Origin of the sequence: Humidesulfovibrio sp., assembly GCF_031082295.1 — a bacterium.
Classification (GTDB): Bacteria; Desulfobacterota; Desulfovibrionia; order Desulfovibrionales; family Desulfovibrionaceae; genus Humidesulfovibrio.
Genome location: NZ_JAVHLD010000003.1, coordinates 1 through 57,671, shown reverse-complemented (window position 1 = coordinate 57,671; position 57,671 = coordinate 1). Strand labels below are relative to the sequence as shown.

The 57,671-nt window shown below is 58.8% G+C and carries 48 protein-coding genes and 1 pseudogene (1 of these 49 running past the window's edge); 4 read left to right on the top strand and 45 right to left on the bottom strand.

Going from position 1 to position 57,671, the window contains the following annotated elements; translation table 11 throughout:
* The 42 genes and pseudogenes from RDU24_RS02755 to RDU24_RS02555 form a co-directional block, all read right to left on the bottom strand.
* Positions 1-945, bottom strand: the 5' portion of a protein-coding gene (locus RDU24_RS02755) for an MBOAT family O-acyltransferase (RefSeq protein WP_308734203.1). 414 nt of this gene lie to the left of the window's left edge; 945 of the gene's 1,359 nt are visible here — the first part of the coding sequence; it begins with the start codon at positions 943-945; its stop codon lies off the left edge, out of view.
* Entirely contained in the window at positions 926-2,002 is a 1,077-nt protein-coding gene (locus RDU24_RS02750) for a hypothetical protein (protein ID WP_308734202.1), read from the bottom strand. Before RDU24_RS02750 ends, RDU24_RS02755 begins: the two co-directional genes overlap by 20 nt.
* A complete protein-coding gene (locus tag RDU24_RS02745; protein WP_308734201.1) occupies positions 1,999-3,138 on the bottom strand; it encodes a glycosyltransferase in 1,140 nt (379 codons plus the stop codon). Before RDU24_RS02745 ends, RDU24_RS02750 begins: the two co-directional genes overlap by 4 nt.
* A complete protein-coding gene (locus RDU24_RS02740; protein ID WP_308734200.1) occupies positions 3,135-4,076 on the bottom strand; it encodes a hypothetical protein in 942 nt (313 codons plus the stop codon). Before RDU24_RS02740 ends, RDU24_RS02745 begins: the two co-directional genes overlap by 4 nt.
* A complete protein-coding gene (gene asnB, locus RDU24_RS02735; RefSeq protein ID WP_308734199.1) occupies positions 4,076-5,983 on the bottom strand; it encodes an asparagine synthase (glutamine-hydrolyzing) in 1,908 nt (635 codons plus the stop codon). Before asnB (RDU24_RS02735) ends, RDU24_RS02740 begins: the two co-directional genes overlap by 1 nt.
* A 2-nt stretch (positions 5,984-5,985) precedes the next feature.
* Complete coding sequence (locus tag RDU24_RS02730) at positions 5,986-6,825, bottom strand: class I SAM-dependent methyltransferase (RefSeq protein ID WP_308734198.1); 840 nt, start codon at positions 6,823-6,825, stop codon at positions 5,986-5,988.
* Positions 6,822-7,928, bottom strand: a complete 1,107-nt coding sequence (locus RDU24_RS02725) for a glycosyltransferase family 4 protein (RefSeq protein WP_308734197.1) — start codon at positions 7,926-7,928, stop codon at positions 6,822-6,824. The genes RDU24_RS02730 and RDU24_RS02725 overlap by 4 nt, the downstream gene beginning before the upstream one ends.
* A 647-nt stretch (positions 7,929-8,575) precedes the next feature.
* Positions 8,576-9,667: a glycosyltransferase gene (locus tag RDU24_RS02720; protein WP_308734196.1), complete on the bottom strand. Its 1,092-nt coding sequence runs from the start codon at positions 9,665-9,667 to the stop codon at positions 8,576-8,578.
* A gap of 5 nt (positions 9,668-9,672) precedes the next feature.
* Positions 9,673-10,428 (bottom strand): SPASM domain-containing protein, encoded by a 756-nt coding sequence (locus RDU24_RS02715; RefSeq protein ID WP_308734195.1) that lies wholly within the window; start codon positions 10,426-10,428, stop codon positions 9,673-9,675.
* A gap of 139 nt (positions 10,429-10,567) precedes the next feature.
* Complete coding sequence (locus RDU24_RS15935; RefSeq protein WP_374989739.1) at positions 10,568-11,761, bottom strand: acyltransferase family protein; 1,194 nt, start codon at positions 11,759-11,761, stop codon at positions 10,568-10,570.
* 89 nt (positions 11,762-11,850) lie between these two features.
* Positions 11,851-12,708 (bottom strand): annotated as a pseudogene (locus RDU24_RS02710) (class I SAM-dependent methyltransferase); the annotation flags it as partial.
* Positions 12,709-13,001: 293 nt separating this feature from the next.
* Positions 13,002-14,798: a B12-binding domain-containing radical SAM protein gene (locus RDU24_RS02705; RefSeq protein ID WP_308734194.1), complete on the bottom strand. Its 1,797-nt coding sequence runs from the start codon at positions 14,796-14,798 to the stop codon at positions 13,002-13,004.
* A 76-nt stretch (positions 14,799-14,874) separates the two neighbouring features.
* Entirely contained in the window at positions 14,875-16,149 is a 1,275-nt protein-coding gene (locus RDU24_RS02700) for an SGNH/GDSL hydrolase family protein (RefSeq protein WP_308734193.1), read from the bottom strand.
* 73 nt (positions 16,150-16,222) lie between these two features.
* Complete coding sequence (locus RDU24_RS02695; protein ID WP_308734192.1) at positions 16,223-19,435, bottom strand: carbamoyltransferase N-terminal domain-containing protein; 3,213 nt, start codon at positions 19,433-19,435, stop codon at positions 16,223-16,225.
* 143 nt (positions 19,436-19,578) lie between these two features.
* Positions 19,579-20,277 (bottom strand): acylneuraminate cytidylyltransferase family protein, encoded by a 699-nt coding sequence (locus RDU24_RS02690; protein ID WP_308734191.1) that lies wholly within the window; start codon positions 20,275-20,277, stop codon positions 19,579-19,581.
* Between the two features lie 73 nt (positions 20,278-20,350).
* On the bottom strand, positions 20,351-21,271 hold the full coding sequence (locus RDU24_RS02685; protein ID WP_308734190.1) for a dihydrodipicolinate synthase family protein: 921 nt from the start codon (positions 21,269-21,271) through the stop codon (positions 20,351-20,353).
* Between the two features lie 35 nt (positions 21,272-21,306).
* The gene (locus RDU24_RS02680) at positions 21,307-23,010 is read right to left on the bottom strand and encodes an aldolase catalytic domain-containing protein (RefSeq protein WP_308734189.1); all 1,704 of its coding nucleotides are present in this window, start codon (positions 23,008-23,010) and stop codon (positions 21,307-21,309) included.
* Positions 23,007-23,387: a hypothetical protein gene (locus RDU24_RS02675; protein WP_308734188.1), complete on the bottom strand. Its 381-nt coding sequence runs from the start codon at positions 23,385-23,387 to the stop codon at positions 23,007-23,009. The genes RDU24_RS02680 and RDU24_RS02675 overlap by 4 nt, the downstream gene beginning before the upstream one ends.
* Positions 23,384-25,255 carry a hypothetical protein gene (locus RDU24_RS02670; protein WP_308734187.1) on the bottom strand — a complete coding sequence of 624 codons (1,872 nt, stop codon included), beginning with the start codon at positions 25,253-25,255 and terminating at the stop codon, positions 23,384-23,386. Before RDU24_RS02670 ends, RDU24_RS02675 begins: the two co-directional genes overlap by 4 nt.
* Positions 25,252-25,935 carry an HAD family hydrolase gene (locus tag RDU24_RS02665; protein WP_308734186.1) on the bottom strand — a complete coding sequence of 228 codons (684 nt, stop codon included), beginning with the start codon at positions 25,933-25,935 and terminating at the stop codon, positions 25,252-25,254. The genes RDU24_RS02670 and RDU24_RS02665 overlap by 4 nt, the downstream gene beginning before the upstream one ends.
* 8 nt (positions 25,936-25,943) lie before the next feature.
* Positions 25,944-26,888: a glycosyltransferase family 2 protein gene (locus tag RDU24_RS02660; RefSeq protein ID WP_308734185.1), complete on the bottom strand. Its 945-nt coding sequence runs from the start codon at positions 26,886-26,888 to the stop codon at positions 25,944-25,946.
* A 125-nt stretch (positions 26,889-27,013) separates the two neighbouring features.
* On the bottom strand, positions 27,014-28,030 hold the full coding sequence (locus RDU24_RS02655) for a class I SAM-dependent methyltransferase (protein ID WP_308734184.1): 1,017 nt from the start codon (positions 28,028-28,030) through the stop codon (positions 27,014-27,016).
* A 143-nt stretch (positions 28,031-28,173) separates the two neighbouring features.
* Entirely contained in the window at positions 28,174-28,878 is a 705-nt protein-coding gene (locus tag RDU24_RS02650; RefSeq protein WP_308734183.1) for a class I SAM-dependent methyltransferase, read from the bottom strand.
* Positions 28,879-28,895: 17 nt separating this feature from the next.
* Complete coding sequence (locus RDU24_RS02645; protein ID WP_308734182.1) at positions 28,896-30,017, bottom strand: radical SAM protein; 1,122 nt, start codon at positions 30,015-30,017, stop codon at positions 28,896-28,898.
* Positions 30,017-32,041 (bottom strand): B12-binding domain-containing radical SAM protein, encoded by a 2,025-nt coding sequence (locus tag RDU24_RS02640; protein WP_308734181.1) that lies wholly within the window; start codon positions 32,039-32,041, stop codon positions 30,017-30,019. Before RDU24_RS02640 ends, RDU24_RS02645 begins: the two co-directional genes overlap by 1 nt.
* A 119-nt stretch (positions 32,042-32,160) precedes the next feature.
* On the bottom strand, positions 32,161-33,522 hold the full coding sequence (locus RDU24_RS02635; RefSeq protein ID WP_308734180.1) for a DUF4910 domain-containing protein: 1,362 nt from the start codon (positions 33,520-33,522) through the stop codon (positions 32,161-32,163).
* A gap of 32 nt (positions 33,523-33,554) precedes the next feature.
* Positions 33,555-34,436 (bottom strand): class I SAM-dependent methyltransferase, encoded by an 882-nt coding sequence (locus tag RDU24_RS02630; protein WP_308734179.1) that lies wholly within the window; start codon positions 34,434-34,436, stop codon positions 33,555-33,557.
* A 110-nt stretch (positions 34,437-34,546) separates the two neighbouring features.
* Positions 34,547-35,521, bottom strand: coding sequence for a radical SAM protein (locus RDU24_RS02625; RefSeq protein WP_308734178.1), 975 nt, complete (start codon positions 35,519-35,521; stop codon positions 34,547-34,549).
* Between the two features lie 75 nt (positions 35,522-35,596).
* Entirely contained in the window at positions 35,597-35,983 is a 387-nt protein-coding gene (locus RDU24_RS02620; protein WP_308734177.1) for a hypothetical protein, read from the bottom strand.
* Entirely contained in the window at positions 35,980-36,687 is a 708-nt protein-coding gene (locus RDU24_RS02615; RefSeq protein ID WP_308734176.1) for a class I SAM-dependent methyltransferase, read from the bottom strand. The genes RDU24_RS02620 and RDU24_RS02615 overlap by 4 nt, the downstream gene beginning before the upstream one ends.
* A gap of 146 nt (positions 36,688-36,833) precedes the next feature.
* Positions 36,834-38,033 carry an N-acetyl sugar amidotransferase gene (locus tag RDU24_RS02610; protein WP_308734175.1) on the bottom strand — a complete coding sequence of 400 codons (1,200 nt, stop codon included), beginning with the start codon at positions 38,031-38,033 and terminating at the stop codon, positions 36,834-36,836.
* 6 nt (positions 38,034-38,039) lie between these two features.
* Positions 38,040-39,098, bottom strand: a complete 1,059-nt coding sequence (locus RDU24_RS02605) for a class I SAM-dependent methyltransferase (RefSeq protein WP_308734174.1) — start codon at positions 39,096-39,098, stop codon at positions 38,040-38,042.
* A gap of 156 nt (positions 39,099-39,254) precedes the next feature.
* A complete protein-coding gene (gene asnB, locus RDU24_RS02600; RefSeq protein ID WP_308734173.1) occupies positions 39,255-41,075 on the bottom strand; it encodes an asparagine synthase (glutamine-hydrolyzing) in 1,821 nt (606 codons plus the stop codon).
* Entirely contained in the window at positions 41,075-42,091 is a 1,017-nt protein-coding gene (locus tag RDU24_RS02595) for an N-acetylneuraminate synthase family protein (RefSeq protein WP_308734172.1), read from the bottom strand. The genes asnB (RDU24_RS02600) and RDU24_RS02595 overlap by 1 nt, the downstream gene beginning before the upstream one ends.
* A gap of 2 nt (positions 42,092-42,093) precedes the next feature.
* Complete coding sequence (locus RDU24_RS02590) at positions 42,094-42,819, bottom strand: GNAT family N-acetyltransferase (RefSeq protein WP_308734171.1); 726 nt, start codon at positions 42,817-42,819, stop codon at positions 42,094-42,096.
* A gap of 9 nt (positions 42,820-42,828) precedes the next feature.
* A complete protein-coding gene (locus RDU24_RS02585; protein WP_308734170.1) occupies positions 42,829-43,878 on the bottom strand; it encodes an NAD-dependent epimerase/dehydratase family protein in 1,050 nt (349 codons plus the stop codon).
* Positions 43,878-45,029: a DegT/DnrJ/EryC1/StrS family aminotransferase gene (locus RDU24_RS02580; RefSeq protein ID WP_308734169.1), complete on the bottom strand. Its 1,152-nt coding sequence runs from the start codon at positions 45,027-45,029 to the stop codon at positions 43,878-43,880. The genes RDU24_RS02585 and RDU24_RS02580 overlap by 1 nt, the downstream gene beginning before the upstream one ends.
* A 10-nt stretch (positions 45,030-45,039) precedes the next feature.
* Positions 45,040-46,059: a Gfo/Idh/MocA family protein gene (locus RDU24_RS02575; RefSeq protein WP_308734168.1), complete on the bottom strand. Its 1,020-nt coding sequence runs from the start codon at positions 46,057-46,059 to the stop codon at positions 45,040-45,042.
* Positions 46,056-46,748 carry a cytidylyltransferase domain-containing protein gene (locus RDU24_RS02570; protein ID WP_308734167.1) on the bottom strand — a complete coding sequence of 231 codons (693 nt, stop codon included), beginning with the start codon at positions 46,746-46,748 and terminating at the stop codon, positions 46,056-46,058. The genes RDU24_RS02575 and RDU24_RS02570 overlap by 4 nt, the downstream gene beginning before the upstream one ends.
* The gene (locus tag RDU24_RS02565; RefSeq protein WP_308734166.1) at positions 46,745-48,514 is read right to left on the bottom strand and encodes an LIC12162 family transferase; all 1,770 of its coding nucleotides are present in this window, start codon (positions 48,512-48,514) and stop codon (positions 46,745-46,747) included. The genes RDU24_RS02570 and RDU24_RS02565 overlap by 4 nt, the downstream gene beginning before the upstream one ends.
* Positions 48,515-48,527: 13 nt before the next feature.
* A complete protein-coding gene (locus RDU24_RS02560; protein WP_308734165.1) occupies positions 48,528-50,438 on the bottom strand; it encodes an ABC transporter ATP-binding protein in 1,911 nt (636 codons plus the stop codon).
* An 81-nt stretch (positions 50,439-50,519) separates the two neighbouring features.
* Positions 50,520-51,044: a winged helix-turn-helix domain-containing protein gene (locus RDU24_RS02555; protein WP_308734164.1), complete on the bottom strand. Its 525-nt coding sequence runs from the start codon at positions 51,042-51,044 to the stop codon at positions 50,520-50,522.
* Between the two features lie 190 nt (positions 51,045-51,234).
* Between RDU24_RS02555 and RDU24_RS02550 the strand changes: the two genes are divergently transcribed.
* The 4 genes from RDU24_RS02550 (at position 51,235) to RDU24_RS02535 (ending at position 55,889) form a co-directional block, all read left to right on the top strand.
* The gene (locus RDU24_RS02550; protein WP_308734163.1) at positions 51,235-51,948 is read left to right on the top strand and encodes a (Fe-S)-binding protein; all 714 of its coding nucleotides are present in this window, start codon (positions 51,235-51,237) and stop codon (positions 51,946-51,948) included.
* Positions 51,939-53,372 (top strand): lactate utilization protein B, encoded by a 1,434-nt coding sequence (locus tag RDU24_RS02545; protein WP_308734162.1) that lies wholly within the window; start codon positions 51,939-51,941, stop codon positions 53,370-53,372. Before RDU24_RS02550 ends, RDU24_RS02545 begins: the two co-directional genes overlap by 10 nt.
* Entirely contained in the window at positions 53,369-54,025 is a 657-nt protein-coding gene (locus RDU24_RS02540; RefSeq protein WP_308734160.1) for a LutC/YkgG family protein, read from the top strand. Before RDU24_RS02545 ends, RDU24_RS02540 begins: the two co-directional genes overlap by 4 nt.
* 130 nt (positions 54,026-54,155) lie before the next feature.
* A complete protein-coding gene (locus RDU24_RS02535) occupies positions 54,156-55,889 on the top strand; it encodes a dipeptidase (protein ID WP_308734159.1) in 1,734 nt (577 codons plus the stop codon).
* A gap of 136 nt (positions 55,890-56,025) precedes the next feature.
* Here the strand turns inward: RDU24_RS02535 and RDU24_RS02530 are convergent, their stop codons facing one another.
* From RDU24_RS02530 to RDU24_RS02520, 3 genes are all read right to left on the bottom strand, one after another.
* Complete coding sequence (locus tag RDU24_RS02530) at positions 56,026-56,403, bottom strand: hypothetical protein (protein ID WP_308734157.1); 378 nt, start codon at positions 56,401-56,403, stop codon at positions 56,026-56,028.
* 35 nt (positions 56,404-56,438) lie between these two features.
* Positions 56,439-56,981, bottom strand: coding sequence for an RHS repeat-associated core domain-containing protein (locus RDU24_RS02525; RefSeq protein WP_308734156.1), 543 nt, complete (start codon positions 56,979-56,981; stop codon positions 56,439-56,441).
* A 190-nt stretch (positions 56,982-57,171) separates the two neighbouring features.
* Positions 57,172-57,671, bottom strand: a 500-nt coding sequence (locus RDU24_RS02520; RefSeq protein ID WP_308734155.1) for an RHS repeat-associated core domain-containing protein, incomplete at its 5' end; no start/stop codon positions are given.

Genomic DNA, 57,671 nt, shown 5'->3' with positions numbered 1-57,671 from the left:
CCAGCCCGAGCCGTGCCACATGCCGCAGAGCACCATGACCACCATGAGGTTGCCCAGCGTGCGCGCCTCGCCCTGTCTGCTGCCCCCGAGGGGGATGTACAGGTAGTCGCGGAACCAGAACGACAGGCTCATGTGCCAGCGCCGCCAGAACTCGGACGGGTTCTTGGCCGCGTAGGGGAAGCTGAAGTTCTCCGGCAGCCGTACGCCCAAGGCCCGGGCCGCGCCGATGGCCATGTCCGAGTAGCCGGAAAAGTCCAGATAGATTTGCAGGGCGTAGGCCAGCACCGCCGCCCAGGTGGAGGCTGCGTCGTACGCGCCCGCGTTGCCGTATACCTCGGCCACGTAGAGCCCCAGGCGGTCGGCCAGCACCAGTTTCTTGAACAGGCCCATGCTGAAGCGCCGGAAGCCTTCGTACAGGTCGTCGGCGCCGGGGCGCGGAAGGGCGTCGAGTTGCGGCAATAGTTCCTCGGCGCGCACGATGGGGCCTGCGGTGAGCACCGGGAAGAAGGTGGCGAAACAGAGCACGTCCACGGGGTTCCTGCGGGCCGCCAGGCGTCCGGCCTGCACCGCCGCCAGGTAGGTGATGGCGGAGAAGGTCTGAAAGGACAGACCCAGCGGCATGATGAGCCAGAGCGTGGACCCGGCCGGGGCGTTGAGGAAAAAGTCGGCGTACTTGAAGAAGGCCAGCAGACCCAGGTGCAGGGCCAACCCCGCGACAAAGAGCGGCGCCCTCTTTCCAGTCGGCGTACGCTCCATCCAAAGAGCAAGTGCCCAGTCCGCCAGGGCCGCGCCCGCAAGCAGAGGCACGAAGCGCAAATCCCACCAGGCGTAGAAGTACAGCCCGGCCAGGGTCAGCAAGGGTTTGCGCCAGGCCGTGGGCGAGAACTGCAGAAAAGCCAGTGTCAGGCCGAGCAGTAGCAGGAACTCAGGGCGCCAAAAGGGCATCGCGGTTCTCCTTGATGTATTGCAGGACGGCTTGGGCCACGAGACGATGCCCGTCCTCGTTGAGATGCCCGGTGCCGGGCGGTGAATTGAAAAAACCACTTTGGAAGCGGCCTGTGGACTCGAAGGTGGTCATAAAGATAGTGCCGAGATTGAGGAAGACCACGCCGTTGCGCTGGCAGGCGGCGGCAAAGGCCTCGGCCGTCGCGGCATCCGGGTCTACCGTACGCACACACCCGGTGGTCAGCGCTGGAACGTTGGGGGCATACAGGAAGAGGACAGGGCCGGGGCTGGCGCGGCGGACTTCCGCGATGAGGAAGTCCCACAAGGGGGCCAAGTCTTGGGCTTCGGCCTTGGCATCTGGCGCCTGCTTCGTCCCGCCGGGCCCAGAAGCCAGCCGGAGCCGAAGCGCCTGCAGCTTCAGGTACGCGGCAAAGGCGCTTGCGCCCTCGAGGCTCCTAAGGGCCGGAGCGAAACGCAAGGCGAGGTCCGACGGCGGGCAGTCGTTGCGCCGCAGATGAGGCTCTGGCGTGGAATAGAAGGCCGCGCGGCAGGGACGGGGTGAGTCCGGCAGAACATCGGAGATGCGCCCCAGGAAGTAGACGTTCAGCGCCACGGAGCCAAGCGCGGAAGCATAGTCGGAAGCCTTGAAGATGTTGTCGATGAGGGTGTCGCCCCCATGCCCGATGCCGACGCCCGTGAGATTCAGCCCGGCAGTGTGCGAAAGAGAGGTGAAGACCTGGGCCATGCGGTCGGCGTCGTCCACCTGCACGCCCTCCACAAAGGAATCGCCCCAGAAAACGACCTTCGGCCCGGCGGGCAATTTGCCACCGGGCAGGCCGCGGATGCCGTGCTCGCCCACGTTCGAGCTGGCCCAGCCCTCGCCGCGCGTGCGCGAGGTCGTGCCGGGCATGGCAACGTAGCGCCCGATCTGCGGATCGAAAGCCACGGGTTGCACCGTGTCCAGAAACACCGCTCCGGCGGCCCAGGCCAAGGCCAGGGACAGCGCCAGCCCGATGAGCCAGTGCCGCAGCGACTGCGCGCCGTGGGGTTGGCTCATGGCCAGGGCTCCGCGCAGAGCTTTTCCAGCCGTGCCTCGGTATCCTCCACCATGCGCTCCACCCCGAAATTCGCCACGATGCGCTCCCGGCAGGCCGAACGCAGCCCGCCGCCCTCGCGCCCCAGGCGGTCGAGCAGGCCCTCCAGCCCGGCGGCAAGCGCCTCGGGATTGCTCTTCGGCTCCACCCCCCCCATGTCGCCGATGACCTGGGCCGCGTCGCCCACGTCCGTGGCGCAGCAGGGCACGCCGCAGGCCATGGCTTCGCCCAGCACGTTGGGGAAGCCCTCGCCATAGGCCGAGGACAGGCACAGCGCGTCGAGCGCGTTGTACACGGCGGGCATGTCCGTGCGGCCACCGGTCCAGACGAGACGATCGGCCAGCCCAAGCCCGTCGGCCAGGGACCGCAGCTCGGCGGCGTAGCCTTCCGGCCCGGCGCCCACGCACACGAAGTGCAGGCCGGGGCGCTGGGTCGCAAGCAGCGCCGCCGCGCGCAGGAAATTCGGGTGGTCCTTCATGGGGTCAAGCCGCGCCACGTGGCCCACAAGCAGCTCTCCCGGCTGGATGCCCCAGGCTTCGCGCAGGGGCAGGCCCAGCACCCTGTCCGGTCGGCAGCGGGCGGTGTCGATGCCGTTTGGCACCACCACGGTCCGATCGGCACTGAAGCCGCGCCGCAACGCATCTTGCCGCCCGGCGTGGGAGTTGGCGACGACCAGCTCGGCCATGCTGGAGAGCCGCGCCTCCAGGCCGTGCATCAGGCGCCCCGCGCGGCCATACGAATACGCCGCGTGCTCCACGTCCGTTGCGCGCAGGCCCATGACCAGCTTCACCGCCGGGAAGAACGGCTTGAGCAGGCCGCCCAGCACGCAGGCGGCTGTCAGGAAAGTGTAATGCGCCTGGGGCCGGAAGGAGCGCAGCAGCCCGGCAAGTTTCCACGCCACCCGCACGTTGTCCAGGCGGCAGGTCTTGCCCAGCACCGCCAGTTGCGCCCCGCCCAGGGCGGATTCCAGCGGCCCGCCGCGCTCCAGGGCCACGGCCAGCACCGCATGCCCACGCGCGGCAAGCCCGGCCGCCAACTCCGCGAACTGGCGCTCGGCTCCGCCGGGCAGGAGGGAGGGGATGGATAGAAGCACCCTCACGTTGTGGCCCCCTGGAACAGCTCCAAAGCCTCGTGCCGGTTTCTCTCCTCCACCAGCACAAGTTTAGCCCCCTGTTTTTGCAGCACGAAGTAGGCTTCGCCCTCGGCGTAGCGGTCATTGTTCTGGGAGATGAAGAGATAGCCCCCGTCGGTCAGGCTGCGGCCCAGGTTCGCCACGGCTCCCCGGATGGTCGCGTCAGGGAAATACTTGCGGTTAAACACATTGGCGCATTTGATGAGGGGGTAGGGCTGGGCGGCCGCGTCGCGGCAGACATCGAAGCGGATTATGGAGAGCGGAGGGCTGGCCTCGGCAAGTCTGGGGTTGGCGGTCTGGATGCTGCGCCCCTTGAAGGGGGCGAGTCGCACCTCAAGCGGAAGGTTTAGGTACAGGCAGAAAAGCTTGAGCCCAAGCACGCGCCCGCAGCCGTCGAGGATGAGGACCGCCGGACCGAAGCCGCGTCGGGTAAACTCCGGGTGTCGGTCGGTGAGGGTGGCCTCTGTCTGCGCTGGCAGGGCGGCCAAGAGGTCCAGGCTGGAAACGCCGTCAGAAACGCCGACCTCGAGCAGGCGCGGCTTCTGAAACTCCCCGGCCCGGCGCAGCACGGCGGCGTCCACCAGGCGGGTGCGGCCTAGTCCCGTGGTTTTGTAAGTCTCCCTCGCGTTGATGAGTGAAATGGCCTGGGTGAAGAGCGACGAGCGTTCCGCCAGAGGCAGGGGCAGGGCGCGCACGCGGTCCAGGATGAGCGGTGAGAATTTGAGCCGCAGAAAGCGCATGGCCAGGGTCCGGAACAGCCCGCCAGCGAGAACCCGGCGCAGCAGCCATGGCTGGTCCAGGCAGAGCCCGCTCTCCTTGGCCGCGTGCTGCAGCCGCAGTGCCAGCGGCAGCGCCGGTGCGCTTGGGCAAGTGGTGTCGACCGTGCAGATCTCTGGCGTAGTCATCAGCCTCTCCCCGGCCACTCCAGGCGCCAAGCCCGGTACATGAGCACATCCCACAGGTGCGGGAACCAGTTGCGCTGACCCGCAAGGTACTCGGCCCAGATGCGCCGCACAAGGGTTGCGTCGAGAACGCCCTCCTGGCGCAGCGCCGTTTCGTTCAGCAGCGTTTCGGCCCAGTCCCGCAGCTCCTTCTTGAGCCACAGGTCGATGGGTACGCCAAAGCCCATCTTGGGGCGGTCCACCAGCTCGCGCGGCACGTAGCTGTTCAGCACGCTCCGCAACGGCAGCTTGCCCATGCCGCCTTTGACCTTCCATGCCGTGGGCAGGGAGGCCGCGAACTCCACCACCCGGTGGTCCAACAACGGGCTGCGGGCCTCCAGAGACACGGCCATGCTGGCGCGGTCCACCTTGGTCAGGATGTCGTCCGGCAGGTACTGGAGATGGTCGAGCAGCCCCATGCGGCGTAGGGGGCTTGGTCCAGCTGCCCTGTTCAGAAGGGCTTGCGGCATATCAAAGGCTGTGCCGGGTTCCCGGCTGCCCAGAACAAGCTCTTCCGGTCGGCGGAAGTGCGAGAACAGGAAGCGGTAAAAGTCCTCGAAATCCTTGGCTCCCATGGCCTCCAGCCGCCAACGGATCTTCGGCCCGAGGCCGCCCAGCAGGCGGAAGGCGGCCTCCGGCAGGAATCCGGCCAGGACCCCGGTTGCGGCGCGCAAGGGGCGGGGCGCGAGAGAAAGCTTGCGCCAGAGGGCGTCCAGAAAGAGGTGGCGCTCGTAGCCGTTGAAGAGCTCGTCGCCGCCATCGCCAGACAGGGCGACGGTGACATGTTGGCGCGCCATGCGGCACACGGCGTAGGTGGGAATCTGCGAGGAGTCGGCAAAGGGCTCGTCCCAGAAGCGGGGCGCCAGTGGCACGATGTCCAGCAGGTCCCGCTGGCTCAGAACGAGCTCTGTGTGGTCCGTGCCCAGGTGCGCTGCCACGGCGCGGGCGTGGGGGCCCTCGTCGTAGGCGGCCTCAGCGAAGCCGATGGAGAAGGTGCGCACCGGGCGGGAACTCTGGGCCTGCATGAGCGCGGTCACGAGGGAGGAGTCGATGCCGCCGGACAGGAACGCTCCCAGGGGCACATCGGCCACCATGCGCAGGCTGGTGGCGTCACGCAGCAGGATATCGAGCTGGCGGGTGGCGTCGGCCTCGGTGCCGGCGAACGGGCTGGCAAGGCCCTGGGCAAAGACCTCCGTGGCGGACCAGTAGGCGCGCTCTTCGGGCTCGTGTCCGGAGCGCAGAAGCAAGAGGGTGCCGGGCTGCAGCTTCCTCACGCGCTGGTACACGCTGTATGGGGCCGGGATGTAGCCGAAGCGGAAGAAGAGGGCCAGGGCGTCACGGTCCAGGGCCGGGGCAAGGTCCGGGTGTGCGCAGAGGGCCTTCAGCTCCGAGCCGAAGACGAAGCTGCTCCCGGCCTGGCCCCAGTACAGGGGCTTCTTGCCCAGGCGGTCGCGGGCCAGGAGCAGGGTGCGCTCGCGGCGGTCCCACAGGGCCAGTGCGAACATGCCGTTCAGCCTGGGCAGCGCGGACTCGCCCCATTGTTCGAAGGCCGCCAGCAGCACCTCGGTGTCCGAGCCGCCCCGGAAGACGTGCCCCAGGGGTTCGAGCTCCGAGCGCAGCGCCCGGAAATTGTAGATCTCGCCGTTGAAGACGGTGACAAAGCGCTCCGAGGCCGAAGCCATGGGCTGGTGCCCCAGGGGCGAGAGGTCGAGGATGGACAGGCGGCGGTGCCCCAGCGCGACGCCGGAGGCCGCCTCGACGAGGAGCCCGGCGTCGTCCGGGCCGCGGTGCGCCAAGGTCGCGGTCATGGCGCGCAGGGCCGTGCCCTGGTCGCTCCCGGCAGGGGAGAGAATGCCGCAGATGCCGCACATGGTTATGCCTGTTCCCGGCGCCGGAAGAGGAATTCGTTGCAGCCGAGCCTGCCGCCCACTGAGCGCACATTGACGGGATCAAAGCCGCGTTCGCCCAGAAAGCGGGCAACCTCGTCCGGGGTGGCTGTCTCAAACGGGTAGCCGCCCACCCAATCCACCACATCGCGCCAGAAGCTCATGCCCCGCAGGGAGGCGTTGGCCGTGTAGCGGGCAAGGGGGTTGCGCAGCCGCAGCAGGTCCGCAGCCAGGGAGCGGACGGCGCAGATGCCCGCCCACGACCCGGCGATGGCCAGTCTGCCAGGCTTTGGCGCGGCGCAGTAGAGCCGCTTGATGTGCTTCCAGACAGGGGTGAACAGCGGCTGGGTGTTGTAGAGGGCCAGCGCGAACAGCCCGCCGGGCGCCACGCGTCCGGACACGGCCGCGACGGCGTCCCACATGCGTCCGGTATGGTGCAGCACGCCCCAGGAGTAGACCACGTCAAACCGGCCCAGGCTTTCCAGAAAGCTTTGGTCCAGCACCGAGCCTTCCAGCACGGTCCAGGAAGCGTCGTCTGCTGCGATGCTATTGCGAAGATGGCTGGTGCAGGCCACGGAAGCCGGGTCGTAATCGAAGCTGATGACAGCGGCTCCCAGGCGGCTGGCGGCCAGGGAGAACAGTCCTGAGCCCGACCCGGCATCGAGGAAGGTGCGCCCGGCGAGCGAGGACAGGTCCAGCAGCTCCTTAAGCGAGTCCTCTGCCGCTCGGATGCGCTTCTCGTCGAGGCGGCGCAGGAACAGAGCCCAGTTGCTGCCGAATTCAAAGCGCTGGCCTTGGGCCACTTCGGCCTGCCAGTGGCCGCTCATGGTCTGCCTCGCTCTTCGACAGTCTGGGCGAGCAGCGCCTCCCACAGGTCGATGACCTTATCCAGGCCGAATCTCTCCAGGATTTTGGGCGCATGAACCGAGAGTCCGTCGCGCAGCTTTTCGTCCGCGAGAAGCCGGTCAAGCGCTTCGGCTAGGGCAGAGGTGTCCTCCACGGGGATAACCAGGGCGTTTTCTCCGTCCTGCAGGATGTCCATGGCTCCTGGCGAGAAGACAGTTGATACAGTCGCCACTCCGCAGGCCAGAGCCTCGCAGAGGGCCAGGGGGAACCCCTCGTAGCGCGAGGACAGGGCGAACGCATGGGCTCGCTTAAGCACAGGGCCGGGATCTGGGACGGAGCCCGGCAGGTGTGCGCGGTCCCGCAGTCCCAACGTGTCGCGCAGTGCTTCAAGTGCGGCGCGTTCAGGGCCTTCGCCGAGAATCCACAAGTGGCTGTCAGGGTGCTTGGGCGCGACCTGGGCAAATGCCTGCAACAGAATATCGAACCCTTTTTGAGGGCTTAGTCGGCCTAAACCCACAATGCAGCGCCCCTCAAGCGGCAAGGGGCATTCTCCAGAACAGTCAACCACCACGGGATTGGGCATGACCGTACAGCGCTTGCGGATGGGGGCCGGGAAATATTGGTCGATGCCTGAGGTGAGAAGGAGAACACGTGAGGCATGCGGGTAGGTGTAATGACGCAGAAGGTTCCAGATGCGCCCGATGTCGTGTTGAGCGGGGTCGATATGCTCGGAAACAAGCACGGGAATGCCAAGCCCTCTAGAAGCAAGAATGCTCAGGACATTGGTGGAGTCCATGAAAGAGATGACGGCATCCGGCCTCATTACATCGAACACCTTGCGCAATGTGCCAATTCGTCTGCCGTTGTTCCAAAGGCTGGCGGGAAGCGAGCCGGATTTTTCTTCTATCCCAAGGGGGATTAGGCTTATGGTTGGGTGGAGTTGATAATGAGGTGCGCAGTCCGGACCGCAGAAGGTGAGGACAGTTACGTTGTAACCATGTTCTGCCAGCCCGTTGGCCACCAGTGCTAGAACTCTTTCTGCCCCGCCCATGACCAGGGAAGAGATGACAAAGCAAAGGTTCATGTTGCTTGGTCGGCCGCACCGAGCCTTAAGTTGCGCACTATCAGTTCCTTTGTCCGCCTAAACGTTCTGGCCCAGGACACATGACACTCCGTGCAGATGGATATGGCCAATCTTCCCGAATACATGGAGCAGGGATTGTTGCCCCCCGGTCCCACGGCCGATTGGGCTCGCGTTCTAAGCCTCCGGGGGGGGCATCCGTACGGGGCGACACGAGTTGCTTGGTCTGACAATGGTGCCGTACCCTCGGGTGAGTTCGTATGGCCGACGACGACGAGCAAGCCCGTGGAGGTCATGTCGCTGGCTTGGCTGCGTGGAGGAATGAAGGGTGAGTGACGGATTGCTGCATGTGCCCTGCCAAGGCGGCGCGTAAGAAGTTCTACCGGACGCTCAGTCTTTTCTGATGATAGCGACCCGGTATCCTCATGTCAACGCGGCCCGGCATTTGGTAAGCATGGTATACCAATGGGGCGAGAGAAGCCTGCTGCAATGTGCCGCATGCTTGGACGTCGATGTTCGTGGCGGGTGAACGAAACCAGCGTAAGAAATGCTCTCGCGGGACCCTGCAAAATCGGCTGGTTGGCCGGTTCAATGCAGAATGGGACAGCTAAGCGTACCGGAGTTGATGCTCTTGACCGCTGTTTCTATGCTTATGAGCCATGCCGTGAGGACAATTGAGTGAGCAGCGTATCCCATCGCGCCATGACCGCTTCCACGCCGACGACTTTGCGTATGTCCTGGGCGGCCTTTCCCATTTCGCATCGTAGTTGGGCATCAGCCATAAGCCTTGCGAGATTCCGGCCTAGGGCGGGGGCATCGCCCACAGGAGAAATCAGACCATTGCGGCCATCTTGGACAAGGCCGAGCGCCCCGCTTGTGGCTGTTACAACGGGAGGCAGCCCGCAGGACATAGCCTCGCCAAGGGCCATGGGGAACCCCTCAAGCTTGGAGGGAAGGGCGAAGATCGACGCGGAGAATAGCAGCGCAGGCACCTCCTTAACCATGCCAAGAAAGATCGTGCGGTTAGTGATGCTCAAGTCGTCGGCCAAGGCTTCAAGGTTCGCCCTCTCTGGACCGTCGCCCGCCAGGACGAGCTTCCAGTCTCCAGTCGCTGCGAGTGCAAAGGCGTGCAGAAGGAGGGCGACACCTTTCTCCTCTGAAAGTCGCCCCAGGTAGAGGACTGATGTCTGCCGCTCGATGGTTAAAGGGAATTCGGGCAATGGTATCGGATTTGGGAAAACCTCAACCGTGGGCGGCCCTGGATAGCGCAGGAAGTAGTCGCGGACGGATTGGTTCAGCACAACCACTCGCGCTGCGAAGCGGTAGATCTGGCGGCGCAGCCATTCCCATAGTGGCGCAAGAGCATAATGGCTCGGGTCCGTGTGCTCAAATGCGACAACGGGTATGCCCAGCCCGACGCTGGCGAGTAGGACGCGGATATTGACCGTGTCGACGTGGCTGACAATGACATCCGGCGCTAGGCGTTTGATGGTTTGGCGCAGTTTCAGGTGTCGCTGGCAGGCTTTCATAATACGGTCAAGGGACGAAGCAGGTTCGGCGAAGAGATCCATAAAGATGATTCGCACGTTGGGGTGTATCACCTGATGGCGAGGCGCGTTCTTCTCTGCGAACAAGGCCAGGGTTATGTCCGCTCCATTGGCACCCCAATGATTTACCATGTTCGCAACCACAGATCCAACGCCGCCCATGCCGAGGGAGTGATAGATGAGCAAAACTTTCATGCGGTTCAATCCAGCCAGCAGCAGTCGCGACACAGGGCATGTGCGGCGCGCGAGCCAAGTCTGCGGGCCTGAACATAGTCCGGGTCGTGCCATATGCTCGCGAGGGCTCGGGCCTTAACATTGCCGAAGGTGGCTTTTCCGAAATAGTCGTTGCAGCACAAATGGACTTCGCCCCAGGCATCCACGGTCATGTTGTTCACAAAGCTGCACTGGCGCATGGCTCGTACCGGGCCATCAAGAGGCAGGGCACCCGCGCGGTTGCTCAAGCCCGAGGCGACTATGCTGCGTAAATGCAGCTTGGTCAGCTCTTTGGGTGATAGCTTGGGGGTGAGTTTATCCACAGCGGCCTGAACCTCGGGTTGATCCACGGTGACAATGAAGGAGTCCACAAGGGGAAGCAGGGTGCGGTAAAGTTCGAGGGTCATGAGCGTAAAATTTGTGAATAGCTTTATTTTCGTTTTTGGCAGGCTTTGATGGACGAGCCGCAGAATAACCGGCAAGCGAGGATCAAGGAGCGGCTCGTTATAGAAATGCGGAGAAAAACACCCAGAATACCCGAGGGCCATAAGTTCTTGTATCATGGGCTCTATGACGTCTAATGGCAGTTCCTGACGAGACCTTCGATGTATCTGGTTAGGGCAGGTTTTACATTTGAGGTTGCACGGTGAAAAAGTTTCAAGCTCCAACGTTTGAAAGAGCGGCGTCGCTCCAAGCGATCTCCATGTGTTTGTGAGACTATTCAGTGTGTTGCGAAGATTCATGTGCGCCCCAAAAGGGAAAGTGTTCTGGGGGCTTTGCCCATTCTTGGGCCAGGCCCTACCACCCATACAGTGTGGCGAACTCTGACGAGTACGTCAACGCCTTCGTCACCGATATTATCCAGGGTTTAGGATCGCTGAGTTAGCTTTTGCTAAGCGTCAAGGCATTTATAATTCTGGAACTAACACTCCCAGATTGAGCACTATAGAGGTTGGGCCGATACTTAAGTTCCACGAATAGGAAGGTGAATAGGGAGAGGGTGACGGTGAACGAAAGGATTATGAAAAGTTGTACGGACTGGTATAAGAAGAAGAATTGCCAATCCGAGGTTGCCCATCCTTGGTCTCTCAGGTGTAGACAAAGACTTAGCAGTTTGGGGTGTTGGGCGTTCAAGATGGGGAGATGCCAGAGATAGACGCCGTAAGAGAGGACACCCATCCAGTTCCAGAAGCGAAGAAAGACGTGCTGAGTGCCTTTATTCGTATATGAAGAAGTGTGAGATGGCAGTTCAAGAATCCATAGGCATACGGCCATGATGAGGGTCAGGGATATCTGAGCTTGGAACTCTTGTCCGCTGTTTCGCAAGTGGTAATAGAATGCGTTTCCTAAAAAAAATAATGAAAAGCCAATTACATTCGCCACTCGATTTTTGTGCGGATGATAAAGCCTAAGTAGAATGTTGACGGAGTACCCGGTGAGAAAAACAAAGATGAACCGTGCTATCCAAAGAAAGTTATTCTTGTCAACAAACAAGAGAGTCGAAAACGCTGCTGACGTAGCAATAATGCAGAGCACAGTAAATAATGATCTCTTCCGGAACATAATGTACACGAGAGGCGCGATAATGTAATATTGCATTTCATATGAAAGTGACCAAGTAACTGGGTTAATAGCTGCTCCAGTAATATTGTTAATAAACAGAACCTCTCCAATTGTTGCTAAGCTGAATGGAGATGACGAAGATGTAAGAGCTAGACACAGAAAAATATTGAAATAATAAAGAGGGGCAATGCGTAAGAATCGCCTTTTGTAGAATTTCATCGTGGTGGCAATGCTCACGGGTGTACTTGAAGATAGGAATACTTTTCCCATCAAATATCCGGATAAGACAAAGAAGCACATGACGAAGTTTCCACCGGTCGTCGGGTAGGTGGAGAGAATTAGTTGCTTTACAAACGTCGGCAGGTCGTAGTCAGTATTTAATATCTGTGGCAATTTGAGAATCTTATCGCTGCCAAAATTCAACGAGTGTACAAAGAGCACACCTAATGAGGCTAACCCGCGCAGGATCAGTAGAGGATCGATCTCTCCAGGGCTCTGGTCGTTATATGCCATGTATATACCTTAATGTTCTTCAGTCAGCATGGAGGAAACACTGCAGTTCAAACGCAGATTGACAAGGGCTTTTGGCCCGTGCCAGCCGATCATTTCTGCGCAAGGAATATGAAAAATCCAGGGAAGTAAGCCCCATGGCGCAGGGCTTGATAGCCCCTTGTCTCAAATTCAGGCTCTGCAGCCTCCAGTTCCTGGAGGGTGGCGAATGCTTGGAACCTGTTGATTGATGAAGAAACAAGCCTCATTCCCTCCTCCTTAAGCAGGGAATTCATCTCTTTTTGCGTGTGCTGTGTCTCATGCGGATGTTGAACCTGATCGCGGAACCACGAGCGCTGCATGGTTTCGTCGCCGTCTAGCTGTTTGTGTAACCGGACATACTCTCTGAACAGCTTTTCCTCATCGGCACCCTGTCTCTTGAGGTTGGCGAAGTGTTCGAGGAAAGGTTTGCGCCCGTAAGCATGGTAGAGGCCGATATAGATGTGTCCGCCTTGAATGACAAGGTTACGGCAGATATTGCGTAAAGCCGCACCGCAGTTGCCGGTGTGGTGAAGCGCCCCCAAAGAAACCACAAGATCAAACGGTTCTTCTGGCTTGTAGGTGAACATGTCCTGGCAATGGAATTGAGACGAAAGCCCCAAACAGGCTGCGACTTGTCGAGCGCGTTCCACAGCCACTGGGTTAAAGTCCACGCCGGTGACTAGGATGTCGTTGTGGGCTGCCAAAGCGTTGGAAAACCAACCCGCGCCGCAGCCGAGGTCGAGGACGCGCAACCTGGGACGCACCAAAGGGGCAAGTGCGGAATGGAATTCCACCGGGTTTGAGCGTACATCGTTTCGGGCTTGGGTCGAGATGTCGCAACGGTAGTTGAACGGCAGGCTCTTGTAAAAGTCCAGAACAGATTCAACAGCGTAGGATAGTGTGCTCATGGAGTGGTGCTCAATTGGCTGGCGGGTCTTTGAGAAAAACCTGTTCCCGCCCTCTCTTGTCGAACTTGGTCGGTTCTAGGGCGAAGAGCGCGGTGGTTCCTACCATAGTGGGTAGTTTGTGTCAGGAGGCTGCGTGTCCTTGGCAGTGGCATTTCTCTTGCGCCCCGTAAAACTGAACAAGCGGCCGATGAATTCAAGAACGGTGTAAAAAAGCCATTTCATGATTGTCTCCATGCACATAATTTGTGATAGGATCGCAGCCCGCGGCGAGCATTCGGGACCGGGCAAGGGAACTTGTGAGGGCTGGGCAGACCTCAACGGCCTCGCCTCAATGGTTCCATGCTAGCCTCTGAACGGCTTGAAGGCAATTGAGAAATGCCCCCCACCGTTTTGCGCAGGTCAATGGCGGGCTGTTGTTCGCGGAGCAGTCCGTGAAAGCTCTTCCCTATGTGCTCCCACAGATGCCCAAGGGTTTTCGCCGCCCCCTCCAACCGGTACAAATCACGCAAAACTATAAGGAAGTTGAGATAGGCACGGAATGGGTAGAGCAGCGGGCTTCTTCCGATGTCGGCCTCGTTGAATGGTATTTCCGCTGCGGCGATAAACTCGGGCGCGACCGGTTTCAGTGCACGCTTAACAAGGCGAACGACAGCGCCTGAGGAGTGCAGCCAAATGGCGTAAAACAGGGCACAGCCTGTGGGTACTTGAGGCGCCCCAAGGTACAGCTTCTTGGCCCGCTCGACTTCCTGGTACAGTAGGTACATCCAGCACCGTAGGGAGATCAGGGAGTACTGCGTGTGGTTCGTCAGGGCGCTGTGGTCGGCCGCGTTTTTGTTGAACACGCGGATTAGGTAGGCTTCTTCTTCGCGCCACCCATGCCCTATGAGCCCTATGGCGCGGTCATATTCGTACAGCGGCGTGCCGGGCAGGGCCTGCGCAAAGTTGATGCTGACGACAGCCCTACGTGTTTTGTTGATGAAGTAGTGGATTAGCCTCCCGGTTTCCTTGATTGTGTCAGGGGATTCCGCAGGCATGCCGATGACGAGTTGGAGGACGGAATCAAGCCCGGTGTTGGCCAAGTCGTCGATGCCTCGGAAATTCTGCTCCAAAGAGATATTTTTCTCCATTTGCACTAAGATGGTCGGGCTGCCAGACTCAATGCCATAGTTGACCGCGGTGCACCCGGCATCCTTCCACGTCTGCAGCGTTTCGGTGTCAACCGTATCAACACGTACGCCACCCACAGTCCAGAGGATGTCAAGTTTCTTGAGTTCCGCTACGAGTTCGGCGGTTTTTTTCTTGTGCGCGCCAAAGCATTCGTCCGCGAATCTGAAGAATCCTACATTGTGGTGCTGTTGCAGGTACGAAATCTGCTCAAGCACCTTCTCGGGCGACAGTGTCCGCATCCCTTTGTCCCATCTGTGGCAGAAGGTGCAGCGGTTGATGCATCCTTTCGACGCGAAGACGATGCCCTCTCGTTTTCCGGCCCTATGGGGCTCAAGGCTTCTAGGGTCACTTGTTATGAAGCCACAGGGTTTCGGGGAAATGATCTTCTCGATATTTGAAAACTCTTCAATGATGGACATGTCTGGAGTGCGGATCTCTTCCGGGGAGAGTTGCCGCGCGTATCCGGTGTTGAAAACCTCTCCATCTTCGTCGAGAAAGACGAGCCCCTTTATCCCCTTAAGTGCCGTGTAGTTTTCCAATATTCTGGAATGCAGCGCGTAATAAGCAAGCAGATCGCGAATGATGTATTCGCCCTCAGCAAGGACACATGCATCCACTTGGCAGGAGCGCAGGAGAACTTCCGCGCTGGCGCAAAGGTTGCCCCCAATTACGATGCGCACGTTCGGGAGTATTTTACGCAAGGCGTGGCTGATGTCGCGGGTGTAAGCATATGAAGTCGAGACAACCGCGCTGATACCTATGACATCCGGCTTGTATTGCTCAAAAAAGCCGACGACCTCGGGGAATGTGTGGCGTAAGGTGTCTACGTCGAGAAAGTAGGGATCATATCCGGCCTCGCGCAGGGATTGGATGATCGCAAGTGAGCCAAAGGGGGTTCCCCCGGTGGCGTTTCTGAGTGGGATGGTCATGATCACTATCTTCATCTAATTCCTCCGTAGGCGTGGCGGATGCCTATCATCTGACCTATGGCGAGATGCATGGGCCCGCAGTATCCAGAGCCTAAGCAGAGATGTTGTTTTCACGAAGTCTTTTCTCGACCAAGGGGGTCAGAGCATCCGTGAGAATTGCCGCCAGTCGGGCCATACCGAGAGGAGAGAAATGGACACTGTCAATGAAAAGTTCGGGGTCAGTGGGCATCAGGAATGCGGTATCAACAAATGCGGCATTGCGGCCAGCAGCGAGCTCTTGCATGGCCGCGTTTTCTTGCAACAACCCTTCGCGATATTTGAGATGCACGGGAGAGTTGGCTACTTCCGGGTAGAGATACTGGCAGTAGCTTGAGCAGAGGACGTCAATATTGTTTGCCCGGCACAAGTCGATAAGGTGCCCAAGATTGCGTCTGTATATTGGTAGCCCCTGGAATTGTCCTTCGATGTTTGGTTTGCCCACGGAGATGGCTTCAAGCAACGAGGTGCTGAGTTCTCCCGGAAAGAATGTGTTAAGCAAGTATGTGTACAAAGCAGAAGGCAGATCTGGAAATAGCGCCCGAAGTTTGTAGAGATGGTAGACTTCTCCGATATTCTTGCGCGCGTGCGAATAGTCATTATGAAAATTTGGCGTCAGGCTCGGCCCAAGATCGTTATACGCATGATATATGACGACGATGTCTGGCTGCATGTCGACCAGTTCGAGCAAGAAGTGGATCAGTATTTCGGCAGTGGTCCTTCCTCCCATTCCGCCATTCACCACCTCAATGTCCTCTGTCCCGTGTCGGAGGCGCAGAGCCTTCTCAAGCTCCATCGGGTAGCTGTAGGTTTGACCAAGATCCTCAACGGAGTTCGCAGTTGTGGATGCCCCGAGGCACAGTACCCGAAGCCTCCCCGCAGGCTTGGGGACGGTAATGTTGGGGGCGGTAACGGGTTCACGTTTCAGGCGAAAATTGTTGAAGCTGGGCCTGGGAAAACGAAACCTGTCGCCATGGATCGGCGATTGGATAAAGGTATCGCGCCGGAGGTCCTGGGCTGGCGCAAAATCGCGCCGGTACACGTAAGGCAGGTACGGGTGAGGTTCGACGTGAAGTTCGTCCATGGGAATGCGTTCAAAGCGCTCTGGCAGCCTGCCCGTGCGCCATTTGTACACTTGGCGGAACGCCAGTTCGGCAATAAGCAGGAAGGCGACGAGGCTCACCAGGCTGGTAAGTAGTGCTTTGGGGACGCCATCAACGACAAGCAGTGGAATCGTCCATGCCATGAACGCACCGAGAATGATCGCGCAAAGAAGCTTGCTTGCTGTATTCATAAAGTGGTGTGCGGCTTCTGTTGTTCCGGCGTACACAGATTGTTACAGCTTCTCCGAAGCGTTTGGCTGTTGACTGGGCAACATGGCTGCCCTCAAGCCAGACGCACGCCTAGAACATGATGTACAAATTGTCCGCAATCTCCTCTCGAAGTTCCTCCTCAGAGGCATAAGTGGTCCCAAGAGCCAAAATCTTCGCAAGGCAGAGGCCAAGTGCGCGGGCCATCGGCCTATTGGTCCACGAAGTTGTGACGCCTTCAGGAGCCCTCTCGGAGGCATGCCCGAACTCCTGTGGCGCCTGCCGCGCCAGCCAGCATTCCCAGTTTGAGGTTCCCTTGCCCTGCAAGTGCAAGGGGTCACTGAGAGCATCGGCGGCAGGCTGGAAGTCGTGTAAAAAAATGTCGTCCAATGTCGCCAACAGGTTCGGGTTAAAGTCCGTGGATGGGGGCGGCTTGTGAGGCTGCGAGCCCTGCCACGCTGGCTGCTCCTCCTTCAGGAGGAGGAAATCGCCTAGGGCGAGCACGTCCATTTCAGTGTTCATGAAACAGTGGTACGCATCCCGCGGTGTGTTGACAATGGGTTCGCCACGCACGTTGAATGAAGTGTTGACCATGACAGCACAGCCAGTGAGGGTCTCAAAGGCCTTCAGCAAGTTTCGCAGGGGCGGATTGGCATTCCCGCCCACAGTTTGGATGCGGGCGGAGTAGTCGACATGGGTGACAGCCGGAATTTCGCTGCGAGGCTCACGCACGGCGTCGTGCACGCTCTGACCGGCGCGTAGCGCAAATGGAATGCGCCGGGATTCAACTACAGGTGCCACAATAAGCATGTACGGGCTGGGGCGGTCTAACTCGAAATAATCTTTGGCCTTCTCTTCCAGCACTATGGGCGCGAAGGGCCGAAACGATTCCCTGTACTTGATCTTCAGGTTTAATACAGACTGCATTTCACGGTTGCGGGCATCCGCAATGATGGACCGCGCTCCGAGCGCCCTGGGACCATATTCCATGCGCCCGGAGAAATGTCCGATGACTTTGCCCTTGGCGGCCAATTCCGCGAGGATGGCGGGCCGTTCTTCTTGGTGCAAAGACTGGTAGGGCAGGCCGTGGCTCTCCAAAAAAGCGCGAATTTCGGCACCGGAATACGAGGGGCCGAGCAATGAGGACTTCTGTGCCCCGTTTATTTTCGGGCTGACCCTACGCGGGTGCCCCAGCGTCGAATGCCAAACATCCAATGCGGCGCCAAGGGCACCACCCGCATCCCCCGCCGCAGGCTGAATCCAGATGTCTGCAAAGGGACCTTCTCGAAGCAGGCGTCCGTTGGCCACGCAATTAAGCGCAACGCCCCCAGCAAGGCATAAATATTGTTCACCCGTAAGCGCGTGAGCCGTTCTTGCCATGCGTAAAACGGCCTCCTCTGTCACGGCCTGCACAGATCTGGCTAAATCCAGATCGCGCTGGGTGAGTGGGGTTTCCGGTTGCCGTGCGGGTCCGAACAGCCTCTCAAAAGAGCTTCCGACCATTGCGGGTTGAGAGAGAAAGGTAAAGTGTTCAAGATTTAGGCGCAATGATCCGTCTTCGGCAAGGTTGATCACTTCGCTCAGTATCTGTTCCAAGAACCTCGGCTCCCCGTAAGGAGCCAAACCCATAACCTTATACTCTCCAGAGTTGACTTTGAATCCCAGGAATTGGGTGAAGGCGGAATAGAGTAGGCCTAGGGAGTGTGGAAAGCGCATTTCTCGCAGCATTTCTACTTTATTGCCAGTACCCCTGGCGATTGTGGCCGTCGCCCACTCTCCTACGCCGTCTATCGTGAGGATGGCGGCCTGTTCAAAAGGTGAAGGAAAAAATGCGCTGGCGGCATGTGATCGGTGATGCATGTTTTTGAGAATTGGGCCCCTATAGCCGTGAAGCGAACGACGGATGACATGTGGAATACGAAGCTTGTAGCATACCCATGAGGGCATCATGCGCATCCACTGGTCGCGGCCCTCGGGGCCAGCGCTGGCTACCGTCGCCATCATGCGCTCAAAAGTTAGTTCCGGATCGTCATAGAAGACAACGGCAGAGAGGTGGCGCGCATGTATGCCAGCCTCCTCCAGGCAGTAGTTGATGGCCGCATGAGGAAAACGTCTGTCGTGCTTTATGCGGGTAAAACGTTCCTCTTCGGCTGCCGCCAGGATTTCACCATCTCTGAGTAAGCAGGCCGCAGAGTTGTGATAGTAGCATGACAGCCCCAGAATATAATAGGGCATGGTTGGTTCGGCATCTGGGGGAAGGGGAGCTGGATGTGCCGACGGGATGCCCAGGCTCTTGAGGGTTTTAACCAGGAACTTCGCGATGGTCTGATGGCCGAAGCAGGAAAAATGAGCATCATAATCGAACGTCAGACGCTTGCGGGAGGCAAAAGGGAGGCGGGCGAGATAGGAATGGAGATTTGCCACAAAGACGCCCGAAGACGGGTCTTCAAACTGGTTAAAAAAACGTTGGAAATTTGCTTTTGCCTTGCCAAGCACATGGTCCAAGGTGGGAATGGGCATGATGATCAGCGGCTTGCCTTTGCTCAAGGCCCGGGCTCGTCGAAGCAGCGCAGACATGAGCTGACAGGCTTCACCATTTATGTCGTCGTACTCGGGGACGGGCTGGTACCCTGCCAGCCGGGGGAACAGCGAGCGCAGCAGGCAGTAGTCGGAGGTCTTTGGAGAAAGCAATGGTCTCAGGGCCCTTGTCAGGCGTGGATTCTTACGCATCCTGGCGGCAAGGCCGCGCGCCAGATGGAGCAGGCCGGGCATGCCTTCATGGTGGACATCACCAGGTTGGGCCAGCTCTCGTGCCAGTGGAACGGGGGTGTTGTGCAGGACCAAGTTCCCACCCTCCAGGCGAAAGAAAGGCTTGGGTACCCGAACTATTTGCTGCGAGCTTCTGTCTAGTGTGGGGCGTGAGGACAAAAGGTTGCGCTGGATGTTCTCCACATAGACACAGAGAATGATGGCATCAGCGTCAACTTTTGCTGCCGCTTCTTCCATAACCAGCACCTGCTGGTCCGTTCCCGAGCCCGACAACCCGTAGTTGTACACCTCGCAACCTAGGCTCTGGCCGACGAGGTCGGAGAAGCGCTCGGCGTTGTCGCAACCGTCTCCGGCAGTCATGGAGTCGCCGAAGAAAAGAATGCGCGACTGCGACCCTTTGGGACCGACAAATTCAATATCGGAGCGGAACCCCTCACTGTTCGTTTGAACAAAATAGCCGCCTGCCTCGTGAGGGACGCGGGCTTTCAGATTTGGAATGAAAATATGCCCGATGCGCGCATGATGGCGCAGAATCATGCGGTGGTTGGTCCTGTTGGTGAGGGTCATGGCTTGCAATGGGTGCCACAATGGCGCCTTATTCGTCAAGGTGGTGGTGTCTCCGCCCTGATTCACATGCGCGGTCGTGTCGCCGCGGTTGTCGGTGGGTAGCCTGTGCTGTGTCACCTGTCGGTATCTTCGAACTGCAGCATGCTGCTCACCATGTTGACCTGATAGTCGTAGTCGATGGCGATGGAGTGGGCCGGATCCATAATGTAGGGCAGAGGCCGGCTCCCAATGAGGGTGTTTTGACCGAGAAAGCCTTGGGCGCTGTTGATCACCACCGCCTCGTTGAAACGGAAAGCCGCTGGGTGGTCGGTGCTTCGTGTCGAGCGAAGGTAGTCGTCAGGGAAATATGGGCTCAGGCGTCCTTCGTGGTCCACAAATTGGGCAAGGTGAATGGGCGTTTCATATTCGCAAACAGAGGCAACGCTGTGCGAGCCGCCGTGCTTCTCAAAGAGCTCCACGGCCTCGCGTATGTGGTGAGGACGCCGCAGCGGACAGGTGGGGAGTAGCACAGCCAGCATCTCCGACTCACCCCACTCCATATTTTTGATCATTTCATGGAGCAGGTGGACTAGAAATACGTCACCCCTGCCCAGTTGCAGAGGCCGTCGGTAGGCCTGGGCGCCGCAACGTTCTGCCACCTGCAGAATCTCGTCGCTGTCGGAGTTGACGAAGACTTCATCGAACAAACCGGTGGCCAAGGCGGAATCGACAGCGTAGGCGAGCAGGGGCTTGCCGTTGATCTCCAGTAAATTTTTTCTGGGAACCCTGACAGAGCCGCCTCGCGCGGGTATGCATGCGAACCGTTTGTACATCTGCTCTCCAGCCGTTGTTGTGGTGCCATTTCACGGGGCGAAGCTCGTGATGCGCGTTGCGGCATATACTTGGCTACGCTTCGGGTCCTAAAGGCAAAACGCCAGGCAGGGCTGCAAGGTCGGCCATTATTTCGCGGGCCTGCTCGCGAGTCATGCGTCGCCAAGGCGGCTTGACCGTCCCCACATCAACTCCTCTAGCGTGCAGAATGTCGTAGCACGCTGCGGAACGACCCACGTAGCGGCCCTGGATCTCCCTCACCCGGTGGACCGTCCGTTGGAGTTTTTGAGCCTGGACCATGTCGCCATCCTGAATGGCTTGGTCCATGGCAAGGATGAATTCGGGCAGGGCCACGGCGGTGCCGCAGACAACGCCTGGCGCACCCATGAGTCGACAGGGGAGGTACACACTGGAGGAGCCTCCTAGGTAGGTTCCTGGAGCCGTCGATTCATCGAACACGCGCAGTTTGTCGGTGATGCTGATAAAATCGCTGGTGGTGTCCTTGATGCCGCGCACACCCACGTCGACTAGCTTTTGCAGAAAGGCGATGGAGGGTGTGTAGCCCGTTGTTTTGGGGTTGTTGTAGTAGAAAAGCGGCAACTTTGTCGCTTTAGATAGCTGGCCGAAATAGTCGAGGAAATTTTCCTCGTTGTAGTGGGAAGAAGAGTAGTAGAAGGGGACCACAGAGGCTACGGCATCAGCTCCAGAATTTTCGGCGTGACGCGCAAGGTCGGTGGCGTGCTCCACAGAGGGCGCGCCCACCTGGATAACTGTTGTCATGCCAAGTTTTTTGGCTGTGCTCAGGAAAACCGTGGCCGCATGCTTACGCTGGTCCTGGTCCAGCAACGGGAAAGCGCCATAGGAGCCCAGCACCCAAAGGCCCGTGATGCCATGTCGGCGCAGGAACTGGAGTAGATTTTCTACACCCGTCTCGTAGACTCGGCCATCGGGGGCGAACGGGGTGATGACGGGAACAACTATTCTTGGAAAAATCATGATGGCTCCTGTGTGTGATTCGTTGCTTGCCCACATCATGTGAGGCTTTTGATACCCCGATAATAGCGCTCATAGTCGGTTGGGGTTATGATGTTCACACCGCTTAGCCCCATACCCACCAAGAGAGCGTCCAACAGTGCCAGGGTGTGAGTGCCCCACCGCTGGCGTGTCAGGTTGAATTCCGGGGAGGCGGTGTCGTCCTTTTCCTCATAAAAATAGAAGCTCCCGTCCGCATCGCTGTGCAGATAGCCGTCCATTCCGGCTACGAATACCTCGCCTGCGCCCATGACAGCGGCTACAGCGATGAGCAGCATGGAAACGGAGTAGCAGTCGTTAGAGATCACCCCGTCTTCGATGGTGAGGGTCTCTCGGGGAGCCGTCAGGTAGGAGATCGGCTCCCACTCGCGTTCTGTGTGTTGGCGGATGAACTCTTCGCCGAAGTAGGGGCTAAGCAGCAGCCTGGACTCCGGGGCCACGCTGTCCACATATGTAATGAAGCGCTTCTTGCTTGTGAACGCATGGTAATGCGGCGTGAACATGCCGCCGAGGAAATTGGCGCCCATGACAATGGGGTTATACTTCTTTATGAAGGCCTTGATCTGGTTGTGACTGCTTCGCAGGCTTGGCCCGTTGGCCAAGATCAGGAAGGGACGACCGCTATGTCGCCCTGCGTATTCCGGCGGGCTGGGGATCTCGGCCACGCTTTCTTCCTCAAAGTCAAACCCGGACGACAGGTTCACCGCGTCATGGCCAAGCACACCGGCTTCAAGCGTCGAACGCAGCAGTTCAGGATCAAAGCCGACGGGATTGTGCTTGTGGATCAGGTTGAGAATCTTCCAGACATCGTCGATGGTATAGCGACGCGTTTCCACCATGGCCTTGGCATAACTGGGGTGACATTGGCAGAAGCCGGAGATGACGTAGGGGAGCTGATAGCCCCAGATGTATTCACGGCTTAGGGGAAGTAGGTACAAGTCCACGCAGAGCAGGGCTTGGACGACGTTGTATTGGTGCGGTATCAGATGCTGGAGATAGGCCAACAGCGTTTCCGTGGGCAGATTGCCGGCTCCCCGCCCCATGCCGTAGAGAGTGCTGTCTAAAATGTGTACCCCGCAACGGATGGCTTCCAGAGCGTTGGCAAAGGCCAATTGGAGGTTGTTGTGCGGATGGAAGCCGACCTTAAATTGTGCCACCTCCACTAAGGGAGAGAGAAGCTCTTGGACGTTATCTGGAAACAGCGAGCCGTTGCTGTCTGCGATGTAAACATAGTCCGGGGGGGAGTCCTTGATGATGTTCAGTGTGTCGCGCCGTTCACTCTTGGAATACTGGGGGTATCCCATGAGCTGGATCGAGGTCTGGTATCCCTTGTTCTTGATCTTTTGCAGTAAGCTAAGGCAGCTTTTGATTTTGTCCCTATGCACGGCCACCCGGACCATCTCCACCGGCGACTCCGAGGAGGGGGCGAAGGCCTGTTCGTCTGCTTTTCCGTAGTCTACCATAACCGCCAGACGGGCGCCTTTGCTGGGGCCCTTGATTTCGGCAAGCAGGTCGTCCGGGCATCGGCGCAAAAGGGGAGAGGTCGGATTCGCGTCGCGTAGCCCCACCTCGACCACGTCGACCCCAGCCCGTGACAGGTGACGGAAGACGTTTTTGGCCATGGACGGAGGGAAGTCCCAGTTGTTGATGTAACCCCCGTCCCTGAGGGTGCAGTCCAGAACTTCTAGCGGTTTGTGATTCATGCGGCGCCCTTGCTGCTGTCGGCGGTGCCCGTCACTATCTTGGCCACGAGGCCCGGGCGCATATGGAAGAAATGCTGGCTGAACAGGCGACGGAGGAGGCAGGGATTGTAGCCCACCGGGGCGAATCCCGTGAGCCATGGGTAGTTGCGAAATTGGTTGGGGCGCGAGGACTGGCGCACGGCCCTTTGAGGCTGAAAGTAATAACAGGATTCTCCGCCAAGGCGTAGGCTTAGCTCAGACAGGGACACTATGACCTTCTTGGATGCATCTTTCCGGGATTGGCTGGGTGCATGCTCGGTGACTTTGAGAACTTCCTGCGAGTTAATGACTGAAGAGAAGCGGGCCGCCATGGCTTGTGGAGGATAAAAGATGCTCATCGTTGCCCCTCGGAAGTTGCTGTAACATTGCCTGCCCGTGGGAGTCCTGGCGGGATTTCTAGAAACATTTCATACCCGGTGGCGGACTGAGAGTAGCAGTTTCGCACCAAACCCGCCAGTCTTGCGGCCTGGGAAATCCTTCCTGAAACTGGCAGGGTGAAGAAGTGGTCTAGACGCTCCCGGAGTTCTCGGTCGTTCCCAGATGGCAGGGAATAGTGGGCGGCGTCTGCGAACCATGCCAGGGTGTTTAGATCCACCCCCACCCGCCGTCGGATGGGGAAGGTGGGAATGCCTAATGCGGCCGCCTCCATGAGTACGGCACTGGCGAGCCCGGTCACAGCGTCGCATAGGCGCAGTTGGTCAAAGATTTCTCCTTCCACGAAACGCATTCCCGAGCCCATTTCGCAAATGGCGATGCACTGGGAAGCTTCGTTCCGATCAGCGAATGGATGAAGCTTGACAAGCACCTCATAGCCTGGATGCGCAAAAGTGTTGCGCAACACTTCGGCAAGTTCCCGGGCCGCGTTCAGGTCCAGAGGCATCGGCACCAGAATTCGAGGGATGGGTTGGCCGCTTCCGACATACTGGAAGTTCGAAAAGAGAAATGGGGAGCGCAGCGTTGGGCCGGTCTGGATTCGATCCCGGGGGAATCCATCGGAGCGCAGTCGTTCTGTGAACCAAGGGCCGTTAGACAGGATTATGTCGGGCTGGAACAGAGGAGAGTACTCCTGCCTGGAGCATGTGTACTTCAGCATGAACGGGGCGATGGCGGAGTGCTGATAACCGAGCACCACAGCTTGAGGCCAAGCCTTGCGAATCCCGAAGGTCACAGCCTTGCAGAGGGGCGAATTCTCGTATCGGATGATTGCGCGCTTCAGTTTGGTGGTCCGGGCAAGGTTACGGAGGGCTGCCGGGTAGGCTGCGATCATGAGTTTGTACACATGGCGCAGTTGGTTCAGGCGAAGGAAGCGTGTCATGGGGCGAGTCTCTATGCCCTGGAAGGTTCGGGGCGGCAACGGCATGACCCCCTGGGCCAGGAACACTGCCAGGGCCTTGCACAGGTCCGGGATTCTCAAATGCCGCCAGGGGATAAAGGTGTCGGGTATGTGTCGGATCAGCCAGGCCAGAGAGGCGGAATAATCTTTCCTGTTGGCCAGAATTTGTGGGAACAGTAAGGGCTGATGGCCATTGTTTCGTGCCCAGTCGAAAAGGCCAGGGAAGGTGCGGTCGCTTAAGACGCCATCGGTTCCGAAGCTGTCCCTGTCCAGGGCTGTCAGCACTAGCAGGCAAGGGCCTGGGCGCTGCGGAGTGGGTAGACTACGGCATTCCCTGCATAGGCGTAGAAGCCGAATGAATTCAGTGCAGATATCTCGCAAGGCAATGGCTGCGGAGCGGCACCAGGACAACATCGTACGGCGCAGGGCCTGCTCGCAACGCACGTCCCTATAGCCTAGGCCTCGCAACGTCTTTGCCAAGGAGCGGCCCTGAAACACGTCATCGCAACAGACCAGGACGGAATGGCTGCTCTCCTTCATCATTTGGATGAACGTATACATGAGCAGAAGCGAGTGGAACAGGTTGGAGTTGGAGGTGTTTTTGTCCGCCACCATAGAGATGCGCGTGGGGAGACTGTCCAGCCCTGGTTCGTAGAGTGCGTCCAGCCATTGTACATACTCCGATCTGAGGAGCCATTCATACGTCTGTGCCCGCTCGTGGACCGGCAAGCCTTCGGCTAGGTCTGACAAAATATTTTCAAGTCCAAGCAGGGTTGCGTGGTTGGAGCCAATATATGCCCAGGCCGTGAACTTGTGCTCGCGCATTTTCTGCCGGATGATCTGCGGGGCAGTATCGGTTGTTAGGATGATCATGCTCGTTCCTCTAGCAGGGCGGCAGCTTCGCGCAGGTCGCGGCAAACGGGGAATTGTCCACCGGCCTCAAGTAAGGGAGAGGACGGGGCGGCCGTGATGCCAACAAAGCTTACCCCGCAGCACTTGGCCGCTATCCAATCGGAGATGGCGTCGCCGAAGAAGATCACCCGCTCGGGATCATACATCTTTTCGGACAGAATATGGGCTAGGTTTTCCGTCTTGCTACGGCTTGATCCATAAGCGGCATGGAAATATTGCGACAGATTCCGCCCGTGGAGGATCTCGGCCAGCTCTTCGTCCGGTGTGGCCGAGTTTACGTAGAGCGGCAAACGCTTATGCCAACGAAGAAGAAGGTCGGTGGCTCCAGGGATCTCTCGTGCGGCCAGGACCCGAGCCACAACCAGCTTGGAAAATTGGAGACAGAGTCGATCTATCTCGGTCGGATCGCTGGGGCCCCCCGTGAGCGAAGTCTGGCAGTACTTGAACTTGTTGCGGCGCGATACCCCGAGGTGGGCCAGAAAGTGCTGCTGAGCCAGGCTGGCAGTGTCGAGCCCCAGGGGCCGGTACACCTCAGCAAAGGCCTCGGCCTTGATGTGGGTGGAATCCACCAACACACCATCAAAGTCGAAGACGAGCGCCTGATGACCTGCGTGGTCGGCTACAGTGGTGGGGACAATCATGACTCGATTTAGCAGCCCAAGAGGGCTTTGGCCTTGCGGTTCAGACTTAGTACAGTGCGAACAGCCGTACTCGGCAGGCCGGACATGACGCCCAGGGTGAAAAGCATCGGCGCTTCCAGCGGGTTGATTGCTGCTAGGCGGCAGATGTCGCGGGCTTGGCTTAGACGGTTAAGTACGAGCAGGCGCTTGACCATGCACGGCAGCACTGTGTTCACCGCTCGCTGGTAGTTCTGCGCGTAGACTGCCGGGTTGGCCTGCACAGCCATCTGGATGGTCGCTAGACAGCGCAGGGCGCTGGCATAAGGGTCCGGTTCGTGGGTGGCTGCGTCTTGGTGCAAACGGTAACGTGCCAGTGGTTCTGGAATAAAGCCACCGGGCATGATTGCCGATAGGCGAAGCCAGTATTCCCAGTCCTCGGCAAAGCGCACTTTTGGGCTTTCATTGAAAAGCCCAGCCTGCTCCACCAGTTCTCGTCTCATAAGCACTGTGGGTGATGAGATGAAGTTGCCGCACAGAAGAGTATCTGGACTGTAGCCGCCAGTGGCAAGAGCCTCTGGTATCGGGCGTACAACGACCTCCCCTGCAGTGTAGAAATAGTCGCAGTGAGTGAAGCACCATGGTCGTTGTTGGGAACGCATGAAGGCGATTTGGCGCTCGAGCTTATCCGGAAGCCAAAGGTCGTCGGAGTCCACGAAGGCGAGGTGACTGCCTGTGGCGTGGCGTATGCCCCTGTTACGGGTGATCGCAGGCAGCCCGCTCCAGTCGTTGCGGATATAGCGCAGGCGAGGGTCTGTGAGGGCCGCGACGATCTCACGTGTGTTGTCTGTCGATCCATCATCGGAAACGATTACTTCGATGTCCGTGTAAGTCTGCCCAAGCACGGTCTCAAGCGTATGAGGAAGTAAGTCCGCTCGATTATGGGTGGCGATAATGATGGATACGGTGTCGGTCATGAACTTGTCCAGCTTGACATATTTAGTTTGAGGGAGAGCACGAAAGTGCTAAGAGAACAAGCTCAACTCCCTTCGACCTCACACAGAATGGGACAGGAAAACGTTAAGAATCACATGAGTCCAAATCAATCGTTGCGATGTTCATTGTTCGAAGAATAGCTGTTCGGTCTTTTGAAATAAAGGTACATTTCGCTGCCGCGATTGTCTGTTTTCCTTGTATTCCATTCTTTTTGAATTCGATTTAGCAGGTATTTTGAAATCGGTTTTGCGAAAACATAGAGCAATGATTTGACAAGGAATGAAGCTGAACATCTTAGATTGATACATCGATTGTATGTTGTGGATTCAACTGAAGCAACAACGGTGTTTGAGAACCAGTATGATATAAGCCTAACGCGCAAGAATATAAGTTTGAGAAGCGCAAGCTTGCTGACCGCCATGTGGTAGTCTGTAATGTCTAGGATTGTCTTTAAGCTATGGACAATCCAACTGATTGAGCCGTAATGTTGGTTGCTGTAGTATTGTTTGCTTAAATGAAACCCATGAATTGAGAGTTTGTTGCGAAGAGCATCTGTTGTCAGCCTGCGTAAGTGGCCCTTGTCTTCAAAAAAGAAACGACCACCAGAACCATTGTCGATGCCTAAGACTCGAAGGGAACAAATAGCATGCTCAAGACTTCCTTTGTTGCCACATGGAAGAATGTGCAACATGGAAGACGACACGTTCATCAAATTGCAGATATCATTTATGGCTGCGTCAATGTTGTATACATGTTCCAGTGTGTGGTGCGTGAAGAGGTAGTCGAATTTCTTGTTCGTTGACTTTATGTCGTCTGACGCGAAAAATGTGCATTCTGGGTAGCGAAGCTTTGCGTTGCTGATTGCGACATTACTTATGTCTGTGCCGTATACTTTCCATCCAGTGGGCAATGCCTGACGAATAATGTCAGTAAATATCCCATTGCCACACCCGAAGTCCAGAGCCTCGCCTGTCGCTGGCAGATCAAGCTCTCGTACAATTTCAAATACTCTGTCCTTCTTCTCGGTAGGCCAGGCATCCATATAGCCCTGAGCGTACCGATCTTGATAAAAAGCAACAGCCGTATCATGGTCGCTTATATTGTGATGGTTTTGCTCTTGCAAAACTGTTCTCCAGTGTTTGCGTCAACACAAAGTGAGCTTTCCGATGATGATATGGCTGTCTCAACAGTGTTGTGAGAGAGAATCAGCTATTCCAGTCTTGTGTTCAAGATGATTCCAGAATACATTGTCGTCTCTTTTTATTGTTATCTTGGAATGATTCCAAAGCGCAATGTTCCATCAGTGTCCGGAAACGCCAGTGCAATACGGTCTACTTTGTATGCAAAATCAAAAAACGCGGTGTTGACGTTGACGTTGTCCGACACGATCATTTGGAGGGCATCCAAGCCAGTCCAGGTGCACTCGAACTCCCAGAGCATGTTCTCTGAAGTGTGATCGCTGTCGTGAAGGAATATTGTTGATTTCCCAGCACATTCTTGTACAACACCGGGCAGTTGCTCTCGGGAGGACCCAAGGCGTAGGTCCCAGATGGTACGCATTCTTTCGGGTATTATCCAACCGGGTTCCAGACCTGGCGGGAGTGTATCCGTGAATCCGTCCTGGTTCGACGGGCCAGTTTCAAAGTAGGATGGAAGGTCGATCGAGATGAGCTTCCCGTGTTGGTTTTCGGACAAGGCCTGAAGAATGAACATGGACGTCAGTCCGTGAAGAACGCCGGTTTCGATAAAGACTGCTGGCTTGAAGAGGCGAACCATGCAATAGAGCACAAGCCTGTATGTCCCGAGTTCTTCTACGGACGCGAACTTCTTTTTGATGAAAAACGGAACATCTGCAACTGCGGTCCCAATGTCTTGCAGCAATCGCGTCGATTCATTCAGGTGTCGGACGGGGTCAAAGCCAAGGTTGTTGCCGCTCCACTGCTCTAGCTTGTGTACTTGCTCATGTATCATATTAGCACCAATGAGGCTTAAGGTTGTTCGGGGTTGTCGCGCAGCACAGGCGGATAGTTGCTTGAGCGAAACGGCGGCAAATCCACGCAGGATCCTGAGGCGCAGTCCTGGCACGTTCCACTGAATACTCCTTGAACCTGTTTGGCGCGCAGCGCCCTATGCGCCCCCTGCCAGATGCTCTTCAGACTTGATTTGTTCATATCCCCCAGCGCGCCGTTACCGTTGGCGTCCAGAAAGCAGGGCGATACACGTCCGTCGTTCAGTATCATCGGGCTCCAAAGGGAGCAGCACGGGCCAGTTCTTTGCACACTCCGGTCGTTTGGCTCGGCCATCCCCGCAACGGAAGACATCGGCACATCGGCTCGCAGGTCTCCCCAGGTGTGCAGCGTAACAAACTTGTACTCCAAAGTATATTTCTCGCACCACGAGGCAAAGTCCTGCATTTCTCCTGCTGCGTCGTTAATGCCGGGATAGACTTGGTAGGCAAGCTCAAGCCGCTTATAGGTAGGGCTCTCGTCAAGATGTTGCTTCAAAGTGAGTATGCTTTTGAGCAAAAGCTCAAAGCTACCGCCTCTGCGGATTTTCTCATACGACTCGCGCGTGAATCCGTCCACGTCCACACCGAGGATCGGCACGTTTGATAGGACTAGCTTTTTGTAGTTGTCGTTTTTTAACAGATTCTGGCCATTGGTGAAGATGATTGTGTTGTTGAGACCAACTTGCTTTGCGTAAGCAAGCTTCTCAAAGATGGTCTCGTCCATAAGGGGATCGCCGATCCCGTAGAAGTGTACGTAAGCCTCTCTGTATTCAAGTGCGATTTCATCCATGATTTTCTTGAACAGGGCCATATCCATATCGCCTGTTGCCCGGGAGAGCCGCGAACGGGCACACATCAGGCAGTCAAGGTTGCACCGGCTGGTGACCTCGACATACACTTCCGTGGGGAAATTTTCGTTAAGTTCAAAGTATGCCCGACTCAGGGCGTCGTCCACTTCCCGATCAGCTATCGGGAAGTGGAAGCTTCCGTTTTTGTGCTGCCACTGGGACGACCTCGCGTGGGCGCTGACTCGGTCAAGCAGAAAAGCTACGAGGCCCTTCGCCTTGAGGTGGTTCTGCCACTTCCTGTTGGTGAATTCCATTATCGCTCCGTTTGTGTCCCGTTGTTTGACTCGACCACCAGCGGCGTCGGCGGCAGAATCTCTGTGTCGTATAGCATCCGGCCGATTCCTCCCATCTCCTGAAAGCGGGCAAGGTTGTAAATGCTAAGGTCGGGCACGCCCTGCGGGGCAAGGTGGAAGTGGCAGAACTGCACGGTCTCTTCCGATCGGAAGATGCGGACGGTTACGCGATGCTGATCCGCCAGATCCGATTTGTCAAGGACCAACGCAGCGGCGGTGCCTGAAACGGTCCGTTGCTCCTCATGTGTTGGTGAAAGCAGATCGTTACACCAGAGGGCTTCTGTAAACTTAAAGACCTCGGACACAAATTCCGAAGCGCATTGGTCAGCGCCGTAGCCCACGGCCTGCAACTCCCTAACGAGTATGCCGAGGAACTCCGTGCGTAGCGCCGCAAGTGCAGAGGAACTGCTAATCAAGCAGGCGATGTACTTTGAATTTAACCGCATGAATCTCTTGAGCGTGTCGAAGTTATCTTTCACACTGTAGTGGTCAAGGAATGATTTCTCGTCGGGGAACCATTCTTCCATGGACTCCCGCAGCAACTGGTCGAAGATCTGGCGCAGTTCCGGATGGTCGGTCTGGGCGAGTAGCCCGATGATCGTCATGGGGTTGATCCCATACTTGATGCCAAGCCGCAGCTGGGCGCGGAACATTCCAGAACTCCACACCAAGTAGATGAGCAGGTGGTGCACCTTGAAGGAATTGAGTTCCGCCTCAGTCATGGCGTAGGTGGCCCGGACCCCCTCCTCGTATTCAAGGCAGAGACGGCCATCATAAACGCCGTATGCGCCGAAGATGGGACGGTATTTTGTCTGGATGCGGTTTTCTATGCGTGATTCCTCAGTCTCCAGCCGTGATCCTGGCAAGAGGCGGATGTTGATGGCGCAGATATAGTCGAAGCCCATGTCAAAGCTGGTCTCCAGGGTGGAGAAATGGCTTGCTTTGGTTTCTGCCGGCATTCCGATGAGCAGATCGGTTGATACCTTGAGGCCGCATTGGTGGTAATGCTGGATTTGTTCCCGGATTCCTCCGAACTGTATATTCTTGCGTCCCATTTTGCCCAGCACGTCGGAATCTGCTGACTGGATGCCGATCATTGGGGTGTTGGCCGGGCCAAGGATCTCGGCAATTTCGATGTTCCGTTTTGTCGTGTTCTTGGAGTGGCAGAGGTCCAAGTAGCAGGGATAGCCGAACTTGTTGATCGTCTTGCGCAGTACCTTGGCGATCTCAATGTCTCGCGGCAGTATCCCGAAGTTTGCATCGCAAACGCTCCAGCTCACTTGGCCCACGGAGTGGCTTGCGATGTACTCGATCTCTGCGCATACCGTGTCCATGTCGCGCACCTTGACCCGGGCATTTGCCCTGTTTCCCCAGGTGCAGAAGGAGCAGCGGAACGGGCATCCTCGGTTACTCTCGAACAGCGGAATCATGTTCGGATCTTTCAGGAAGTCGTCCAACCAGCCGGTCAGGTAGGGGCTGGGGAGATCGAGACTTCTCGGCCCAGCGGAGAAGGACTCAGGGTCGTGGCGGTAGGCCCCGCCACAGATTGTCGCGCAACCGAGGGGGGCCGGAGACGGTTCGCCGCGCAGCAACGCCTGAACCAGTCGGAGAGTGGGCAACTCGCCCTCTCCAGGGATATAGTAGTCAAGCTGCCGGTGTGCGCGCAAAAACGCTTCCATTCCGGCTGGGTCGCGGCGGATATGCGGCCCGCCCATGATGCTGACGCCAGCAGGGTTAAGCCGCTTGAACAGCTCCAGAAACACGAAGTTCAAACGGTGGTTCCAGGAGTAATTGGACAGGCCGAGGAGGTCTGGGGGGCTTTGCTTAAGTGCGGCCTCCAACTCCGTAGGGTACTTGAAGAGACGAATGTCGACGGCATCGCCGAGTTCCTGGTCCAGCTTCGCCGCCAGGTAGCCCACGTTCAGGGGCACGGTGAAGTTAGCCTTCACTGTATCGTATGTCAGGTCTGCAAAATAAATTCGCACTGATTGCCTCCCATAAAACTATCGCGGAACCATCATTCGCGAGGAGGGACGGATTTCCGGACAACACATTTAACGCTATCTTCAGGCTCCATGCACTGCCTGAGCGCCAGAACAAGGAGCTAGATCGCTCCCTCAGCAGGGCGCAGTCCTTTGGGGCTGGCGCTGCGTATAATCAGACCGGCTTTTTCGAGTTCAGAAGCGACCTCTGTCAAGAGCCAATAGTCCAGGCCCGAGCGCTGGGCCATGTGCAGCAGGTCACAGGTTCCGTCACTCAGGTTCAAAATCCATTGCCGGGCCTTTTTCCAGGCTCCCGGCAGACGCTGGCCGCCGAGGGGGGCATGGAGATTATGTTTTGCGAGAAATGGCTCGCAGTACGGGTTTGTCCGTCTGAACACGTGGTTGCGCTCCAGGAGCAGCGCGACGGCGAAGCACAGGTCAATAGAGTCGCACATGGCGGGGAAGGAGACGAAGTCCCTATTGTCCTGCGATGTGTGGTACTGCGGATAGGCGGCGTAGATGGTGCGGGCCAGCACACCCACTGGCAGGTTGAAGCCAGGCGAGCAATATTGCCGCTCGTCGCTTCCTCCGGGCCAGTAATCCAGAACAAGGCCACCGGGCGAAAACCATTGGAGCACATACTCCGCAGCGCGATCCGCCAAGGTGTCCGCCTGACGGCTGCGCTTGTAAGTGGCAGGTCCTGCGTCGCCGATGCAGGTAAGTACGTAGCCAGCCTTCACCGCCGTTTTCAGGTATTCTCCGTGCGCGGCCAGGTATGCAATGCTGCCGATGGTTTCGGGCAGGAACAGGAATCGATAAGTATAGCGCCTGCTGGGCAGGCTCGCCAGCCGCCTGAGCAAATGGGCCGCCACCAGCGGCCCGGAGAGTTCATTGTTCGCCATGGACGGGTGGCATGTGTAAGTCGAGAAGAGAATTTCTTCCGGGCTGTCTCCCGGCAGGACGCAGTGAGACAGTGTCATGGACCCCGCTACGTGTTCGGCGTCTATCTCTACGCGGTAGCGGCCCTGCGTTAGCTGCTCCCGTTGCCGGTGGCTCATGCATAGGCCCCACTGGCGAGTGTAGTAGGTGGTCAGATACGGAATTGCGTCGGGTATGTCGGGGAGGCTGTGCAGGTGCTCCTGAAGTTCCTCCAGCGAAACCGATCCGCTGAATCCGGCGGAATAGTTCAGGACATGGAGGTTGTTCTGCACCGCATCCAGAATTAGCCTTCCATCCGGGGCATACAGCCGGGCGCTGCGGAACACCCATTCCTCAGGCACTGCCCAATCGTAGCATTGCGTGCCCGTGGGCACTTCTAGGCTGGTGAGAGGCGCGATGTCATTGAGAATGGCGTGGGTGCGCCGGACCCCTTCCCCAGTGATGCTGCGCATGATGGGCCACAACCGGTCAAAGTCTGCAGCGAGCCTCTCCGGGGTAGGTCCTGGAGTCGCCAAAAGCAGTTGCTTTAATGCATCGCTACGCATGTTATCCCCGCAACAACCGTACTGGCCGCATGTTAGGCTTTAACCGCCTCCACCAAAAAGGCGGAACAGAGGAACATGCCTCTCCAGTTCAGTGCGTCGTGCTCCAGGCGCAAGGCCTCGCGTCTGAAGGCCGCCTTGTCCCCTGCTTCAAGCCATGGCAGCGTTGGATGGTAGTGGTACCAAAGCAGCCGGATGTCCTTGAAGCCCTGGCGGTGGAACATCTCCTGCACCTCAAATGGGTTGTGAAAACGGGCGGGGATGGCGGCGTAACTGTCCGGGGTTTCGGGCTGTGGGGGCATGTCCAGCCGCAGCCTGGCGTCAAGTTCTTGTTCCAGAGAAGCTTTGAGGTCGTCACTCACGCCGCGCAGCAGCTTGTTCATGAGGAAGTCTTTCGTGTGCCGATTGAACGTGAAGAGAGAGAACAACTCGTTGCGGAACTCGATGAAGACACTTCCGCCCGGTGTGAGCATGTTGCGCATGTTGGCGATGACCCGCTCCTCATTTTGGACGTGAGGCATGACACCCATGGCCGTGAGTCCGTCGAAGCTCTGCCCTTTGCAGGCGTGAGCATAGGTGCAGGGGTCTTCGATGTCGCCTACGAACACCCGCTCCGGGTCGAGCCCATGTTGTTTCATATTTGCGCGGGCCTTAGTGACCATGTTCGGTGAAATGTCGAAGCCCCAAGCCTCGATGCCCATGCGCGAAAGCAGCGAGAGAGGAGTCCCCTCTCCAACGCCAACATCTATGATTCTGCGGGTCCCCTTGGCTAGGAATGCGTTGATCAGTATCTGTAGCCGAATGTAATTGTTCGGGTACTTTGCTGTGATGTCGTGCATTCTCTCGCGCTGGTACTGGAGATGGTAATCTTCTGCCACGGAATCATAAAACGATTTTACCTTACTATCGTCGGCCATGATCTCCTCCCTATCGTCCTAGTGGAGTTCCTGGGTCATATTTATGCCGTTGTGAGGCCATCGCCCCGTGTTGTCGGACACTTCTAGGGGTGCCGCGCAGTTGCTGCAGCTTACTTGCTTTCCCATTCGTAAATCGTAGAGAGGCATGCATTACAGCTTGGCAGGGCGCTCCAGTTGCAGTTTCGCACATGCTGGCGGATGTTCTGAATCTTTTCACCCTGCCACAGTTCGGCGACACTGAAGCTTCCAAGTTCCTCCCGCGTGAGCACGAGATCCGGCTCAGTGCCCAGAGGGCAGCAGCATGCGGCTGCGGAGTTCGGCCAGAAAAGCAGTCTCCAGAATGCCGTGTTGCAATCTGCAACGATGCGCTTGGTCGATACGTTGAGTCCCGGAGGTTGATACAGCGTTTCGTAGTAGTTCTGAATCTCGATGACATCGGCGTAGCCTTCCCAGAACGAGAAGAAGCTGGTGCTCAGCTCATCGTGGTTGAGGCTGCAGGGCACAGCTGCGACTCTGATGACCGGTGCGATCAGCCCGTGCTCCCGCTTGTAAGCCTGCAGGAACTTCACATTGTCCATGAGCTTGTTGAAGTCCCCGCCACGTGTCTTTTTATAGACCTCAGGGCTTGCGGCGTCCACTGAAAGGCACAAGACCGTGCAGCCGGATTCAACGAGACGTTTGATATCCTCGTGGTTCGGCAACAGGAAGTTCGTGTGCACGAAGATGTCAAGGACGCCGCGGCTCTTGGCGTGCTCGCACATGGCAAACAATGCTTCCTTGTGCATGAACGGTTCGCCGATGGCGCCGATGTTCATCGCGTAAAGGCCCTTTCCTGCGCCTTCGTCGATAATGGCGCAAGCACCGGCCACGTTTAGCTTGCGTCCATTCCTCTTGCGACCTCGGTCTGCGCATACAGGGCAGTCGAGGTTGCACGCGTCCACAGTGTCGAAGTCAATGTGTATGGGGAATTCCCCATGACATTTCTTCTGAAAAGCGTTGTTTAGAAGCTCACGGTACTTCCTGTAGGGCTCCCCGTGCAAAGCCAGTCCGAGGTCATGAGGGTCGTTGACTACAAGGCGGTGCATTCTATTCTCCAACTGGTTGTTATTGATATTATCGTGTGCAAGCCCCTGCCCCAGGGCGGGGGGATGAACCACTGTCTAACTTTCCGTTCGGTCTGGCAGCAATGCGGTCAGCTTCTCGGTCTCATCGAGCCAAACGACGATCCTTTGCCCGTCGGATTCGAGATAGCGCCGGTGTTCCTCCTCGTTGCCGATCTCGACTAAATGTATGAAATGCTGCTGCCTGCTGTTTTCTACCAGCGCACCGCGCAGGCCATGGCGCGGCAGACGCCCGTTGAGTGACGGTGTGGCGTAATAACCCCAGGCCTTACGCGTGACATCGTACTCGGTTCCAGAGGGCGTGGTAAAGGTGATGAATTCATCGGCGTTGAGATGGATGTTTGCACAGTGCCGCAGCGTGAGGGCATCACCACTCGTGGTGGTCAGCTCAACAGTGCGTGCTGGTTCGATGTGCATTACGTTCATGCTTTGACGCCGCCTTGCTCTGGTCTGGGTGGGGATTTCAAGAAGAATCCGTAGATGGTGTGCTTTCCGCTGGGCTCGATGACCCTTTGGAGTCGGTGCAGGTCGAGATCCGCTTCGCGACCAATGTGCACCAGGGCAGAGGGCGTGTACACCACATAATGCCCGTAGGCGAAGTCCTGGTCGTGGGGGCCGTTCAAATAGAAGGCCCGCACATCCGGCAACTCCACGTAGGCAATGCCCGTTGGTTTAAGCAGCTTGGCGGCATGTCGCAGAAAGGCGATGGGGTTGGGCACATGTTCCAACGTGCGGTTCATTGTAATCAGGTCGAAATGCTCTGGCAGATCCACTTGGTCAATGTAGCGCTGTATGATCCGAGCCGTGGGCAATACGGAGCGCATGTGCTCGCAAGCGCTGGGATCGGGTTCAATGGCTGTGCCTTGCCATCGGCTGTCCAAAAATTGGTGAAGGAAAACGCCCATTCCTGCGCCGATGTCCAACACTTGGCGCGGATGCGAAAAATCCAACCGTGTGGAGGCATACTCCCGGACCCTCGCCACTCTCTGGGCGTTGTCGGATTTGGCAGGGGGTAGTGAGATGATGGTCTGGAAACGCTGGCGGATGAACGAGTCTGCGTCGCCCGTCTCGGCCTTGTATGCCAGTCCATCGTAGATACGTTCATAATCGCCTTGCTCCAGCCAATACATGGAGCCACAGCCAGCGCACTCAGCATATTCCGCAGGTTTGTAATTGCTTGCGGTTGAGGCGGGCCCAAAAGAGGCATACTTGTCCGGTGCCTCTCGGGTCACGGCGAACCGCCGGAGCGTTTCGCCACAGCTGCACACCGGGCAGATCATTTGCGGCCTCGCCTGAAGGAGAGGTAGTTGTGTTCTTCGTCACTGATCGGGCAGTGCTCGAAGCGGTCAGGAAGCTTGTCCCCGGCGATCCAACCTTCAATGTACCACTCACCCTGGTCGTTAATCTTCCAGATGTCGTGATTGCGGAACTGCTCCGCAATATCCCAGAAGCGGGCTTCCGAGATTCCGATCTGGTCGCAGAACGCCAGTATATACTCCCGGGGCGGCTTCACGCCTTCGAAGGTGCGGATGAGCTCAATCGCGTGCTCACGAGTCATGCGCCCCTTTCGGATTTCGTTGCTGGCGTGGTCGGTCACGCGGTTGAAACCGAATTTAAGCCACTTGAAGTAGTGATGGATGATGATGTTCATGCAATCAAGGTCGGCGTAGTTGTAGAGCCCCATCAAAGGGCCTTCCTCTCTGGGCAGGAAGCCATGGCTCTGCGCGACTTTGAGGTTCTCCCGGGCATCCCAGGGGAGGTAGTAACCCAGGAAGATCGGTTCATACCCCAGGGCCTGCATCGCGGCATCGTCCGGGTAGATCATGGAGTTGATTTCGCGCAGGGGGAGAGTCTCGTCCACCCACTTCTGAGTATCCATGCCCTTGATGATGTGGTGGTCTCTTGAATATTTCCGGCCCAACTGCGTCATTTCGGAGCTTGCGGCATCGCCACCGTACTCCATGTAGGGGTTTTCGCCCCAGAGGACCAAAGGAATATGGAATTTGAGCGCAACGTTTGGGGGGATGTTGTAGATCGCCAAGTGGTCCACGAGCGAGCAGTCGCCAAAGCGTTCAAAGCTGCGGCGGGTAATTTTGTTGACTCCCAAAGGATTCGGGGCAAAATCGATGTGATCCACGCCCATGTCGCGCAGCGCCTGCAGGTTTTGTTCTCCACGCAGCGTGCGAGAAAGCGGGCGGAACGAGACGCAGAGAGGGTTCATGTTGAAGACGTTCTTTGCGATATGAGTCTGATAGATGCTGTCCTTGCCGCCGCTGACGGGGACAATACAGTCGTACTCGTGATCGGACGAGCGGCGATGCCTGTCGAATATCTCCTCGAGTCTCGCCCTGCGGGCGACCCAGTCGATTACAACCTTGGCCTCGGCGTTTCGGCATGCGGTACAGACTCCTGCCGCATCCAGGGTAAGGTTTGGCCGACTCGTCGGGGCAACGCACTTGACGCAATATTGTAGCATGCTGGCTTAGCCTCCCTTGCGCTGGCACAGAATGCGCAGATCTCCGCATCCGAATTTCGCCTCTCCAAAGGGATCTGCCTCCACGACGTCGGCGTCAAGGTCCGTCCCCGTGCCTCCAGTAAGCCTGCGGAAGTTTTCAAACCCGCAGGCGTCCAACTGCGCAATCGTCTCCTCCAGGGTGGAGTGGATGTAGATGGCGTTTGAGCCGTCCATGATGTGCACGGCCTTGTTCCGGCTCACGTTCATCATTTTGAGGACACCTTCCATGAAACTCAGATCTACTTCTTTCATGATATCTACAGTCGTGTCCCACAGGTCCATGCTAATTGCGCCCTTGCCATCGATGTAATACCAGAACCAGCCGCCGGGCTTCAGCACCCGTGCGGCCTCGGCCAGGGCACGAGGCATGTCCGCTGCCTGTAGGTGGTGGAAAACTCCGTTGGAAACGGCGAAGTCAAAACTCGCGGTGTCAAGACCTGTATCAAGGACGGAACTGACGAAGAAGTTTGTCTGGCCAGCTAAGCCGAGCCGTTCTGCCTGGCTGCGGGCGAATTCCACGGAGTTGGCGCCAAAATCCATGCCCGTGGCATGGGCCGCCCCGCATTGGAGCATAGAGAGGGTGAAGGCTCCATTGCCGCACCCGAACTCCACACAGCGTTTACCTTGAATGAGGTCGGTCAAGGCGTTGACCTTCAGGCGGTGGGCCTTGAGTTGCACGAACTCGTCATATTCCGCGCTGTCATGGCGTGGCCAGATCTGTTGCCAGAGTTCCTTGTGCAAATTCGCCAAGGTCGAGTCCTTGAAAGACTCGAGCGTTTTGTTCGGACCCTCTATGAAGGCGATTTCCATGAGCATCCTGAACTGCCGCAACGTATCGCGCACGACCTCGCCCGTGAGGACGTAGGGGTGGGTCGAGAGGCCCCTGTCGAAAGCGATGCGCTCGTAGCGCATATTCATGGTGGTAAGGCACAGCATTTTCGCAAAAGCGGTGAACGGCGTGTTCGGGACGGCGTTCATAGTCACGGATAACTCACTGAGGTCATTAAGGTATATTGATTTATGCATTGATGCGCTCCTCTTTTTGCTTGCAATCAAATGTTCAGTCGTATGTTGTTTGTTCTGGTTGTGCTGTATGCGCGTTCTGCGTGCTGCAGTTTCGTTTTGTCCGGGAAACTCTCCAAGATATCCGGCAGGCCACCGTAACTCGGATATTGCGGTGGCTTATGAGTGTTCATCCATAAACAGTTTGCAGTTGATGAATGAGAACAGAAATTTACTTAGACTGTTTGGGAATGTTTCACTGTCTATCAGGCCTTTTATCTTATCTCTATGCATGAAATCATAGATCGGCCCATCGCTCAAAATATACTCACGATCATCGCCTGATGTGAAATTGAAGATGGACTCGACGGATGCGTTAAAGCCCTTCTTTTGCCGGTCCAGGCGCACCTTGTCGTTCAAAATGCCTGAGACGGCCTCTCGGAGTATGTATTTGCCGTAGCCCTTCTGGATCAGCAGTTCGCTTGGCAAGGAGTAGGCGAAGTCAAAAAGGTTGGAGTCGAGGTAGGGGCTCCTGTTCTCAATTGAATAGTACATGGCGTTCAGGTCGTCCTCATGCAGGGTGGGGCGGGAGCCTTCGTGAAACAGTTCGTTGAGCATCCTGTTGCGCATATTTGATGCGCAGTAGTTTTCCTCCGAGAACTCAGCGCGCACGTCTGTTCGAAAGCAAGACTCGAACGTGTCGCTATTGAGCAGCATGTGTTCGCGGCGCAAAGGGTTGTTCGCATAGTAATCGGGATCTCTAAGAAACGGATTACGTATGAGGGGCTGGATGTGTGTCACCCAGTCCGCCACGGCACGTTGGTGGCCTTCCATTCCGCGCATTTCGTTCAAGTGCAGCAGGAAGTGGTCGTAATATCCTGCAAACAATTCATCAGCACCGGTGCCGGAGAACACGACGCGATACCCGCGATTGGCCACCTCGCGCATCAGTATTGAGTGGACATAGTAGCTTATGGTGTAGAGCGGTGCGTCGTGGTATGAAACGATTTGCCGGAGCGGTTCGATTCCTCGCTCCGGGGTCAGCACCAGGGAGGTGTTTCGTAGCCCCAAATCCTCGACGGTGGCCCGAATGTTGTCTGACTCGTCGTAGCGTTCGTCGGTGTCAATGATGGAGAACGTCTCAACATCATACTGAAAAATCTTGGCCGCAATTGAAGCGATGGCGCTGGAATCCACCCCGCCGCTCAGGCAACAGGCCAGCGGCACATCGGCGCGCAGGCGCAGTCGGACACTTTCGATGAGCCGCTCGCGTGTTCCCTCAATGGCTTCTTGCAGGGTCATGGCCCGCGGGTGGTATGTGGGGCGCCAGTAGCGGCGCAGAACAGGCTCACGGTCGGCCTGGACGGTCATCGTCGAGGCGTAGGGAAGTTCGTGTACTTCCGCAAAAAAGGAGGCGTCACACTTGTAGATGGTCTTGTACCCGCTGACCATGAAGCGAATTAGTTTCGAGATGTTTGGCGTCAGGCGCTTTGCCGAAAGGCTCTGCAGGAATTTCACCTCAGATCCGAAGTAGATTTCGCCGGGAGCGCTGAGGACGTACATGGGCTTTTCCGCGAAGCGGTCGCGGCTCAATATCAGGGTTCTTGTGCGTCCGTCGAAGATGGCGAAGCTCCACATGCCTTCAAAACGATCCAGGCAGTCAATGCCCCAGCGCAGGTACGCCTGCAGCAGAACCTCGGTGTCGGAGGAGGTTGTGAAGCAGACGCCATCTCGCTCCAACTCTTGCCTTAGTTCGACGTAGTTGTATATTTCGCCGTTGAAGACGAGAGTGCAGCCGTTCAAGGTGAGGGGCTGGTTGGCGCGGTCGCTCAGGTCGATGATTGATAGGCGTGAGTGCAGGAGTAGGGCCTGCTGGTCTCCAGCCCCGATGAGAGTGTGCCCGCAACTGTCCGGCCCGCGCCTCCTCATGCGTTCAAGCGTGGTCCGGATGCGGTTCTCATCCGGCGGGTTTGAGCCGAAATATCCTGCTATGCCACACATCAGGTTACATCCTCCACCAAGATTTGCTCGCCGCGCTTTTTGGCCGCGCGCAAGGTCTGTCCAATCAGCGCGCGCTCGTGTCCGGGAGGCAGGCCACCGCCGGGGCGAACCCAGTCCAGGTGCTCCGGCCCGAGCACGGTGCCAGGGGGCAGGTCCACAGCGGCCACGATGGACCGGCGGTAGGCCACTCGTCCGGCTTCCTCGCAGGGGGCGCAGCACACCTGGGGCGTGCCCAACATGGCCTCGGCCTGGCGGATGCGCCGGACCATGGCGGCCATGTCCGCAGGGTCTGCAGAGAGTTGGTGGTCGCGGAAGCCCTCGCGGGTCTTGTCCAGGGTGAAGTGCTTTTCCACAATGCGCGCGCCCAGGGCCACGGAGAGCACGGCCGCGTCCACGCCCAGGGTGTGGTCGGAATAGCCCGGCGTGGCGCCGTACCCGGAGAGCCTGGGAATGGCCGCAAGCCCGGCCTGGTCGTCCGGCGTGGGATAGGCCGAGACGCAATGTAGCAGGGCTAGACGGTCCGAGACGTCGGAGGCCTCTCCCGCGCCCCAGGCGGACTTAAGGAAGGCCACGCTGGCGGCCAGCTCGGTTCTGTCGCACAGCCCGGCGGAGAACAGCACGGGTTTGCCCGTGGAGGCCACCGCCTCGATGAGCGGGAAGAACGTGTTGTCCGGCGAGGCGATTTTGAAGGCCGGTACCAGCGGAGCCAATAAGCGCACCGCTTCGAGGTCAAAAGGCGTGGACATGAACAGCAGGCCGTTGTCCTGGGCAAGCCCGGCCAGTTCGGCGAACTGCTCCTGGCTGAACTTGAAGCGCGACAGCTGGGCAATGCGCTCGGTCTGCAGGGCGGACACCAGCCGCTCCGGAGTGATGGTCTGGAACTTCACAGCATCGGCCCCGGCCTGCGCCGCCGCCGCGATCATCTCCCGAGCGCGGCCGAAGTCGCCCTCGTGGTTGTTGCCCACCTCGGCGATGATGAAGACCCGCTTGGCGGTGTCGTGCTTACCGATTCGCATAGCTACCCCCCGTGGGCGTGCAGCACGTAGCTGGACCCCGTGTAACGCAGGCCCAGGGACTCGTAGAAGCGCACGCTGCCCGTGTTGGCCGCCTGGGTGCCCACGGCCAGGGTGGTGAACCCGGGCAGATTGGCCTCGGCAAAGGCGATGATGGCCGCCGCAGCTCCCTGGCGACGGAAGGGCGCGTCCACGGCCAAAAGGTCGATGATCAGCGACTGGCCGGAGTAAAGAAAGAGCAGAAAACCTGCCACGCGGCCGTCCTTCTCGGCCACCGCCATGGTCTGGCCGCGCTTTCCGCAAAAGTAGTTGCCTGCCCACTCGGCCTTGATCCGGGCCGCCACATCCAGGCCGATGGCCGGATCTTGGTGAAAACGGCTGGTCGTCAGGCTTGTGGCTGAGATACGCCGCACGTCGGCTTCATCTTCTGGCCGTGCAAGGCGCACAAGCCCGGGCCAAGCTTGCGGCGGAATCTCCCCGGCTGTCCGCACCACCCGTGCCAGGGACAAACTGACGTCCACAGGCCGAAATCCCGCATCCAGCAACAGCGAAAGGCGTGCCTGGTCCTGGGCCGGAGCCTTGGCCGTGCCGAAAAAGCGTGGATCGCGCAGACGCGCGGCGCACGCCGCCAGAAAGGCGGGCCGCTGATCCTCGGACGGCGTCGTTGCCAGCCAGAAGGCAGCGCGGTCCATCACCGCGGAGAGGAAGTTGTCTGGCGCAAAGAAGTCCAAGCGAGGCTCCTAGCCGTAGGTCACCGGCAATTCGCCGTCCATGCCAGTCGTCTTGATCATCTCCTTGTACCAGCGGATGTACTCGGGGAAACCGCGCTCCAGCGGCCAGGAGGGCTTGAAGCCAAGCAGTCGCTCGGCCTTGTCCATGCACAGGGTGCCGCGGTCGGGCATGAGCTTGTCCTTGGGTACGTAGTTGATGGAGACATCCGGGAAGTGCTCCAGCACGATCTCGGCCATCTGCTTGAGCGTGCGGGCCTCGCCATAGGTCATGTTGAAGATCTGGTTCAGGGCCTGCTTGTTGGTCATCACCGCCACCATGCCGTCCACCATGTCATCGATGCAGGTGAAGTCCAGGCTGTCCGAGCCGTCGCCCTGGATAGTGATCTGGGTGCCGCGCAGGGCGTTTTCGATGAAGATCTGGCCCACCCGGCGGCTGACGCAGCGGGCGCCGTAAAGGGCCGAGGGACGGATGATGGTGTAGGGCATGTCGAAGGCCTGGTTGTAGGCGATGACAAGCTTCTCCCCGCCGAACTTGAGCGCGCCGTAGATGCCGATGGGCTCGCAGTGCGTCTCCTCAGTGACCGAACCGGACAGGAAGTTGCCGTAGATCATGCTGGAGGAGAAGTAGATGAACTGCTCGACGCTGTAGCCGCGCGCGCAGTCCAGGGCGTTCTCCAGGGTGCGGAAGCTGTGGTCAAAGGTGGAGAAGGGGTCCTTGTTGGACTTGTTGGCATGTGAAACCGCTGCCAGTTGGACTACCACTTGAGGCTTTACCTTATCAAAAAGATGTCCGAGGGTGTGATAGTCTCGGGCGTCTTGAATGAACACCGGCACACCGGCCTTGCGCAACAGGTCCTGGCGCTGGTTCAGAATCGCCAGGTAGAAGTCGCGGTTGGGGATGTTCGTCTCCGTGGAGGAGAATGCCAGAATGTTGTTCACCTGCAGGCCATCGATGATGGACACCTCGGCTCCGAGTTCCTTGAGCTTGAGCGCTAGGTTGTGGCCGATGAATCCGGCCCCGCCGACCAGGACAATGCGTCTGCCTTTGATGGGGATCATTATTGCACCTCGCTGAGAGCCTGTTTCATTGCGTCAACCATGTAGGCCATGTCATCCAGGTCCAGGTGCGGCCCCACAGGCAGCGCGATGGACCCGTAGCTGATGGCCGCCGCGTTGGGGAAGCTCCCCTCTTCGTGGCCGTACTTGTTCCGGTAGTAGCTCATGTGCGGCACAGGGCGGGGATAATACACGCTGGTGCCCACGCCCAAGGCGTTCAAGGCCTTGACCAACTCGAAGCGCAGCGGTCGTAGGGACTCGCGCAGCACCACGGACAGGCAGTAGTGGCTGCCCTTGATCTCGTCATCGCCACCGGAGGCCAGCACCGTGAGTTCCGGTAGTTCCGCTAGCCCGGCCGAAAGCGCGGCGAAGTTCTCCCGGCGCCTAGCCAGGAAGCCGTCCATGCGCTTCAACTGCTCGATGCCGATGGCGGCCTCGATCTCGTTCATGCGGTAGTTGTAGCCAAGCATGGTCACGTCGTACACGCCGGGCACGCTGCGTTCGCCCACCACCCGGTCGACGCCGAAGGCCCGCTTCTTGGTGATGCGCGCCGCCAGATCCTCATATTGGGTGATGAACATGCCGCCCTCGGCCGTGGTCATGTGCTTCACGGGGTAGAAGGAGAAGGCCCCGGCATCGCCTAGAAGGCCGGTGTGCACGCCCTTGTAGGTGGCGCCGATGGATAGGGCACAGTCCTCCAGCACTGGCAGGCAGTGCTTTTTCGCCACGGCGTTGATGCCGTCCATGTCCGCGGGCAGGCCCAGGAAGTGCACGAGGCTGATGCCCCGGGTGCGCGGGGTCACCGCGGCGGCAAGGGCGTCGACGTCGATGTTGCCGGTGCTTTGCTCGCAGTCCACGAACACGCAGGACGCACCGGTGTACTCCACGGCGTGGGCCGTGGCCGAATGCGTCTGGGCCGGCACGATGACTTCGTCGCCGGGGCCAATTTCCAGGTCGAACCAGAACAGGTGCAGCCCGGCTGTACAGGAACCCACGGCAAGGGCGTGCGGAGATTGGGTCCAGGCCGCAAAATCAGCCTCGAACTGCTTCACGCGGGGGCCGTGAACCAGCACGGGACCGCCAAGAACCTCAAGCACGGCCTGCTGTTCCGCCTCGCCCAGGATGGGCTTGCCAAAAGGAACGACTCGTTTCACGAAGGTCACCTCATGCATCCCAAAAGTAGTCCACGGCGCATTCGCGCCCGGTTTCAATAGCCCTCTCCGCAGCGTGGCACACGCTCATGGCGGCGAAGGCGGCGGCCTCGTCCACCAGTGGCCTGGAGACAACGCCGTTCAACGTGTCGATAAAACTCGCCAGGGCCTGCCCGCGCTCCTCGCGGCCAGGATAGGCCGCGTTTTCCACTCTCGGCGGCATTGTCGCGTCGCTGGAGTCCAGCCAATACGCTCCCGGCAGTTCGCCCGCAAAGGTTTTTTGGGTGCCGTACACGGCCAGGCGGTGGAAATGCGGATGAGTGCAGCCGCCGTGGGCCGCAATCTTGGCCGAAAGACCGCCTGGAAAGCGCATGAGCAGCACCGCAAAGTCATTGTGCCGCTGCCTTGTGCCACCCGTGGCGAAGTTCGAACCCAAGGCCGCCACGGACACGGGCCGCTGGCCGGTGAGCCAGAGCGCCAAGTCGACCATGTGCACGGCCGCGCCTAGAATAATGGAATAATGCTCCATCTCCGCACGCCAGCCTTCGGTGAGCTTCGCCAAGCGCCCCCAGAGGTAGTCGGCCTCAAGGTGGTACACGAAACCCAAGGCGCCCGCGTCCATCTCCTGCTTCAACCGCACGAAGCGCGGGCAGGTACGCAGCACAAGGTTGGAGGAGAGCCGCACGTCAGGGTGGGCGCGCAACAGCGCGGCCAGTTCCCTCGTTTCGGATTCGCGCAGGCACAGGGGCTTTTCCAAATACACATGGCGACCCATTTCAATGGTCTTGCGGGCCTGGAGATAGTGAGCGTCATCGAAGGAGGCGATGCTCACCACATCCAAATCGGCGGCCAGCAGTTCCTCTGCATTTGGCACGAAAGGCGTGTCGGGAAATTCCGCGGCAGCCTGGGCGCGTTTTTCTGGCGCAAGGTCGCAGAGCATGGCCAGCTCCGCACCGGGGTGCGCGGCCACTGCGCGGGCGTGTTGCATGCCGATGCCCAGCCCGATGACGCCAACCTGGAGTCTCTTATTCATTCGTAGCCTTCCATCGCCACCAGCTCGCGCCAGCTAGGCCGACGAGCACCCGGCACAAAGCGCGCAATCAGTGCAGAGATGCGCTCCAGGTCCTCGGCGGTGTCCACGCAGAAATTTACCGCGCCAAACTTGCCACCTGATTCGAAGGAGCGGATGCGATACTCGTCCGCTCGGGTGTAAAAGTACCGGGTCACATGTTCACGATCCATGGGATCGGTCATAGCAGCCTCGGCGCGGCGGAACGCTTGGGTATTTATAACTTCCACGGACTGGCCCTTGGGGTAGGTGCGTCGGAGCACATTGGTCACCAAGTCCGCACCACCCTGACGATACAGGGTTATTGCCTCGTCTACCAGCCGGGGGTCCAGCAAGGGGCTGTCACCACAGATGCGCACAAAGGCTTGGCATGGATGGGCGATGATGGCTCGCAGGAAGCGCGCCGAAACATCCATCAGATCACCGCGCACGGCCTGAACGCCATGCCTTGATGCCAGCGCGGCGAGTGGATCATCCGAGGGGGCTGATGATGTGGCCAGGACAACTGCGTCCAGGCTGGCGCTAAGCTTAAGATTCTCGAAGAGATATGCCAGAAGCGGATTGCCCTGGATAAGCGCAAGGGACTTGCCAGGCAGGCGGCTGGAACTCATGCGCGCCTGGACAATGGCGATGATAGGGCCAGAAGCACTCATTGGGCGCCCTCCCCTACAATGCGGCTCCTAATAAAACGCTGCCAGTCCACATACCAATCGTTTTTTCTCCAGGCCCAGGTCCGGCAGAAATCCTTCACCGCTAGGCGCCTCGTAGGCTCTTGCCACCAAGCGTACAGCTCTGGCCAAACCGCATTGACGTATTCTGCGGCACGTTCGGGACAGGTAAAGACCAGCCCTACGCGGGCGAGTTCCTCCAAAGCCTTGTTGAATTCATCAGTATACGCATTGTGAGCCGGGTTATAAACGACAATGCAGGGCACATCCATGGCCATCGCCTGCAGGAAAGTCGTCCCGAATTGGTCACCGACCATGAGCTTTGTGCTTTCCAAGGCACCGTGGAAAGAGATGTCGTTATTCGAGCGAACTGTGAGTTCCGGGAAGGCGTTGCGGAGGGGCGTGACGATGTCCTCAGGCGTTTTTTGGGTGAAGAAAGGGCGGTAAACGCATGCATTGAGGATGTCCTTACTGAGGGCACGAAGAAAAGCCTTCCGCTTCGCCACGCTACTGTTTATGTAGTGCACCATGTTTTCCCGAAGGTCCATCCTGGGAGTGTACAGAGACGATAGATGTGAGGATATCAGCAGCAATTTGTCACGGTTAGATGGATTGCTTTTGGGCAGCCAAGCGAGGCTAGGAGCTGGCAAGGGGAAATATGCCTTGCCTGGGCGATCGTGATTCCACCCCCAGGTAATGAGGTTGTCCACGAATTCTGTCTCGCCAAGTGGGTCGGGGAGCCTCTCCATGCCGTAGCCGCACCCATGCTGTGCGCCAATCCATTCCCCACCTTGATCAAGAAGGTGAGCATAGTAATACTCTTTCTCTTGTTGCGTATAATCTAGTGCACTTATCGTGGTACAGCGCCGTGAAAATGAAAAAATCTCGTAGCGCAACAATTTGCAGGGCAGATACTGCTTCAATAGCGCAAAGATGGTATGTTCAAAATCATTTTCTGGATCAAACCTCAACGGAATTGCGTCAATATCCTTTTCTTTTGAGTCGAAGACCTTGTGCATGACTGTCCTTGTCCGGAGAAAACAGCAAGGGTCAGTCGTCAAGAGAAAGAACAACTCATGCTTTGAGGAAATGCCATGAACATGGTCGATGCGGCAGCGAGCTCTATCTTTCCCGTATCGAGAGACTTTCGCGACGATCCCATCTGGGGCACGAGTATCAATCAATTTGCGAGAAGCACCTGGCTCGGGGAGCTCGGCTTTTCGGATGTCATTGATCGGCACCTCGGTATAGTGTAGCCAGCCGAAGGCGTCGGAGCATCTTATTATGTCGGAGACGAGCAAGCTCCAGGGGCCGTGATTTCGAAGTGAAAGCATAAAATCCAGGTAGGTCCCAAAACGGAAAGCGTGGCGTTCAAAAATATAAGTCTTCATTGGGCCGAAAGCTTGGGACGAAAGTAGCCTCTTGTAGAGGTCGTAGGACAGGGAAACCCACTCCCTAAGCCAAGAGTTGCAGATGATTTTCCAAAACCGCACTGAGTGATCCACCCCGTGCAACTGGTTCGCAAAGGATGCAATGCCGAGCAATAGGCGGTCGCGTAAGCTATTGATATAGTCGTTCGCCTGCGTCAGCTCGCTGAGACCGCGCAGCGGTTCTGGCAAAAGGGTAAGCCCCTCGGCTTTGCCGACAGCATAGCCCTCTCGATGCAAGCACCACGGTCCGAGCAGAACGTCATCAGGCTCATAGTGTCCGGGTGATAGTTCCGGAAGGGGAGTTAGTACAAGTCTGCGCATATTCTTTACTCTTCTAGATGTCACCGGGAACCAAGTCCGGCTCGCTTTGAAGAGCCCGTCTATACTCATGCAATATGCTTTCCGCAGTCCCAAAGCTCTTCACCCGACCGTCCTGTATCCAGACAATCCTGTCACAGCTCTCGACAGTGCTGAGTCTGTGGGCAACAATGATCATTGTCACGCTACCCTTTAAGCTTGCGATGGTATCTTGTATCAAGCGCTCGCTTTTCGAGTCCAGTGAACTTGTTGCCTCGTCAAAGAGAAGAATGCTTGGGCGGTTGTAGAGCGCTCTCGCAATGCATATGCGCTGCTGTTGGCCGCCGGAAAGTCGGACGCCGCGCTCCCCAATAACGGTCAGGTAGCCTTCGGGAAGATCGTTCAGGAACGCCTCCACGCCCGCCTGTGAACAGACATGTTTTAGGCGCTCCATGTCTATACTAGTCAGTTCAACGCCGAAGGCGACATTCTCTGCAAGGCTGGCGTCGAGGATGTATGGTGATTGGGGAACATAGCCGAACTGCATTCTCAAGCAGCGCAAATCGTCATCACCAAGTGGCGTTCCATCCAGGCGGATTATGCCTTCAGTTGGCCTCAGCAGTCCGATGAGGATGTTCATGAGGGTGCTCTTGCCTGCTCCAGATTCTCCTACGATGCCAATAGTTTGTCCCTTGGCGATGGAGAAGCTCACTTTGTCGACCACCTTGGACACACTGTCCTTGTACTGGAACGAGATTGCATCCAGAGCCAGGCCTTCGTTCATCACGAGAGGGATATTATTGCCTGCCCAGTCCGTATCCTGCTGCGCCCACTTGTGAATTAGCTCCATCTGCTCAAGGGATTCCTGCACGTATGGCAGAGTTGTGCGAAATTTTGTCACGCTGGTGACCACGCGAATGGTTGCTGGCAAGCCTCGCCAAGTGAACACTGCGAGCATGGCGAGCGTGGAGGTGACGCTTGCGGCTGGGCTGTGAAGAATAAAATACATGAAAAACATGGTGCAAAAGAGCATGACAAAGCCAAACGTCTCCAGCAGCCAGCCCGGGAAATTGGCCAGCATTTCCTGTTTTGCTTGCAGCATCGGAAAGGCAAAGGCATCAACTTCGAAAAGTCTGCCAAATGCGGCCTCCTTGCCATAAAGCTTAACGTCCTTGATGCCCTGAATGGCAACCATCGCGTGCTTGAGGGAAGAACGTCTGTGTTCCCTGGCCATTATGGAGATGTGGTCCAGCCTTCTGCGCATCCACCGGACGGTCAAATAGGCTGGGATTCCGAGTATGGCAACGCAAATGATCGTCAGAAGTGGATGGAACGTGATGAGGTATAGAAACATAATCAATAGCAGGGCGGCTTCGCTGACGGCAAGAAAGATGTTGCTTAAGAAAGTGCCTGAGTTTGCGGCGAACTGAATTTTTGTTAACAGGTTGGCGCTATTTTCTCGGAGTAGCCACTCGTAAGGCATTCGCATGATACCATCAAGCATCATCTTGCTTAGGTTTCCTGTGACGTCGGCAAGGAAACGAAGGTATGCGTACTGCGTAACCGCTCGAAGAGCATTCTTAAGGAATACCAGCGCGACCATGAGCATCCCCAAGAGCAGGAGGACTGACTCCGGTCCGAGCGACTGGATAAAGGGGATGTACTTTTGCGCGTATTGGAAGGCATGTGACTGTAGGACCTGCGCAGGGGTTATGATGGCAGTCGTGAAGATTGCCACTGCCCAAAGAAGCAATGTTTCTCCACAGGCTACAGCTGTAATGCTGAAAAGTTGGACTGCAAAGCGTTTCGTGTTTCCGTGAGGGAGCAACTCAAGTAGCCTGAGGATAGCTTCGACTGCTCCGACTCGAATATCTGAAGTAGGCCTATCTTTGTCTCTTAAGGCGGGACTGCTTTGCAGCAAGCGGGAGAACATATTGGTGTCAGCCAAGGATAACTCCTTGGGAACCTCGGCATGAGCCGAATTCGCCGAGTTGCGAGGCCAGTGTCATAGCTTGGTGCGCACCTGTGCTCAAATGACTCTCCAGTGCGGGCGCCGCAAGAACACTGCCTTGGTCGTCATGAATTCCTTCTTCGTCAAAGCGAAGGGGCGCACCTTGCGGCTGATTTTGCTCTCGGTGATGCGCGCCAACTCATCCAGCCTGAGCCTGTCCACCTCGCCAACGACCAAAAGGTCAATCAACCCAGTGTCTTTACCCAAGGCGTAGTCATCCAAGATGTAAACAGCATCTAGTTTGCCGAGGCTTGCAATGACCTCGTCAAGCAGTTGGTCGATGCCGATGGTCTTGCGCACGATGGAGCTGATCTCAGGGAAGAAGGGGTGCTTGGTGTTGGCGCGGAAGTACGCGCTGCGCCCGTTCTGCTCGCGCTCCAGGTACCCGGCATGGCTCAGGCTGTCGAGTTCCTCCTTGAGGGCATTGGGCGAGAGGGCGAACTCCTTGGCCAATTCCCTCAAATAGCAGGAGACTCCTGGGTTCAGGAAGAGCTTCAGGAGAAGCTTGATGCGCGTCTTGGATGTGAACAACTGCGTCAGCATATGTATCTTGTACAGAAAAAGAGGACAAGAGTCAACCATGTTCCGGGCGAAACAGCGTCTTGCACATAGCCTTCCATCGCGGACGGACAACGCCCGGCACGAATTCCCTTCCGCCGTCTTGCCTGCCCCCCTCTCCCCTTGCCTCTTGCCCGGCACCAGCGTATCTCCCCATCCCATGCGGATAATGCTGATGATTCCTTGTCTTGTGGAGGATTGCCTGCCTGAGATCGGCCTGGCCGTGGTCTCGGTGCTGGAGCGCCTGGGCGTCGGCGTGAAGCACCCCAAGGGCCAGACCTGCTGCGGTCAGATGGCCTTCAAGACCGGCGACGCTGCCCGCGCCCGCGCCCTGGCCCTGCGCTCCCTCGACCTGTTCGCCGGACCGGACGCCGTGGTGTGCCCCTCCGGCTCCTGCGCCAAGATGCTGCGCGCCTACCCGCAACTTTTCGAGCCCGGAACCCCGGACCACGCTCGCGCCCTTGATCTCGCCGGACGCGTGCGCGAGTTCTGCGAGTTCACCCTCGCGCTGCCCGGCGCGCCGGACTTCGGGGCCAGGCTGCAGGCCCGCGCCGCCCTGCACCGCTCCTGCCAGCTCGACGGCTCCGAGGCCCCGGCCCGGCTGCTGTCCGCCATCGACGGCCTGACCCTGCTGGAACCCGAGCGCCCGGAGCGCTGCTGCGGCTTCGGCGGGCTGTTCAGCCTGCAATTTCCCGCCGTGTCCGAGTCGCTCGTGGAGGACAAGGCCCGCGAGCTGCTGGCGTTAAAGCCGGAGCTCCTGGTGAGCGCAGAGCCCAGCTGCCTCATGAACATCGGCGGCTACCTGACGCGCCAGGGCAGGCCTGTGCGCGCCCTGCACGCGGCCCAGCTGCTTGACCTGGCACTGACTGGAGGCGCGACGTGGTCCTGACCGACACCTTCACCCCGCGCAATTTCCGCGGGCAGAGTCACCTCGCCGCCCGCGACGCCCGCCTGCGCGCCATCCTCGACCACGCCACCCGCTACTTCATGACCAAGCGCGGGGTGGCGCTGGAGGCCTTCGCCGACCGCGAGGACCATTTCGGCCGCGCCCGTGTCGCAAGGCTGGCCGCCCTCTCGCGCCTGCCGGAGCTGCTGGAGCGGTTGGAGCGGAACGCCACCGCCGCCGGGACACGGGTCCACTGGGCGCGGGACGCGGCCCAGGCGCGGGAGATCGTCGCGGGCATCGCCCGGGACTGCGGGGCCAAGGTGGTGGTCAAGGGCAAGAGCATGGTCTCCGAGGAGATCGCCCTGAACCCGGCGCTTGAGGCCACGGGAGCCGAGGTCTGGGAGACGGACCTGGGCGAGTTCATCGTGCAGCTGGCCCAGGAGCCGCCCTCGCACATCATCGCGCCCTGCATCCACATGTCCCGCGCCGACGTGGCCGCGCTGTTCCGCGAGAAGCTGGGCCTGGCCGACCTTGCCGACGCCGCGAGCATCCCCGAGCTGACGCTCCTGGCCCGCCGCGCCCTGCGCGAGAAGTTCCTGGCCGCGGACCTGGGCGTCACCGGCGTCAACATGGCCGTGGCCGAGACCGGCAGCGTGGTCCTCGTGGAGAACGAGGGCAACATCCGCATGTCCACCACCTGCCCGCCGGTGCACGTGGCGATCATGAGCCTGGAGAAGGTGGCGGCAACCCTCGAGGACGCCGCCGACCTCCTGCGCGTGCTGCCGCGCAGCGCCACGGGCCAGCGCATGAGCTCCTACGTGTCCGTGCTCACCGGGCCGCGCCGGACGGAGGAGCCAAACGTTGAACTCGACGGCCCGCGCGAGACGCACCTCGTCATCCTGGACAACGGCCGCGCCGAGGTGCTGGCCGACCCCGTGCTGCGCGAGGCGCTGCTGTGCTTCCGCTGCGGAGCCTGCCTCAACTCCTGCCCGGTGTACCAGACCGTCGGCGGCCACGCTTACGGCTCCGTATACTCCGGCCCCATCGGCACGCTCTTGTCGAGCCTGCTGCTGCCCACGGAAGACACCCGCGACCTGCCTTTCGGCTGCACGCTCTGCGGGGCCTGTAAGAAGACCTGCCCGTTGGGCATCGACCACCCGAAGCTCATGCTGCGCCTGCGCGAGCGCGTCTGCGCGGGAAGTCCGGGCCTGGCCGGTGTGGCCCACGCCTTCCTGGCGCTGCATCCGCTGGCCTACCGGCTGGCGGTGGGCGCGGCACGGGCGGTGGACCCGGGCCTGAACCTGCTGCCGCGCCTGCCGGGCCTGCCCGTGGGCCTGGCCAGCTTCGTGGACTCGCGCCAGCCGCCGCGGCTCAAGACGCCCTTCTCAGCGCAACTGCGGCGCAGCCGGAAAAAGGGGGGCGCATGAGCCGCCAGCAAATATTGGACACCCTCCGCGCCGGTCTTGCCGCCGCGCCGCTCGTGGTGCCCGCGCCGCCCGCCCGTCCGGCGTCCCTTCCCATGGGGGCCGACGCCTGGGCACGCCTGGCCGAGGTGCTCGCGCCGCTCGATGTGCGCCTGCGCCTGGCCGCCACCCCGGCCGAGGCCGCGCAACACGTGGCGGACATCGCCCGCGAGCGCGCCGCGACGAGCTACACCCGCTGGGACGACATGCCCCCTGGCCTGGACATGGACGACGCCCTGGCTGGGCTCTCCCGCGTGTCGGACCTGGGGGGCGGCTGTTGCCATGCCCTGGCCCACGTGGACCTTGGGCTGACCTTCGCCCACGCCGCGCTCATCGATTCCGGCAGCCTGGTGCTGGTGGCCGGGCGAGGGCGCCCCCGCGCGGCGTCGCTGTTGCCGCCCACCCATGTCTGCCTGGTGCCGCGCTCGGCGCTGGCGCCGGATGTCTCGGCCCTGCCGGGCCTCCTGCGCGGCCACGCCGATACCGCCGGCCTGCCGCCCTCCTGCCTGAACCTGGTCACCGGCCCGTCGAGCACGGCGGACATCGAGCTGGTGCTGGTGCGCGGGGTGCACGGCCCGGGCGCGCTGGACGTGGTCGGGCTGGACTGGGACATCTAGCCCCAGCCGTTCCGCCGCCGCGCCTGTTCCGCAAATATCGAATTGTCGACGATTCTCCTTGAACGCGGCCCGCGCCTGATGCTATGCCCTGGGAATAATCACCCCCAGCAGTGCATCCAAGGAGGTTCGCATGAAACGCGCAACCGGGCTCCTCGCCCTATTGCTCTGTCTTGTCCTGGCCGCATCCGCGGCCCTGGCCTGCACCACCACCATCGTCGGCAAGAAGGCCTCGGCCGACGGCTCGGTCATGGTCTCGCATTCCGACGACGGCTTGGGCGACGCCCGGCTGGTCTACGTGCCGGCCAAGGACCACAAGCCCGGAAGCATGCGCCCGGTCTACTATTCCCACTGCGCGCTGGACTTCAAGCCGCAGTGGGGCGGCACGGTCAGCCACCGCATCGTGGACGGCAAGCGCGCCCCCATGTACGCCACCAAGGGCGACCCCAAGAGCGTGCCCCTGGGCTACATCCCGCAGGTGGCGCACACCTACGCCTATTTCGACGCCAACTACGGCATCATGAACGAGCACCAGCTGTCCATCGGCGAGTGCACGGACAAGGCCAAGGTCGACCCCGAGCCCGCGCCGGGCAAGCGCATCTTCTACTCCGCGGAGCTCTCCCGCGTGGCTCTGGAACGCTGCAAGACCGCCCGCGAGGCCATCAAGCTCATGGGCGCGCTCATCGAGAAGTACGGCTACTACGGCACGGGCGAGACCCTCACCGTGGCCGACGCCAACGAAGGCTGGGTCTTTGAGATGGCCGGCTACGACAAGGACGGCACCGACGGCGTCTGGGTGGCCCAGCGCGTGCCCGATGATGCCTTCTTCGTGGCCTCCAACCAGTTCCGCATCCGCGACATCAAGCCCGGCGACCCGGACATGATGTATTCCGCCAACATTTTCGACGCCGCCAAGAAGATGGGCTGGTGGAAGCCTTCCGATGGTCCGCTGGACTGGGCCAAGGTCTACGGCGACGGCGAGTTCCACCACCCGTACTACTCGCTGCGGCGCGTGTGGCGCGCGCAGTCCCTGGCCGCGCCGTCGCTGAACCTCCCGGCCTGGGTCGAGAACGCGTTCACCCGCGTCTACCCCTTCGCCATCAAGCCCGACCAGAAGCTCGCCGTGGCCGACATCTTCGCCATCCACCGCGACAACTACGAGGGCACGGAGTTCGACCTGACCAAGGGACTGGCCGCCGGACCCTTCGGCGACCCCAACCGCTACGAGGGCGGCGCCGAATCCGTGGCCGAGGGCGACCTCTCCAGCGTCAAGGGCAACTTCGAGCGCCCGCTCAACATCTACCGCTGCGTGTACGCCTACGTGAACCAGTCGCGCTCCTGGCTGCCCCCGGCCATCGGCGGGCTCACCTGGTTCGGCCCGGACCGCCCGGCCACCTCCACGCTCATGCCCTTCTACGCCGGTGCCACAGACCTGCCCAAGCCCATCCAGACCAGCAACATCCTGAAGTACGACCGTGGCAGCATGTGGACGGCCTTCAACTACGTGGCCAACCAGGTGGAGCTCAAGTACTCCTTCATGATCAAGGACTTGCGCGCCGTGCGTGACGGGTTCGAGAGCCGCTTCTTCGGCCTGCAGAAGGACCTGGAGGCCAAGGCCCTGGCCCTGTGGACCAAGGGCGACAAGAAGGGCGCCAAGACCCTGCTGACCAGGCACTCCGACAAGCAGGCCAACGACGTGCTCAAGAGCTGGTGGACCCTGTCCGAACAGCTCTACGTGCGCTACAACGACGGCTACCGCAACGATCTGGACGGCATCGCCCAGCCCGTGTTCTACCCCGCGTGGTGGCTCAAGCTCGTGGGCTACGAGCAAGGCCCCACCAGCTACCAGAAGCCCGCGTCCAAGTAGCGCGGCCGCCAGGGGTGCCACCCCTGGACCCGGTCAAGAGGTGAATTGCATCACCCAGTTGCGCGTCTCAAAAACGCCGAATGGGCGAGGAGTTGCACACTCCTCGCCCATTGTCATTTGGCGGTCGCCTAAGACCTTAGTGGTGCGCCTGCTCTTCCGTCGGCGGATCGGTGAAGCGCGTCGGCAGTTCCTTGATGCGCCAGAGCTTTATGGCGCCGACGAAGAGGAAGACGTTCACTCCGAGCATGTACACGTCAAACACTTCGAAAGGGTGCGGATCGATGACAATGGAGTAGCTGTTGAGGCCGACGTTAATAGCTATGTATGTGGCAAGAACTCTGCTGGCAAGACGGCTCCCTCTGTACGTGCGCCACGTGAGCAGGAGCACGGCAACAGTTACAGCCGCAGTGATGGCAAATAGTCCGGAGTGCCAGCCGCTTTTAATAGCTGCGCGGATAACACCCCACAATGCCAAAGCGCAGTAGATATCAACAACGTACCATGCATCTTTCACGCCTCATTCTCCTTCAGCGCTTATGCGTTATGATGCTATTTTCCTTTTCGCCAGTTGTCATAGATGCGAAATGGTGTGGTGATGTCAAAACCAAGAGGGATACGAACTTCTTCCGAGTTTGGATTGTCCCCGAGCGGCACTGTGATAGCCTTAGGAAGTGGAACGGAGAAGTCTGTCACAATTGGCTCCGCACCAGGATGAACTCCTATTGGTATGTAGTCGCCCTGTAGCGTTCCATTCTCGTCACACTTGGCCCAATTGCAGAAGTACGGCTTGTTGCCGGCATCATCCAGCCCCCACACGTCCACCCGATTCACCGGGTCATCGACGCAATACCCGTACCAGTCGTTGTCGCCGCCTTTCTTCCCCAGCGGGTCGAGTGCCGTGAAGCGCCCGGTGTCGGCGTCGTAGTCTCGCCAGACAAACCGCGTCAGGCCGGTGTCGGCGTCGAACAGCCCGCCCGCAAAGCCGATGGGCAGGCGAGCGTTGACGCCCTTAGCTTTGTTGGCCCCCGCCGGTTGTTTTCGGGGGAGTTTCTTTGAAGCAAATGCGGTAGCTCCAGAAGGCCGCGCCGACAAAGATCATTCCCCACACCCAGTCACCTGAGGAAATGGTGATCAGCAGCAGCAAGGCATCAACCATGAAGATGACGGTGTTTTGTATTGTGAAAATCTTTGTGTTTTGTTGGGATTGAACTGTGCCGGGCATCATGTGCTCCTTTCGGGAGAGCCCCTCCCAACCATGCGGGAGTGGGAGGGGCTCGGTCATTTAATCCGTGCTATAGTCTTCCAAGGATCGGACACGTTCCAAGCGTTCTTGTGTCTCAGGCGGAATTGAATCCCAGGCACTCTGCCTCCATTCATCCAATTTTGTCTCAAGCTCATCAACTCGCTCTCGTACAGGTGGATACTCCATGACTGCCTGAGTGCCCATTCCGATTCCGCTTCCGATAAGGCTTCCGGCGATACGACCTGGGATCGGCACGCCATATGGCGCGCCGATCGCTGCTCCAATTGTGCCACCAATGCTTGCACCGGTCTTCCCGGATTTGGCGATGCGCCCTCCCTGACCGTCCCAAAACGAGTCCGCCAACCCCCACACATCAACCCGGTTCACCGGGTCATCCACGCAGTACCCGTACCAGTCGCTGTCCCCGCCCTTCTCCCTCAACGGATCCAGGGCCGTGAATCTCCCGGTGTCGGCGTCGTAATCCCGCCAGACAAACCGCGTCAGGCCGGTGTCGGCGTCGAACAGCCCGCCCGCAAAGC

Excerpts from the sequence above, each read along its gene's own strand:
- RDU24_RS02720 (WP_308734196.1), bottom strand. The coding sequence starts at position 9,667 with ATGAAAGTTTTGCTCATCTATCACTCCCTCGGCATGGGCGGCGTTGGA.
- RDU24_RS02585 (WP_308734170.1), bottom strand. The coding sequence starts at position 43,878 with ATGATCCCCATCAAAGGCAGACGCATTGTCCTGGTCGGCGGGGCCGGA.
- RDU24_RS02610 (WP_308734175.1), bottom strand. The coding sequence starts at position 38,033 with ATGCTACAATATTGCGTCAAGTGCGTTGCCCCGACGAGTCGGCCAAAC.
- RDU24_RS02650 (WP_308734183.1), bottom strand. The coding sequence starts at position 28,878 with ATGATACATGAGCAAGTACACAAGCTAGAGCAGTGGAGCGGCAACAAC.
- RDU24_RS02725 (WP_308734197.1), bottom strand. The coding sequence starts at position 7,928 with ATGAACCTTTGCTTTGTCATCTCTTCCCTGGTCATGGGCGGGGCAGAA.
- RDU24_RS02575 (WP_308734168.1), bottom strand. The coding sequence starts at position 46,059 with ATGAATAAGAGACTCCAGGTTGGCGTCATCGGGCTGGGCATCGGCATG.
- RDU24_RS02550 (WP_308734163.1), top strand. The coding sequence starts at position 51,235 with ATGATTCCTTGTCTTGTGGAGGATTGCCTGCCTGAGATCGGCCTGGCC.
- RDU24_RS02635 (WP_308734180.1), bottom strand. The coding sequence starts at position 33,522 with ATGCGTAGCGATGCATTAAAGCAACTGCTTTTGGCGACTCCAGGACCT.
- RDU24_RS02715 (WP_308734195.1), bottom strand. The coding sequence starts at position 10,428 with ATGAATCTTCGCAACACACTGAATAGTCTCACAAACACATGGAGATCG.
- RDU24_RS02705 (WP_308734194.1), bottom strand. The coding sequence starts at position 14,798 with ATGAAGATAGTGATCATGACCATCCCACTCAGAAACGCCACCGGGGGA.
- RDU24_RS02630 (WP_308734179.1), bottom strand. The coding sequence starts at position 34,436 with ATGGCCGACGATAGTAAGGTAAAATCGTTTTATGATTCCGTGGCAGAA.
- RDU24_RS02605 (WP_308734174.1), bottom strand. The coding sequence starts at position 39,098 with ATGCATAAATCAATATACCTTAATGACCTCAGTGAGTTATCCGTGACT.
- RDU24_RS15935 (WP_374989739.1), bottom strand. The coding sequence starts at position 11,761 with ATGGCATATAACGACCAGAGCCCTGGAGAGATCGATCCTCTACTGATC.
- RDU24_RS02535 (WP_308734159.1), top strand. The coding sequence starts at position 54,156 with ATGAAACGCGCAACCGGGCTCCTCGCCCTATTGCTCTGTCTTGTCCTG.
- RDU24_RS02740 (WP_308734200.1), bottom strand. The coding sequence starts at position 4,076 with ATGACTACGCCAGAGATCTGCACGGTCGACACCACTTGCCCAAGCGCA.
- RDU24_RS02675 (WP_308734188.1), bottom strand. The coding sequence starts at position 23,387 with ATGAGCATCTTTTATCCTCCACAAGCCATGGCGGCCCGCTTCTCTTCA.
- RDU24_RS02665 (WP_308734186.1), bottom strand. The coding sequence starts at position 25,935 with ATGATTGTCCCCACCACTGTAGCCGACCACGCAGGTCATCAGGCGCTC.
- RDU24_RS02685 (WP_308734190.1), bottom strand. The coding sequence starts at position 21,271 with ATGATTTTTCCAAGAATAGTTGTTCCCGTCATCACCCCGTTCGCCCCC.
- RDU24_RS02670 (WP_308734187.1), bottom strand. The coding sequence starts at position 25,255 with ATGATCATCCTAACAACCGATACTGCCCCGCAGATCATCCGGCAGAAA.
- RDU24_RS02645 (WP_308734182.1), bottom strand. The coding sequence starts at position 30,017 with ATGGAATTCACCAACAGGAAGTGGCAGAACCACCTCAAGGCGAAGGGC.
- RDU24_RS02625 (WP_308734178.1), bottom strand. The coding sequence starts at position 35,521 with ATGCACCGCCTTGTAGTCAACGACCCTCATGACCTCGGACTGGCTTTG.
- RDU24_RS02595 (WP_308734172.1), bottom strand. The coding sequence starts at position 42,091 with ATGCGAATCGGTAAGCACGACACCGCCAAGCGGGTCTTCATCATCGCC.
- RDU24_RS02570 (WP_308734167.1), bottom strand. The coding sequence starts at position 46,748 with ATGAGTGCTTCTGGCCCTATCATCGCCATTGTCCAGGCGCGCATGAGT.
- RDU24_RS02565 (WP_308734166.1), bottom strand. The coding sequence starts at position 48,514 with ATGCGCAGACTTGTACTAACTCCCCTTCCGGAACTATCACCCGGACAC.
- RDU24_RS02680 (WP_308734189.1), bottom strand. The coding sequence starts at position 23,010 with ATGAATCACAAACCGCTAGAAGTTCTGGACTGCACCCTCAGGGACGGG.
- RDU24_RS02620 (WP_308734177.1), bottom strand. The coding sequence starts at position 35,983 with ATGAACGTAATGCACATCGAACCAGCACGCACTGTTGAGCTGACCACC.
- RDU24_RS02695 (WP_308734192.1), bottom strand. The coding sequence starts at position 19,435 with ATGATTCTGCGCCATCATGCGCGCATCGGGCATATTTTCATTCCAAAT.
- RDU24_RS02615 (WP_308734176.1), bottom strand. The coding sequence starts at position 36,687 with ATGTATTGGCTGGAGCAAGGCGATTATGAACGTATCTACGATGGACTG.
- RDU24_RS02690 (WP_308734191.1), bottom strand. The coding sequence starts at position 20,277 with ATGTACAAACGGTTCGCATGCATACCCGCGCGAGGCGGCTCTGTCAGG.
- asnB (WP_308734173.1), bottom strand. The coding sequence starts at position 41,075 with ATGTGTGGCATAGCAGGATATTTCGGCTCAAACCCGCCGGATGAGAAC.
- RDU24_RS02660 (WP_308734185.1), bottom strand. The coding sequence starts at position 26,888 with ATGACCGACACCGTATCCATCATTATCGCCACCCATAATCGAGCGGAC.
- RDU24_RS02730 (WP_308734198.1), bottom strand. The coding sequence starts at position 6,825 with ATGAGCGGCCACTGGCAGGCCGAAGTGGCCCAAGGCCAGCGCTTTGAA.
- asnB (WP_308734199.1), bottom strand. The coding sequence starts at position 5,983 with ATGTGCGGCATCTGCGGCATTCTCTCCCCTGCCGGGAGCGACCAGGGC.
- RDU24_RS02555 (WP_308734164.1), bottom strand. The coding sequence starts at position 51,044 with ATGCTGACGCAGTTGTTCACATCCAAGACGCGCATCAAGCTTCTCCTG.
- RDU24_RS02540 (WP_308734160.1), top strand. The coding sequence starts at position 53,369 with ATGAGCCGCCAGCAAATATTGGACACCCTCCGCGCCGGTCTTGCCGCC.
- RDU24_RS02750 (WP_308734202.1), bottom strand. The coding sequence starts at position 2,002 with ATGAGCCAACCCCACGGCGCGCAGTCGCTGCGGCACTGGCTCATCGGG.